This is a genomic window from Janthinobacterium sp. CG_23.3 (genome assembly GCF_046115965.1).
Classification (GTDB): Bacteria; Pseudomonadota; Gammaproteobacteria; order Burkholderiales; family Burkholderiaceae_D; genus Janthinobacterium.
On sequence record NZ_JBJXIB010000026.1, the window covers coordinates 1 to 49,145 of the forward strand.

Genomic DNA, 49,145 nt, shown 5'->3' on the forward strand with positions numbered 1-49,145 from the left:
GTTGCTGTTTTGTGTGCATCTCCTTCCCCATTCCCCCCCCCCTCCGTGGCCCCGGCGCCGCCGCAGGCGCCGGCGCTGCCCTTCGAGTACCTCGGCCGCACCGAAGTGGCGGGCCGGTCCGGTGTCGTGCGGGTGCACCTGCGCCGCGGCAATGAGGTTTTTTCCGTCTCCGAGGGCGGCAATATCGACGAGCACTACCTGCTGTATGCAATTGGCCCCGATGCGCTGCAAATCGACTACCTGCCGATGGCGGCGCGACAAACACTAGTTATTGGAATCAAATAATGCGACTACGATTGTGGGGCGCCGCGGGCGTCCTGGCCATGCTCAGCGGATGCGCGGCGCAAATGTTGCATCGCTCCGGCATGGACCTGCTGGGCGACGGCAAGCCGGAAGCCGGGCTGGCGGCGCTGGCCCGGGCGGTGCAGGCGGCGCCGCAGGACGTCGAAATCCGCAAGGATTTTTACACGTCCAAGTTCACCGTCGTCAGCCGGTTCCTGGCCGCCGCGCAGGCGCACCAGGAGCGCGGCGACGCCGCCGCCGCCCAGGCCGAGCTGGCCAAGGTGCTCGAACTCGATCCGGCCAATGTACAGGCCCGGCAGGGCTTGTACCGCCTGCGGCGCGGCCAGCAGCACGAGCAGGCGCTGGCGACGGCCAGGACCGCGCTGCGCGATGGCGACAGCGAACGGGCGCTGTCGATGGTCAACATGGTGCTGGCCGAAGAGCCCGGCCACGGCGCCGCCAAGGTCCTCAAGCGCGACGTCGAGGAACCGCTGTTTCGCGAACACTTCCAGGAAATCAGCCTGAAGGATGCGCAGTCCAAGCCGATCAACCTCGACTTCCGCGACGTCAGCGTGCGCATGGTGCTCGAAGCGCTGTCGCAGATCAGCGGCATCAGCTTCCTCGTCGACAAGGAGATTGCCGCCGATCTGCGCACGACGGTGGTGCTGAAGAACGCCGAGATCGACGAGGTGGTCAACCTCATTTTGCGCAACAACCAGTTGCGCAGCAAGGTGTTGAACAAGAAAACCGTGCAGGTGTACCCGGACACGGCCGAAAAACGCAAGGAGTACCAGGAGCTGGTGGTGCGCGCCTTCTATCTGCAGGACGCCAGCGCCGCGCAGATCCAGAGCGTGCTCAAGGGGCTGTTGCGCATGAAGGATATCGTCATCGACGAGCGTCTGAACCTGGTGACGGTGCGCGACACGCCCGAAGCGGTGCGCCTGGCCGAACGGCTGGTCGCGCTGCACGACCTGGCCGAGCCGGAAGTGATGCTGGAGTTGGAAGTGCTCGAGGTGCAGCGCGAGGATTTGTTGAAGCTGGGCGTGCAGTGGCCGAACCAGCTCGGCGTCATTCCGCTGGGCGCGGGCGGCAGTGTCTTGACGATAGACGACCTGCGCAATCTAAACTCGTCCAAGCTGGGCCTGTCGTTTACCAATCCGTCGGTGAGCCTGCGCCAGGATGTCGGCGTCTCGAACCTGCTGGCCAATCCGCGCATCCGCGTGCACAACCGGGAAAAGGCCAGCATCCTGATCGGCGACAAGGTGCCGGTCATCACCACGACGTCGACCGCGACCGGTTTCGTCGCCGAGAACGTCCAGTACCTCGACGTCGGCCTGAAGCTGGCGGCCGAGCCGCTGATCCATCCGTCGGACGACGTTTCCCTGCGCCTGAGCCTGGAAGTGAGTTCGATCGCCAGCCAGGTGTCGACCCCGAACGGCACGCTGGCCTACCAGGTCGGCACCCGCAACGCCTCCACCTTCCTGCGCCTGCACAACGGCGAGACCCAGGTGCTGGCGGGGCTGATCAGCGACCAGGACCGGCGCTCGGCCAGCGGCATTCCCGGCTTGAGCAAGCTGCCGATCATCGGCCGGCTGTTTTCGGCGCCGTCCGACAGCCGCTCGAAAACCGAGATCGTGCTGTCGGTCACGCCCCGCGTGGTGCGCAGCGTCGCCCGCCCGCAGGCGCAGGCGGTGGAATTCTGGTCCGGCACCGAAAACGGACTGAGCGTCAGGCCCCTGCGGCTGTCGGCCGAGCCGCGGCCGGCCGCCGACGCCGGCGCGGCCCCGCTGCGCGCCGACGGCGCCGCGCCCAAGGCGGCCGAGCCGCCGCAATATTTGTGGAGCGGGCCGAACCAGGTCAGGGCGGGCGAGGACTTTACGCTGTCGCTGCGCGTCAAGGCCTCGGGCTCTCCGGCGCCGGTGCAACTGCTCTACGACAGGGCGGCGTTCGAACTCGTCGAGACCATTCCCGCCGCCGCCGCCGCCGCCGCCGCACTGCCGGACGGCGGCGCCGGGCGCCTCGACCTGAACCTGGCCCAGGCGATGAACGGCAGCGCCGAGATCGACGCCACGCTGCTGACGCTGAAACTGAAAGCCAAAGCGTCGTCCGGCGCGGCGGCGCTGCAGGTGGTGGGCGCCGGCAACGCGGCCGGCGCCGCGCTGTCCGCCTATCGCGTCACTATCGCGCCATGAGCGGCGGCGCGGCATGGCGGCGGCGCGGCGGCTTTACCATCATCGAACTGCTGGTGACGGTGGCGCTGGTGTCGATCATGGCCAGCGCCGCCATTCCGGCCGGCGAACTGATCGTCCAGCGCGCGCGCGAACGCGAACTCAGGGAAGTGCTGCGCGCGATGCGCGCCGCGATCGACGAGTACAAGAAGGCCAGCGACCAGGGGCGTATCGCCAGGGCCGTCGGCGAATCGGGTTATCCGAGGCAGCTGGGCGACCTGCTCGGCGCGCGCGACCAGAAAGACCCGAACGGCGCCACGCTGCGCTTCCTGCGCCGCCTGCCACGCAATCCGCTCAACGCGGACCTGGCTGTGCCGGCGCAGCAGACCTGGGGCTTGCGCAGCTACGCGTCCGAGCACGCCCATCCGCAGCCGGGCCGGGACGTGTTCGACGTCTATCCACTCACGCAGGGAAAGGGGATCAATGGTGTGCCATACAAGCAGTGGTAGGGGCGGCGCGGCCGGCTTCACGATACTCGAACTGCTGGTGGTGCTGAGCATTATCGGCACCTTGCTGTCGCTGGCCGCGCCGCGCTATTTCCGCAGCATGGAAAAGACCAAGGAGGCCGTGCTGCGCGAGAATTTGAACACGCTGCGTTCTACCCTCGACCGCTACTACGCGGACCTGGGGGTCTATCCGGCGTCGCTCGAGGAGCTGGTCGGCAAGCGCTATCTGCGCAAGATTCCCGAGGATCCCTTGACCGGCAGCGCGGCGACCTGGGTGGTGGTGGCAGCCGAGGACAAGGCGCAAGGCGTGGTGTCGGACATCCGCAGCGGCGCCCCGGGCAAGGGCCACGACGGCGTCGACTACCGGCAGTGGTGATGCAAGCCGGCCCGCAGCGCGGCTTCACCTACCTCGCGGTGCTGTTCGCCGTGGCGATCAGCAGCATCGTGCTCGGCGGCGCGCTGGCGATGTGGTCGATCGACGAGCGGCGCGACCGCGAAGCCGAACTGCTGTTTGCGGGGGGGCAGGTGCGCCAGGCGATCGCCAGCTACTACGAGGGCACGCCGGGCGCCGACAAGCACTATCCGGCCAACCTGAACGAGCTGCTGGCCGACAGCCGCGTCACGCCGGCGCGGCACCACCTGCGCCGGCTGTATGCCGATCCCATCACGGGTGCGCCGTGGGCGCTGGTGCGTGGCGCCGGCGGCGGCGTCATGGGCGTCTACAGCCCGTCGGCCGGGGCGCCGCTGAAACGCGCCAACTTCGGCGAAAGCGACGCCCTGTTTGCCGGCAAGACCCAATACGCCGACTGGAAATTCGTCTACCAAACGGCGCACAACCGCAACGAGCCGGCGGTGATTTTGCCATGGCGGTGATAGGCAGGCGGCGCCGCCGGCTATCAGAGTTGGTAGTTCCGCCGCTGGTGCATTTCTGAAATACTGATGAGGTCGGGAGTGGAGAAGCGTGCTCCATTCGACTATCTACGGGAGATGCACATGAGGGCGGTACTTTCCAAATTCAGCGGCGGCGTGCTGCGCAACACCATGGCCGGCGCGGCGTTATCCCTGGTCGCGGCAACGGTGTTCGCGGCCTCCGCCACCTACACCTACGACAGCTTGAGCCGCATTAGCAAAATCACCTATAGCAACGGGGTCGTCATTACCTACACCTACGATGCGGCCGGCAACCGCACCACTTACGTGGTGACCGGCGCGCCAAGCTGAGCGTCCCCGCCCCGTAGTTTTACATTCGTTGTACCAGGACGCCCTGTCGCGCGACAGGGCGGCGGCGTCCTGCCGTCTGCATAAAACAAAGGGTGCAAGCACTTGCATCGACACAAGGGGAACGGACATGCGATACACACTCAGACCGACCGGGATGCTGCTTGCGCTCGCCTGCGCAGGCGGCGTCCAGGCGCAGGGCAACACCACCTTCGGCCAGGCGCCGGCGATTGCCTACGACGAGGCGGCGCCGGGCGAGCGCGCCGGCAAGGCCGGCAGCGCCGGCGCCGGCACTCAACAGCCAGGCTATAGCCGGGCCATCATGGCGCCGGTGTCGCCGGCGCAATCCGAGCAGGCGATTTGGGCGCGCACGCCGGCGCGCATGAACCTGGGCGTGGCGCCGCAGGCGGCGCGGCCCAAGAGCGGGGCCAAGGGCACGCTCGGCACCCTGCGCATCGGCGGCGACGCGGCGCCCGCGGGACCGGCCTCGATCCCCGAACTGGCGCGCGCCTTGCGCGGCAACCCGGACCTGATCTATGAATACGTGCGCAACAACATCGAGTACGTGCCGACCTGGGGCCATTTGAAGGGCGGCTACGGCGCCTTGCTCGACAACCAGGGCACCGCCTTCGACCAGGCGGCGCTGATGATCGCGCTGCTGCGCCAGTCGGGCTACACGGCCAGCTTCGTCAAGGGCCGCGTCAACCTGACCGCCGCGCAAGTGCACGACTGGCTGGGCGTCGATACGAGCAAGGTGTGCGCGGTGCTGAACCTGATGGGATCGGCGCAAATCCCGGTGGCGTCGGTCACCGCGACGGCCGCCGGCAGCTGCCCGGGTTCGACCGCGGCATTGCACAGCATGAAGTTCGACCACGTGTGGGTCAAGGTGAACATCGGCGGCACTTTCTATTACTTCGATCCGAGCTACAAGGCGCACACCTTCAAGCCGGGCATCAACGTGGCGGCGGCGGCGGGCTACAACGCCAGCGGTTTCCTGAGCGGCGCCACCACGGGCGCCGTGGTGACCGCCGATTACGTGCAGGGCCTGAATCGCGGCAATGTGCGCGGCAACCTCACCAGCTACGCCAACAACCTGGCCACCCACCTGCGCGCCAACTACCCGGCGGGCACGCTCGACGACGTCGTCGGCGGCATGAGCATCGTCCCGCACGCCGGCAGCGCGCTGCGCCAGGCCAGCTTGCCGTACCAGGACACGACCGTCGCGCTGACCGAATGGAGCGCCGACGTGCCGGCCAATTACAAGCCGACCCTGCGCGTGCAGTACCAGGGCATCGACAGCACCTTCAGCTCGGACGCCATCTATGGCCGCCGTCTGAGCATCAGCTACAACGCCTCGAACCAGCCGGTGCTTTCGCTCGACGGCGCGGCGCTGGCGACGGGCACGGCCACCACGCCCGGCACCTACGGCACCGTCTCCTTCGTCGTCACCCACGGCGCCTACGCCCAGACCTTCGCCAACCAGTCGTTTACCCAGCAGATCAAGGCCGGCGGTACCTTCCTGATCGGTAACGGATGGGGACCCGCCGGGCGCGGCCCGGTCGACCTGCACCGCGGCCGCCTCGACGAGGCACTGGCCGCCGGTGCGGCCGCCGGCTCCGAAGCGGTGCTCGGTTCGACGCTGGCGGTGCTGTCGTCGAGCTGGCTCGGCCAGGTCAACCATTCCACCTACATCACCGACCGGCTGGCGAAGACCAACACCTTGTTCCACCACCAGGTCGGCATTGCCGGTTATAACACCGCCGCTTTCGTCGACTTGCCGGGCAATATGCTCAGCGTCGTGAGCCAGGAAGGCAACGTCGGCAAGGAAGCGGCCGTGTTCTTCAGCTCGTCGATGTATTCGAGCATCTTCGAGTCCACCGCCGTGCAGCAAACCACCGGCGGCAGCGCCGTCTCGACGGTCAAGCTGATCGACCAGGCCGTGGCGGCCAACGACAAGATCTTCGACGGCACGGCCGCCAACTTCGCCTCGGCGGTCCAGCCGAACCTGGTTGGCTGCGCCAGCTGGTTGGCCGGCTTCCAGAGTGCGGTCGCGGCCGGGCGGCGCCTGATTTTGCCGGCCCGCTGCAACCTGACCGAGGGCAGTTGGACCGGGGCGGGCTACTTCAGCGTGCTGGTCAACGCCAGCGGTTCGAGCATCGGCGCCATCATTGGCGGCGGCATGGCGGGCGGCTTCTCCACCAGCCCGCTGGCGCCGGCCACCACGGCCGGCAACACGCTGATCAATTCGGTGAGCCCGTTCACGCTGAAGCCGGCCACCGGCTCGGCCTGGGGCGATCCGATCGATATGACCAAAGGCCACTACCTGCACCTGCAGAGCGACCTGACCACGGGCGTCGACGAGTTCCCGCTCAGCCTTAAATTCGCGCGCACCTATACGTCCGGTAACAGGACGCAGGACGGCGCGCTCGGCAAAGGCTGGAGCAGCAATATGTTCGCCAGCGTGGCGGTCGGCTCCGATGGCTTCCAGGGCATGGGCGAGGACTCGGCGCTGGACGCGGTCGGCGCGATCGCCGCGAAGCTGGTCTCGCTCGACCTGATGACGGACACCGCCAAGCCGTTGACCAATATGGTGCTTGCAACGCTGAGCCAGCGCTGGTTCGGCGAACAGATCATCAACAACACGGTGGTGGTCAAGCAGGGCTTGAACGGCGAAGTGTTCGTCAAGCTGCCCGGCGGCCAGTTCAACAGCCCGCAAGGCAATGCCGCCAAGCTGGGCGTCAACGTCGATGGCACGTATTTCTACGAAACGCTCAACAAGGCCGTACTCAGCTATGACAGCGCGGGCAAGCTGGCCACCTATACCCACCCGGCCGGCATCGCGGTCAGGTATGTGTACAGCGGCCGCCTGTTGACGCAGGTGAGCAATAGCGTCGGCCGCTCGCTCACCATCACCCATGTCGGCGGGCGCGTCAGTTCGGTCTCCGACGGCGCGCGCACCGTCAACTTCACCTACGACGGCAGCGGCAACCTGGCGACGTCGAAGGACGCGATGAGCCAGACCACGACCTACCAGTACGATCTGCCGGGCCGCTTGACCAAGGTCTTCTATCCGGCCAACCCGACGCTCGCCGCGCTGACCAATGTGTACGACACGCTGGGACGGGTACAGACCCAGACCAATGTGCACGGCAAGCTGTACGACTACTACTTCGCCGGATCGCGCTCGGAGGAGGTGGGGCCGTATGGCCAGAGCCGCGTCTCCTACCTCGATGCCCAGGGCAAGATCCTGAAGTCGGTCGATCCGCTTGGCCGCGTCGACGTCACCACCTACGACGGGCACAGCCGTCCGACGCGGACGGTGATGCCTGAAGGCAATGCGATCGAGTACGTCTACGACGACGCGCCGTGCGCCGCGCAGCTGCGCTGCTCGCATAACGTGAAAACCGTGCGCCACTTGCCGAAACCGGGTTCGGGCTTGCCGATCCTGAGCGACAGCATGAGCTACGAAAGCGCCTTCAACAAGCTGGCCAGCGCCACCGACGCCATGTTGCGCACCACCAGTTATACCTACACGGCGCAGGGCAATCCCTTGACCGTCACGTCCCCGGCGGACAGCCTTGGCCAGCAGCCGACGACGACCTTTGCCTACACCGCCTTCACGGCGGCCGGCTTCCCGCCGTTCTATTTGCAGACCTCCGATACCAGCAAGATTTCGGCGAGCGCGACGGTGCTGCGCACGACGGCCTACAACGCCAGCAACAAGTACGTGCAGCAGTCGGTCACCACCGACGCCGGCACGGGCCAGTTGAACCTCACCACCACGTCCACCTATGACGGCGTCGGCAACCTGACGCTGGTGGACGGTCCGCGCGCCGACGTCAGCGATACGGTGGCGATCGCCTACAATGCGAACCGCCAGCCGATCCAGGTCACCGACGCGCTCGGCAAGATGGCCAGGAGCGTCTACGACGCCGACGGCCGCAAGGTGCGCAGCGCAACCCAGGTCGGACCGCAGTGGCTGGTGGCTTGCCACAGCTATTCGGCCAGCGGCAAGGTCTTGAAGAATTGGGGGCCGGCCACCATGGCGTCCGACGCCGCCTGCCCCGTTGCGGCCGCTCCTCTGTCGGTGACCGACTACAGTTACGACGACCTGGACCGGAACGTGCGCGTGGTCGAGAACTTGACCGCGGCCGAAGGCGGGAACCGGATCACGGACACCGCCTACTTCCTGGACAACAAGGTGCAGCTCGTCAGCCGCGCCGTCGGCACCGCGCTGGCCCAGCAGTATGCGCGTTACACCTACACGCCGAACGGCCAGATCGCCACCATCACGGACGCCAAGAACAACTTGACCACGCACGTGTACGACGGCCATGAGCGCAAGCTCAAGACGATGTACCCGGACAAGGTGACGGCCGGCGTTTCGTCCGCCACCGACGTCGAGCAGTTCGCGTATAACAATGCGGGCAACCTGACCAGCTACGTGAAACGCGGCGGCGAGACGGTCGCCGTCGGCTACGACAACCTGGGCCGCGTGCTCTCGCGTTCCTACCCGAACGCCGCCGAGAACGTCCAGTTCGGCTACGACCTGCTGTCGCGCCAGACGTCGGCGCGCTACGCCAACGGCAGTTTCGACATCAGCTCGGTGTTCGACAACGCCAGCCGCCTCACCAGCGTCAACGCGGGCGGGAAAGTGCTGGCGTATCTGTACGATGCGGCCGGCAACCGCGTCCGCACCACCTGGCCGGACGCCACGCCGTTCTACGTGAGCACCGACTACGACGCGCTGAACCGCCCCACCGCCATCAAGGAGATGGGCGGCGTGGCGCTGGCCACCTACGGCTACGACGACCTGTCGCGCCGCGCCACGCTGACGTTCGGCAACGCCACCAGCACCACGTACGGCTACAACACGCAAGGCGGCCTGGCCAGCGTGGCCCAAAACCTGGGCGGTACCGCGCAGGACAACACCTGGACGTTCACCCGCAACCAGGTGCAGGATCTGGCTGGGCATTCGTGGAGCAACGATATCTACCAGTGGAGCGGTTTCACCAACGGCAGCCGGAACTACACCGCCAACGGCCTGAACCAGTACACCGCGGCGGCCGGGGCGGCCATTGCGCACGATGCCAACGGCAATCTCAGCGGCACCGGCGTGTGGACCTATGCCTACGACGGCGACAACCGCCTGAAGTCGGCCAGCAAGGCCGGCCTGGCCGCGACGCTGGTCTATGATGCGCTGGGGCGCCTGCGTCAAAGCGTCATCGGCGCCGGCACCAAAAACTTCCTGTATTCGGGCAACATGATGGTCGGTGAATACGATGCGGCCGGCAACTTGCTGCAGCGCTATGTCCACGGCGCGGGGGCCGACGAGCCGCTGGTGCGCTACCAGGGCGCCACGACCGCCAACAAGAGCTGGTTGTATGCCGACCATCTGGGCTCGATCGTCGCCAACGCCGACAGCGCCGGCACGGCCAGCGCCACCATGGCTTACGGGCCGTTCGGCGAAGCCGCCGCCAGCAATGACGTGCGTTTCGGTTATACGGGGCAGTTGCATTTCGGCGAACTGGGCTTGTCTTACTACAAGGCGCGCTTCTACTCGCCGGCCATGGGCCGCTTCCTGCAGACCGATCCCGTCGGCACCGTTGACGGCTTGAACCTGTATGCCTATGTCGGCAACAATCCCGCCAACCGGACCGATCCGAGTGGCGCGGTGGCCGAAACCGTCTGGGATATCGCCAACCTGGTGATGGGCGGCGCTTCGCTGGCCTACAACATCAAGCAGGGCCACTATGGATGGGCCGCGGTGGATGCCGTCGGGCTGGTCTATGACGGCATCGCCACCGGTGTGCCGTTCCTGCCGGCGGGCGCCAGCGCGGGCCTGAAGGCATACCGCGCCGGCGTCGGCGTCAAGAATGCCGTGACGGTCGGCACCGACGTCGCGCATGTTGCCGCGGTGGCGCACCCGATCGCCAAAGCGGCCAGCACCACGACCCGGGCCGCGACCGAGGGCACGCAGATTCACCGCGCCACCGGCGCCGCGGTCGACCTGAGCGAAAACGCGCGCAACTTCCTGCCCGGCGCGAACCGGGCGAGCGGCATCCAGCCGGACGTGTCCTGGGCCAACGCGCCTGGCGTCTGGGCCGACTTGACCACGGCCGGCCAGTGGGGCGCGCACGTGAGGAAGTACGGCGCGAGCTTCGGCGAAGGGATTCCTTTGCTTTACGAGCGCGGAAAGGGCATGATTGACACTCTCAGGATTCGTCCCGGCGCGGGCGTGGGCTTGACCGCCATCGAGTCCGGCTATTTAGGTGTGTGCCAATAATGGGTTATCACGTATCAATCGTTCGTACCAAAAACGGGCAGCCTCTGCCCATCTCAAAAGATGAGGTGGAGGCGGCGCTCGCCGGCATGGGGGGGCGGCTGGCGATCGACCGGCAGCATACGGCCGGTGTGCAGCTGTTTGATACCGCCAAGGGCGACGGCAGCGAGTTGCTCATTCTCCAGGACGGCGAACTGTGGAGTAGTAGTCCCGGCGAACCGTTCGTCGCCTTGATGATCGAGTTGGCGCAGCGGCTCGGTGCGCGCGTGCGGGGCGAAGAGTTTGAAACCTACCGCAGCGTCGACGAGGTGTACGACCATCCCGACGACGCCGCCTTGCGCGGGCCCGCGCCCCGCCCCGACGCCGAGGTGAAGCGTTCGGCCGCCTGGGGGGAGTGGCGCGGTCGGCTCATCGCCGTCGGCATATGGATGTTGATCGGTTTGGTTTTTATCGTCGGCAGCAAATTGTTCGGCGCTTGATACGCTAATCGCTGTAAAGCAAGAACGCCCGGTGCCGCTTACCGGGCGTTTTGCATTCGGTTTTTCTTCCATAAGTTAGCCATCTCACGCTCGGAAGAGGTTGCGGTTCCAATTTAGGCCCGATAGCGGTATATTGGCGCGCTGACAACCACGAGGAACTCAGCATGCAAGATGATTTTAAGCCTGCAGCACCGCAACAAGCTGGCGAACCCACAGCGCGTAGCCAGTTCTACAATCCCGGGAAATTACTCGACAAGGTGAGCGAACAGTTGAGGGTTAGCAACGACGCAGCCTTGTCTCGCGTGTTGAAAATCGCCGCTCCCGTCATCAGCAAGATTCGTCACGGCCATTTGCCTGTGCGGGCATTTTTCTTGCTGCGCATGAACGAGGTCAGCGGCCTGTCCATCGTCGAACTGTGCGCCGTCCTGGGCGACCGCCGACGCAAGTTTCGAATGGCGTAGGCCGATACTGGCGCGCCGCATGTGGAAAGGGGGCTGGGCGGTTTTGTCCAGTGTAACGGCCTGGTAAGCGACAATTATCTTGACGGGTAGGCGACAACTAGTACGACACCGGCGGCCGGCTGTCTTGGAGTGATGGGCGTAAAAAAGCCCGCTCTGGGCGGGCTTGGAATCGATGATCTATCTTGCAGTCCTTCATGATTCCATTTGCAGTATGGCGAGACGCGCAATTGAACGGAACAATTTGATGGTGAGTGCCTTTGCACCAAATCTCATGAGACCCCTTTCCTTGTCGAAAGAACTCGTAGCCATGCTTTTTCAGGAGCTCCGTGACAAGTCTGTAATACCCATTCATCCAGGGTAGAGTCGCAGATCCGTCACTGGCTGCGCGACTGGCTGGGAATGAAGTTGCAGCGAAAGAAGTTCCACTGTTGCCAGATTAAGTTCTTTCACGAGCTCGTCCATTGTCGGCGCCTCGCACACCAAGCCCTTGAGATCCCCGCTCGTTGCAACGTAAACTCCGGCATCCTGGTCGTGCAAGAGGTTGACTCTCAGCTTCAGGGGGATGCCCAGCCTAGCGGCCTGTTTCCAGAACGGAAAACCGATCCTGTACATAACTATCCCCCTAATACCATCAAAATAAAAGATGTTTCGCACGTTGCAGACGTACTTAAATTACGAATTTAGTATAGCTCCTAGCAGAGTTTAATGCCCATACAACTCAAAATTTAGCTCGATAGTATAGCGGCTTAGCTCACGTTGTAGAGGTGCTACCGTGAGGCTTGCGCTGCGTCAGGTCACCCAAAGAGGACGCTGTAGAGGGGGGGCTCGATACCAGGTGTGGCGCGAACAGCATGTTGAGACAAGGTCCGTTCGATTTCCCCAAACAACGGTCTCAACGCCATGTCTTCGTTCAGGCAGGCGGCGCTCAATTGTTCCAGCCCTTGCACGACCTGTTGCGACTGGGCCGGCGCGGCGCAGCGTTCGAGTAACTCTTCCAGCAGAAAGCCGAACGCCCGCACTTCTAGTCGCTGCAGCGCCGCCGCGTGCGGCGCTTGTGGGTCGTAGAAGGATGCGGCGCCGAAGTCGCCCAGCAGGGCGCGGCCTTGCTGGCAATGCAGGATGTTGTGGCCGTACAAGTCGCCGTGCATGATGCCGCGGCGGTGCAGGTGCGTGGCCGCCGACGCGATACCGCGGGCGATGCCAAACAGCGCGTCGAGGTCGAATTGCTTGCCGCTCGGGTAGATGTCGCGCGTGCACGAGTCCAAGTTCGGCGGCCCCGCCAGATTGCCGAATTGCGGATCGATCAGCGCCATCACCAGGCCGTGCACGTCGGCCGGGTGGTCTTTCACTTGGCCTTGCACCGGGATCAGGTTCGGATGGGCGCCGGCGCTGATGCAGGCCGCCATTTCGCAGCGCGGCAAGCCGTCGCTGGTCACCGAGCCCTTGAACAGTTTGACGGCGACGGCGTGCGTGTCGTCGCCGCGCCGGTGCGCGGCCCGATGGATGACGCCGGATGCGCCTTCGCCCAATTGATCCTGGATCTGCAATTGCTGCCAGGCGATGCCGCTGATCGGCGTGTCGGCCAGCGCGGCGATTTCGCGCTTTTCGCAGAAGGGGTTGCCGGCGTACGCCAGCCACGTCAGGCGTGGCAGTTGCAGCAGCCAGTCCGGCAGTTCGGTCAAGCGGTTGGCGGCGATGCGCAGCAATTCCAGGCGGGTGCAGGCGGCCAATTGCGCCGGCAGCGTGCGCAGTTGGTTGCCGGCGAGCATCAGCTTCTGGAGTTGGGCGCAGGCGCCTATCCCGGCGGGCAATTCGGCTATCTGGTTGTCGGTCAGGACCAGCCAACGCAGCGCCGCCGGCAGCGACTTGGCCGATACCGTGTGGATACGGTTGGCCTTGAATCCGACCATGCTTAACCGGGGGCAACGGCCCAGCACCTCGGGCAGTTCGGTGAATTGGTTGTCCGAACAGAAAATGATGCGCAGCTTGCCCAGGCGCGACAAATCATCGGGCAGCGTCGACAGGGCGTTGCCGGACAGGTCGAGGATTTCGAGTGTGTCGGCCAGCGCGAAGATCTCGCGCGGGAACTCGGTCAGGCCGCAAGCCAGTTGCAGGCGTTGAATGCCCATCAGTTTTCCGCTGCGTAGCTGGTCGAGGGTGTGCATGGGCAGATGGCCGGAGGCTGGTAAACGTAGGAGCGCCGCAGTTTACCACTCGCGACTATGTCCAGCGGCAAATCCGGCGCAGCCATGGTTGTTGTATTGACACGACGTTGAGTAATTGATACTGAAATATTGTTGATATTTATCAAAAGCTTAAATATTTCCCAATCGCAAAATGGATTCAACCTAAGGGAGGTAGTCATGAGCGAGCAACGGGCAAGTAGCGCTTCTGCGGCTTTATGCAGATGGGAAATCGTTCAATATGGAATTGAACTGGCCGCCGTGCAGGGGGAGCGCCAGGCCGAGGCCTATATGACCGAACAGGGCATCGGCAGCGAGGTAATTTTCCGCGTGTTAAACCAGCCGGATAACCGGCGCGAGGGCAACGTCAATGCCGAGGAGTTCAGGCTCAGGCGCTGCGTCTGGCTGCTGTTTAGCTATTGGCGCGGAGCCACCCTGATACGCGGGCGGGGCGATCGCGGCGTCGCGCAGGGCGCTGATTGAGCCGAATCGGAATGTCCTGGCCGGCGCGGTGTAAAATTCGTCCGCCGCAGTGAGGCGGCGCACACGCTTAAAGGAAGAACCAGAATGACCGTATTTGCCATGTCCGTATTCGACGCCACCATCGTCCAGGACGGAAACGAGCTGTTCAAGGGCCGCGGCTCGGCCACCCAATGGGCCGAGCGGGTCGCCGCCGAGTTGAAAATTGAAGTGACGGTCGAGAAATTGGGCAACGGCTGGGTGCTGCGCGGCCGGGTCGACGGCGTCGATTGCGTTTGGGCCGTGTACGGCCAGCGCATCAAGCGCCTCGACTGACGCCCCCGGCGTCATCGGCGCGCGGCCAGCAGGCCCGAGCCGACGATCAGCAGCATCGCCAGCAGCGCTTCCCAGCGCAAGGCATCGCCCCACAGCCAGACCCCGAGCAGCGCCGAAAACACCACGGTGAGGTAGGCGAGGCTGGCCACCAAGTATTTGCGGCCACGCTGGTAGGCGTGCGTCATCGCCAGTTGGCCCAGCAGGCCGAACAGGCCCACCCCGAGCAGCGGCCAGACGTTGTCCGCGCCGACCGGTGAGAAGCCCGGACCGGCCACCAGCCAGGCCAGGCCGAAAAGGCTGGAGATGGCGAAGAACCAGAACACGGTGCGCCATGACGGTTCGCCCAGCAGGCCCAGCTCGTATACTTGCAGCAGGGTGAAGGCGCCGAGCACGCCCGAGGCCAGGCCGACCAGGCCGGCCAGCCATTGTTCCGCCGTCAGCGAGGGCCGCAGCAGCAGCGCGATGCCGGCAAACCCGAGTAGCAGGGCCAGCAGGATCAGCGGCGTCGGCCGTTCGCGCAGCTTGAGCGTGCACAGCACCGCGAAGGCCAGCGACGAGGTGTAGCTGAGCGTGACGGCGGTCGACAGCGGCAGGTGGGTCAGGGCGTAGAACGTCGCCAGCAGCGCCAGGTAGCCGACCAGGCTGCGGCGGGCGTGCGCGCCCCAATGCGCGCTCCATGGCGAGTGGCCGCGCCAAGCCATCGCGCCGCCCAGGCACAGCGCGCCGATGCTGGTGCGCCAGAACAGCAGTTCGACCGCGCCGAAGGCGCCGGCGCCCCATTTCACGCAGGCGCTCATCAGCGCGAAACACAGCGCCGCCACTACCATCCAGCCGGAGCCGAGGCCTTGCCGCTTGCTATTCACCGGCGCGTCCTGGCATCGTTAGCGCCGCACCAGGGCGATCAGGTAGCGGCAGGGCGTCTCGCCCGGGTTGAGGAAGGTGCAGTCTTCGGGCGAGCCCAGTTGCAGGCAGTCGCCGGCCTCCAGCCGGTGCTCCAGCGCGCCTTCGATGAACACCAGCGTGCCCTGCATAACAATGATCTGTTCGTGGTGGAAGCTGAACGCGCTGGCCGGGTAGGGCACGCGCACGCGCGCCGGCAATTCGATTTCCAGGTGCTCCAGCACGCCGCCGCCGGGCGGCGATATGGTGCGCCGGGTGTAGCCGGTTCCGGGGTCGCGCCACACCACCTGCTCGGCGCGCCGGCTGACGCGTTTGCCGGACTGCTCCGCCAGCGCCAGCAGCACCGACAGCGCCAGGCCCAGCGCGCCGGACAGGCGCCCCAGCACCGTGGCCGTCGGGCTGGCCTCGCCGCGCTCGATCTTGCTGATCATCGCCTTGGACACGCCGGAGCGCTCCGCCAGGTCCGTTAGCGACCAGTTGCGCGCGGCGCGTTCGCGCTTGACGCGTTGGGCGATGGCCAGCGTCAGGTCGTTCGGCGCCGCCGCGTCGCCGGTATCGGTGGCGCTCATCGCGGCTTAGCCGTCGACCGCTTGCAGCGGAGTGTCCAGGATCAGCTGGTAAAACGCCAGGTCGAGCCAGCGGCCAAACTTGAAGCCGGCCTGGCGAATCGTGCCGGCGTGCTCGAAGCCCAGCTTGGCGTGCAGCGCGATGCTGGCCTCGTTGGCGGCGTCGATGCCGCCGACCAGCGTGTGGACGTCGCGCGCGCGCGCCACTTTGATGAGTTCTTCCAGCAGCTTGCGGCCCAGGCCGGCGCCGCGGTGGTCGTTGTGGACGTAGATCGAATGCTCGACGCTGTACTTGAAGGCCGGGAACGCGCGGAAGGTGCCGTAGCTGGCGAACGCCATCAGCGTGCCGTCGTCGTTCTCGTAGCCGAGCACCGGAAAGTGCTGGCTATTCTTGGCGGCGAACCACGGCCCCATCGTCGCCAGCGCGCGCGGGTGGTAGTCGTACAGCGCGGTCGAGTGGACGATGGCGTCGTTGAGGATGGCGAGGATGGCCTCGGCGTGGCGTTCTTCGGTGCACATGACGAGATGCATAGCTGGCCCTTGGGTGACATTCGAATATCCAATATAGTAGACGAATTATCTCCTTTGGTAAACAATCTCATCTCCGGTGATCAGGCCGCCGCCAGCACCACCGCGTTGCGGCCGGCGCGCTTGGCGCCATACAGGGCGTCGTCGGCCGCCTGCAGCAAGGCTTCGGCGCCGCTCCCGTCGCCGGCCAGGCGCACCGCCACGCCGACGCTGACGGTGACCTTGCCGGCGCTCGCTTGCGCATGCGGCATGGCCAGCAGTTCAACCCCCCGGCGTAGCGCCTCGGCCAAGTTGGCCGCCACCTCGGCGCCGGTGTTGGGCAGCACGATGGCGAACTCTTCGCCGCCATAGCGCGCCGCCAGGTCGCCGGCCCGCCGCGCCCCCGCCAGCAGCAAGGCGGCGACGCTTTTCAGGCAGGCGTCGCCGCGCTGGTGGCCATAGCAGTCGTTGTATTTCTTGAAATGGTCGACGTCGATCATGAGCAGCGCCAGCGGCTGGCCGGTGCGGCCGGCGCGGGCCCATTCGGCGGCCAGCATCTCGTCGAAACGGCGGCGGTTGGCCAGCCCGGTCAGGCCGTCGGTGGCCGACAGGGTGGCCAGGCGGCGGTTGGCGTCCTCCAGCTGCGCGGTGCGCTCGGTAACGCGCAGCTCCAGGCTGTCGTGCAGGCGCGCGTGGGCGATGGCGAATCAATCCGCCAAGAATCTCGGCAGTTTTCCTGTCGTGCAGGCGCGCGTGGGCGATGGAAATCATCGCCTGGGCGCCGAGGATGCGCAAAAATTCGACGCGCTCGGCGGTGAACGAGGCCTCCGCCAGGTTGTTTTCCAGGTACAGCATGCCGACCACCTGCGCCGCCTGCTTGATCGGCAGGCACATCACCGAGCGCGGCCGCTGCGCCAGCACGTACGGGTCGGCGCCGAAGCGGGGCGAGGCGCCGATGCGGTCTTCGATGATCTCGGCGCCGCTGCGCGCCACGTAGCGCAGCAGCGACAGCGGGAATTGGGCGTCGCCGGCGCCGTCCAACTCCAGCGGGCGCTGCTGCAGCACGGCCGCGCTGTCGGTGCCGATATCGCCTTCCAGTCGCCAGACCTGCTCGTTTAGCAGCAACAGACGCGCCAGCTGGGCGCCGGAGTTCTCGCGGGCGATCGTCAGCAGTCGTTGCAGCACGTTGCGCAGGCCGATTTCGTTCGACAGCGCGTGCGTCGCCTTCAGGACCGAGGCTAGGTCGAGGGCGCTATTGGCCGCGCCGCTGCCGTTGACGGTGATCGCGCCCGGGTCGCCCAGGCGCATTGCGCCGGCCGGATGGCCGGCGGCGCCGCGCAGCAGCGCCCCGTGGCGGGCGCCCAGTTGCGCGACCTTGCCGTCGGCGCCCCACTGGCGGTACTGTGCCAGCGCGTCGTGCAGGAAGACGCCGGCGACGCGTGGCTGGCCCTGCTCAAGCCAGAATTCGCCGCACAGTTCGTTGGCCAGCGCCTCGACGCTGCCGTGGCCGCCGTCGCGCGCGGCCTCGATGGCCAGTCGGTAGTAGCGCGCCGCCGCGCCGGCGTGCTGGCGCTGGCGGGCGTACTCGGCCCGCGCCAGCAGGTGTTTGGCGGCGTAGTTGTCCGGCCCTTGCGCCGCCCACCCCGCCAGTTGCGCCAGCATGGCTTGGGCGCGCGCCAGCACGGCGCCGGCGTCGCCGCGCCGTGGCGCGCGGCGCAGCGCGCGCAGCCAGATCAGCGCGGTGTAGAAGGTGGTTTCGGGAACCTTGGACTGGTCGCGCAGGATCTGCGCGACGACGTCGAGGTGGCCGGCCAGCGCCTCGGCGTCGGCGCAGTCGAAGAGATAGGCGTTGCGGATTTTGCCCTGGTAGAAATAGGCCTGGTACAGGCGCGAGCCGCCGTGCTCGGCCAGGAACGCCGCCTCGCTGAAGCCGTCGTCGTCGTAGCTGTCGCCGCGCCGGGTCAGGCCCATCAAACATTTGGCCGGCTGCAGCGCGCCGGCGATCAGGCAGTCGGCCAGGTCGCGCTGGCCGTTGGCGCGCATCAGCGCCAGGTCGCGCTCGCCCGCCCGCAGCAGCTCGGGCAGGTACAAGCCCCAGATCAGGCGGTCGGTGGCGCGCACCGCCGCCACCACGCCGAGGTTGACCGGGTCGCCGCCGGCCAGCGCGCCGTGGAAGGCGTCGTCGTACAGCGCGTCGCAGCTGCGCAGCGGCCGCGTCCAGTGTTGGATCAGGGCGCCGAACATCAGGCCGGTGAGGGTGCGCGCCTGCTGGTTGTCGCGCCGCTTGGCCAGCGCCAGCGCCATGGCGCCGAAGCGGTAGGCGCGCTCGCCGTCGTGCGCGCGGGCGCCCAGGATGGCGGTGTAACTGATGTAGGCGACGGCGGTGAAATCGCTGTTGCCCTGCTGTAGCGACAGGCGCGTCATCGACAGCGCCATGACGCGGCTCAGGTGCTGCTGGCCGGCGTAGTAGCTGGCCATCCACAGCCCCTGCATCATCTCCATCGCGGCGCGCGCGGCCGGATCGGCCATTTCGGGCGCCGCCGTCAATTCGTCCATGCCGCGCCCGGCGCTCAGGCGCTCGGCGTCGGCCAGGATCGCCGCGGCGCCGGCCTGCAGCGCGGCGTCGTCGGCGCCGACCTCGATACCCAGCAGGGCCAGGCCGCCGCGCTGGATGGCGATGGCGTCCGCCAGCCGGCCCTGCAACTGGTACTGGCGCGCCTGCACGGCGATGCAGCGGGTGTGCTGCAGCGGCGTCGCGCAGCGCGCCGGCAGCAGCGGATAGATCGCCTCGGCGGCGTCGAATTCACCGCACAGGTAGGCCGCCTCGGCTGCGCCCAGTTGCAGGTCGAGGTACAGCTCGCGGTGGCTGTCCCAGGCGCGCTGCGGCAGCAGTTCGAGGCCGACGCGCATGTGCCGCAGCGTCGCCTGGAAGGCGGCCGCGGCGCGCGCCTTGAGGCCGGCGCGGCAATTCAGGGCGGCCAGTTGCAGGCGCTCGTCGGGGGCGTCGATCAGCTCGCGGCCGGCGTTGAGCTGCTCGGCGATGGCGAACACCTGCTCGTCGAGCGCCGCCGCCGGCGCGTGGCGCAGCAGTTGGCGGCCGATGTGCAGGTGGTTGCGCCGGTGCGCGTCGGGGTCGGCCACCGCGTACGCGGCCTGCTGCACGCGGTCGTGCAGGAAGCGGTAGCCGATGTCGGCGCCGTCGGCGTCGGCGTCCAGGTATTTGTAGCGCTGGTCGAGCGGGTGGATCAGGCCGGCTTGCAGCGCCGGCCACAAGTGCCGCTGGGTTTGCTGGGGCGAGCGCTGCGCGACGGTTGCCAGCGTCGCCAGTCCGACGCGGTTGCCGAGCGCCGCCGCCAGTTGCAGCAGGTGCCGGGTCGGCCGCGGCAGCAGGGCTATTTTCGCCAGCATCAGGTCGACCACGTTGTCGGTGTAGTTGGCGCGCTCCAGCGCCGCCATGTCCCAGCGCCAGCCGTCCAGCTCGAAGTGGTAGCGCAGGTGGCCGGCGTCGTGGATCGCCTGCAGGAACTGGTTCAGGAAGAAGGGGTTGCCGCCGGTCTTGCGGTAGCACAGCGCCGTCAGCGCGGCGCACGCGGCGGCCGGCGCGCCCAGGGTGTCGGCGATCAACTGCGCCACCTGGGTCTCGCTCAGCGGCCCCAGCGTCAACGTGGTGAGGCGCACGCCGGCCTGTTGCAGCCGCGCGCCCAACGCCGCCAGCGGGTGCGCGGCGTCGACCTCGTTGTCGCGGTAGGCGCCCAGCAGCAGCAGGTGGCGCTGCTGCGGGTCGCAGATGAACAGTTCGAGCATCGTCAGGGTCGCCGCGTCGGCCCATTGCAGGTCGTCGACGAACAGCACGAGCGGATGCGCGGCCGAGGCAAACACCCGGACGAATTGGCGTAGCAGGCGGTGCAGGCGGTGCCGCGCCTCGACGGGCGCCAGCGCCGTCGCCGCTTCGGTGGCGCCGACCACCAGCGCCAGTTCGGGGATCAGCTCGACCATTACCCCGAGGCCAGCGCCGAGCGCCTCGCGCAGCGTCGCCGCCCACTGGCGCAGCTGCGCCTCCGGCTCGCCCAGCAATTGCCGCACCAGCCCGCGGAAGGCCTCGACCAGCGGCGCGTAGGGCAGGTCGCGGCGGTACTGGTCGAACTTTCCCGAGATGAAAAAGGCGCGCCGCGCGGCGATCGGCTTGTGCACCTCGTGGACCACGGCCGACTTGCCGATGCCGGAGTAGCCGGCCAGCAGCAGCATCTCGCTGGGGCCGGCGCTGGCCCGCTCGAAGGCGTCCAGCAACGTGGCGACGTCGGCTACGCGGCCGTACAGTTTTTGCGGAATCAGCAGGCGACCGCTGTGGTCGGAGCGGCCGGCGCCGTGTTCGCCCTCGCCGTCGCCGTCGCCCTCGCCGGCCAGGCCGGGGGGGCGCGCCAGCGCCTGGCAGCGTTGCAAGTCCCTTTTCAGGCCGTGCAGGCTCTGGTAGCGCTGCTCGGCGTTTTTTTCCAGCAGGCGCTGCAAGACCGCCAGCAGCGGTCCCGGCAAGTTCTCCAGCGGCGGCAGCGACCAGTCCGGCGCGCGCGCCAGATGGCAGTGCACCAGCTCCATGGCGTCGGCGGCGGCGAACGGCGGTTGGCCGGTCAGCAGTTCGTACAGGGTGGCGCCGATGGCGTAGTAGTCGGCGCGGTAATCGACGACGCGGTTCATGCGCCCGGTTTGTTCCGGCGCCATGTAGTGCAGCGTGCCCTCCAGCGTGCGCGGATGGGCGGCCGTCGCGGTTTCCTGTTCCAGCTCGCAGGAAATGCCGAAGTCGATCAATTGCAGGCGCCGCCGTTCGGCGTTCCAGACCAGGTTGGCGGGGTTGATGTCCTTGTGGATGACGCTGTTGGCGTGGACCACCTCGAGCGCCGCGCACAGTTGCAGGGCGATTTCGAAGAAGTCGGCTAGCGGCAGCGCCGCCGGCGTCATCGCGTCGGCGTTGGCGGCCAGCCCGCGCAGCAGCTTGTTGAGCGAGTCGCCGCCGATGTCTTCCTGGATGATGGTCCAGCGCCCGGCCTGCCGGCGTAGCGCCAGCGGGCGCACCACGCCGGCGTCGCCGCAGCGCTGGGCGATCGCGTATTCGCGCTTAAACTGGGCGACTTCCTGGAACGACGGGAAATTTTGGTTCAGGATTTTGACGATCAGCGCGCTGCGGTCGTGCGTGGAGCGGGCCCGGTAGACCAGCGAGCGCGCGCTGCTGTGCAAGCTTTCGATAATCTCGTAATCGTAAGAAGCGTCCACGTTTTCCTCAAAATAGACGCTTCAGCTAGCAAACGCGGCCTTGAATAACGACATTGTTTATTGGTGTTGAGCTACATCAGGCGTCGAGTATAAACGATGATGGCCGATGTAACTTGGTTGACAAGGCTGGCGACGCGGCGACGCGGTTTAGTTCCGGCATGTGGACCTGATCGCGCACGCCGTTTTTCTGTTGTAAAATAAATCATTTTTTTGGCAGGCGGCAGCGCGGCGCCGTCCCTCGCCGACATCCTCCCCACTATCGTTGCCAACAACTTCAGGAGAAGCTATGCGTGTGTTGAAATGGTTGCTGGCGGCCGGCTTGGTCGCGGTCGCGGCGGCAACCGGCCTGGTGTACGCCGCGCCCGAGTGGGTGACGCGCCTGGCGATCGACGCCGACCGCCAGCGCGCCGGCCTGGTACGCAAGGAAATCGTCTTGCCGGACGGCCTGCGCTTCGCCTACCTCGAGGGCGGGCAGGGCGAGCCGCTGATGCTGCTGCACGGCTTCGGCGCCGACAAGGACAACTTTACGCGGGTGGCGCGGCTGCTGACGCCGCACTACCGCGTCATCGTGCCGGACCTGACCGGCTTCGGCGAATCGGCGCGCCTGGCCGGCGCCGACTACCGGCCGCGGGCGCAGGCGGCGCGGCTGCGCGCCTTCGCCGGCGCGCTCGGCGTCGGCAAGCTGCATTTGGGCGGCAGTTCGATGGGCGGGCAGATCGCGCTGACCTACGCGGCCGCGTATCCGGCCGAGGTGGCCAGCCTGTGGCTGCTCGCCCCGTCCGGGGTGTGGAGCGCGCCGAAAAGCGAGCTCGCCGATATCTACCAGAGCACCGGACGCAATCCGCTGATCGCCCGCAGCAAGGAGGAGTTCGCGCGGACCTTCGAGTTCGTCATGAACGATCCGCCGTTCGTGCCGCGGCCCATCCTCGACGTGATCGCCAAGGGCGTCGTCGCCAATGCGCCGCTGGCCGAGTACATCTTCAAGCAGTTGGTGGGCGAATCGGTGGAGGCGCGCGCCAGCGGCCTGGCGACGCCGGCGCTGATCGTCTGGGGCCAGCAGGACCGCGCCATCCACGTCGGCAGCGCCGCCGTGCTGCAGCGCCTGATGCCGCGCTCGCAGGTCGTCGTCATGCCCGGCGTCGGCCACCTGCCGATGGTCGAACGGCCGCGGCAAAGCGCCGACGACTACCTGCGCTTCCGCGCCGGCACCAATTAACGCGCATGTCGTCCTTCGCGCTACGAATAAACAGCGGATCGCCGGCCACTTGCCGCAGGCGCGCCAGCAGCGTCGACACGGTCGGCTGCGACATCCCCAGCGCATCGGCGGCACGCCCCACGTGGCGCTCGCGAAAGAGGGCGACAAAGACGTTCAGCAGACGGAAATTGAGTTGATCAAGTGCGATATTCCGCTCCACTGTTTCCTCCCCAGAAAATGCTTGATAGCAGGCCGGAGATTGTACAGCTTGGACCTCGCCGTTATCTGGATTTCCAGATAACGAAAATCGAGAATGTTGAATTGCCGGCCCGCTTTTGGCAGGCTACATTACAGGCATTTCAAGAAGGCAAAAAGTCCATGCGCATCGTTCCCCACCATAGTTCCGTGCCGCCACCGTGTCCCGCCAGCGCTGCCGCGGCGCGCCTGAGTTCCCCCATCGTGCTGCTCATGGCGGTTGCCACCGGCCTGACCGTGGCCAGTAATTATTACGCCCAGCCGCTGTTGCACACCATCGGCGCGCAATTCGGCCTGTCCACCGCGGCGGCCGGCAGTATCACCACCGTGGCCCAACTGAGCTACGCCCTCGGGCTGATCTTGCTGGTCCCCTTGGGAGATATGCTGGAGCGGCGCAGCCTGATCGTCGCCATGACCATCCTGTCCGCCTGCGGCTTGTTGATGACGGCGTTGGCGCCGAGCTTCGCCTTCATCCTGCTTGGCACGGCCATCGCCGGCGGCCTGTCCGTGGTGGCGCAAGTCTTGATACCCCTGGCCTCCACGCTGGCCGCTCCGGCCGAGCGCGGAAAAATTGTCGGCACGATCATGAGCGGGCTGCTGCTTGGCATTTTGCTGGCCCGCGCCGCGGCCGGCGCGCTGGCCGACCTGGGCAACTGGCGCACGGTGTACTGGATCCCCGACGGCGCGCCCACCGTCACTTAATCCATCACACCGCGGCGTCCGGGGCCGGCCTGGCCGTCGAGGCGCGCTGCACCAGCAACGGCGGCGAGCACACCCGCACCGGCGCCGGCCCGGCCTGCTGCGCGATCAGCTCCAGCAGCAGGGCGATGGCCTGCGTCGCCGCCTCGGCGGTCGGCACCGCCACCGTGCTCAGGGCCGGGCGCGACTGGCGCGCCAGCTGGATGTCGGTGATGCCGATCACCGACAACTGGTCCGGCACTTTCAGGCCGAGGTCGGCGGCGGCGTGCATCGCGCCCAGCGCCGGCAAGTCGTTGGTGGCGAAGATCGCGCTCAGGTCCGGCGCCGCCGTCAGCAGCGCGGTGGCGCCCTGGTGGCCGCCCTCGACCGTGTCGTCGGCGTGCACGCTGGCGACGGCGGCGCCGGCGTGGCCCAGCACGGCCAGCTCGTCGATGAAGCCGCGCTCGCGCTCGGCGTGGATGCAGGCGGCGCCGCCGGCGACGATGATGCCGATGCGCCTGTGCCCCAGTTCGATCAGGTGGCGCGCCGCCAGCGCGCCGGCCAGGTGGAAGTCGACGGCGATGCAGGGCAGGCCGGGCGGCTCGTGCGGCTTTTCCCACATGCACAGCACCACCGGCGCGCCGCGCCGCTGGGTCATGCGCAGATCCTCGAATTGCAGGTTGGCGTTCATCACCAGCACGCCATCCGACAGCGTGCCGGCGATCTGCTCGAGGTAGGCGCGGCCGATTTCCGGGTCGTCGTTGGTGTTGCAGACGATCAGAAAGCGGCCGTGCTGGCGCGCCGCCTGTTCCGCCGCCAGCGCGAATTCGGGGTAGAAGGGGTTGGCGATGCTCGACACCATCAGCGCCAGCGTCGGCGCGCGGCCCTCGGCCAGCGCGCGCGCGGTCAGGTGCGGGCGGTAGCCCAATGCATCGACGGCGGCCAGCACGCGCGCGCGCGTTTCGGCGCCGACCTTGCCGCGCTGGCGCAGCACGTTCGAGACGGTGGCGGAGGTCACGCCGGCGCGCTGGGCAACTTCGGAGAGGGTGGTCATGGGCTGCCTGTAGAGAGGGTCAGACGCATTCAACAGCGCTTTGGCCGTCGCTGTCAATGGCTGGCGCGCAGAATGGCGTAAAAACGAAAAAAAGCGAAAACGATTGCGTTGCGAAATGAGCTTTGGTATATTTATTCAAAATAAAAAGCCACAGGCGGCGGTGTTGACATGGACGACACTTTTTTTTGCCCTAGTTGGTTAAGCGCTTAACCTCATTGATTTTCTGTTGGAGACAAGAACAATGGCAAGCATTTCCCTGAAGGGCGTGCACAAGGTGTACGGCAACAACGTGGCGGTGATACGCGGCGTCGACTTGGAGATCGGCGCGCACGAGTTTTGCGTCTTCCTCGGCCCGTCCGGCTGCGGCAAGTCGACCCTGCTGCGCATGATCGCCGGCCTGGAAGACGTCAGCGGCGGCGAGCTGCGCATAGCCGGCGAGCTGATGAACGAGGTGCCGCCGGCCGAGCGCGGCGTGGCGATGGTGTTCCAGAGCTACGCGCTGTTTCCCCACATGACGGTGTACCAGAACATCGGCTTCGGCTTGAAGCTGGCGAAGACGCCGCGGCCCGAGCTGGACCAGCGGGTAAGGGCGGCGGCCAAGGTGCTGCAGCTCGAAGCCCTTCTGGAACGCAAGCCGAAGGAGCTGTCGGGCGGCCAGCGCCAGCGCGTGGCGATCGGCCGCGCCATCGTCCGCCAGCCCGGCGTGTTCCTGTTCGACGAGCCGCTGTCGAACCTGGACGCGACGCTGCGCGGCCAGACCCGCGTCGAAATCGCCCGCCTGCACAAGCAGTTCGCCGACGCCAGCGTGGTGTACGTGACGCACGACCAGGTCGAGGCGATGACCCTGGCCGACAAGATCGTGCTGCTGCGCGCCGGCCCGGACGTCGAGCGGCTCGGCAGCATCGCCCAGGTCGGCACGCCGTTGGAGTTGTACCACCGGCCGCGCAACCGCTTCGTGGCCGGCTTCATCGGCTCGCCGCAAATGAACTTCCTGCCGGCCAGCGTGCTCGGCGCCGGCGCTGGCGGCTCCTCGGTGCGGGTGCGGCTCGAGCGCGGCGGCGAGGAGGTCGAGGTCGCCGTCGACGGCGCCGCGCTGCGCCCGGGCCAGGCGGTGGTGCTGGGCGTGCGTCCCGAGCACCTGAGCGTCGCCGCCGACGCGCCCCGGGGCATGCGCCGCAGGGTGGCGCTGGTCGAGCGCCTCGGCGAACAAACCTATGTGCACCTGGAGCAGGCCGGCGGCGAGCCGCTGCTGGCCAAGGCGCCCGGCAACCTGGCCGTCGAGGTCGGCGACGAGCTGGCGCTGGGCCTGGATCCGGCCGCCTGCCACCTTTTCCTCGAAGACGGCGACGCCGTGTCCGCCACCACCCCAGCCCAACAGGAGCAAGCGCAATGCGTTTAGGAGTCTGCTATTACCCGGAACACTGGCCCGTATCGATGTGGCGGGAAGACGCCGCGCGCATGAAGGCGCTCGGCATCGCCCAAGTGCGCATCGGCGAATTCGCCTGGAGCCGCATCGAACCGGCGCCCGGCCAGTTCAATTGGGAGTGGCTCGACAGCGCCATCGAGGTGCTGGGCGCCGCCGGGCTGGAGGTGGTCATGTGCACGCCGACGGCGACGCCGCCGAAGTGGTTGATCGACCAGCATCCGGACATTCTGCCGGTTGGCGCCGACGGCCGCCCGCGCGCCTTCGGCTCGCGCCGCCACTACGATTTTTCGTCCGAGTCCTACTTCGAGGCGTCGCGCCGCATCGTCACCATCCTGGCGCAGCGCTACGGCGCACACCCGGCCGTCACCGCCTGGCAGACCGACAACGAGTACGGCTGCCACCACACCGTGGTCAGTTATTCGGCCGACGCGTTAAAGCGCTTCCGTCTGTGGCTGCGCGACCGCTACGGCAGCGTCGCGGCGCTCAACGCCGCCTGGGGCACGGTGTTCTGGAGCATGGAGTACACCAGCTTCGAGCAGATCGACGCGCCGGTCGGCACCGTCACCGAGGCCCATCCGGCGCACCGGCTCGACTACCGCCGCTTCGCCTCCGACGAGCTGGCGCGCTACAACCGCATGCAGGTGGAAATCCTGCGCCCGCTGGCGCCGGGCCGCGCGATGGTGCACAACTTCATGCAGAACTTCTTCGAGTTCGACCATTACCAGGTGGCGGCCGACCTCGACGCCGCCACCTGGGACAGTTATCCGCTGGGCGCGCTGGAGGAATTCTGGTTCGACCCAGCCACCAAGGCGCGCTGGCTGCGCACCGGCCACCCCGACTTCGCCTCCTTCAACCACGACCTGTACCGCGGCATGTCGAAGCAGCCGTTCTGGGTCATGGAGCAGCAGCCCGGCCCGGTCAACTGGGCCGGCTGGAACCCGGCGCCGCTGCCCGGCATGGTGCGGCTGTGGAGCTGGGAAGCGTTCGCCCACGGCGCCGGCTGCGTCTCCTACTTCCGCTGGCGCCAGTGCCGCTTCGCCCAGGAGCAGATGCACGCCGGCCTGCACACGCCGGACGACCGCCTCGACGTCGGCGGCGCCGAGGCGGCGCTGGTGGCGCGCGAGCTGGCCGCCATCGAGCATCCCGGCGCCCAGGTCCAGGCCCGCGTCGCGCTGCTGTTCGACTACCAGGCCAAGTGGTTGTTCGAGGTGCATCCGCAGGGCGCCGACTTCCAGTACGCGCGCTTCGTCTTCGACTACTATTCGGCGCTGCGCGCGCTGGGCCTGGACGTCGACGTGGTGCCGGTCGACGCGCCGCTGGACGGCTACCGCATGGTGGTGGTGCCGCCGCTGCCGGTGCTGCCGGCGTCGCTGCCGGCGCGCCTGCGCGACAGCGGCGCCCAGGTGGTGTTCGGTCCGCGCACCGGCTCCAAGACCGTCGACCTGCAAATTCCCGCAAACCTGCCGCCGGGGCCGCTGGCGGCGGTGCTGCCGATGCGCGTCTGGCGCGTCGAGTCGCTGCGCCCGAACGTCGCCATGGCGGTGGCGGTGGCGGGCGGGGCCGTCGCCGGCAGCGCCGGCATGTGGCGCGACCTGGTCGAGCCGGGCGGCGGCACCGAGGTCGCCGCCACCTTCGAGGACGGCCATCCGGCCATCGTGCGCCACGCCGGCCTGCACTATCTGGCGGGCGCGTTCGACGCCGCCTTCACGCAGTCGTACTTCGGCGCGGTGGCGCGGGCCGCCGGGCTCGACACGCTGGACTTGCCGGAGACCCTGCGCATCAGCCGACGCGGCGATCTGAGCTATGTGTTTAACTACGGCGACACGGCGGCGCCGGCGCCGCTGGGACAGGGCGCCGAGTACGTCATCGGCGGCGCCAGCGTGCCGCCGCAGGGCGTCTCGGTGTACCGGATCCCGGCGCGCAATTAACAGGATACACAGCAAACCGGGCGCAGTTCCGGAACCATGTATGCGGTAACCATCCATCATCCAAGGAGACAGGCAAATGAAACAAGTATTCAAGGCAGGGATCATCTCGGCGGCGCTGTTGTGCGGCGTCGCGCAGGCCGGCACGCTGGCCGTCAACATCGCCTTCAAGGGCGCCAGCCAGCGCGCCGTGTGGCAGTCGACCCTCGACGACTTCAAAAAGGCCAACCCGGACGTCGAGGTGAAGGCCGCCTTCATCGACGAGGAAGCCTACAAGATCCAACTGCCGGCCTGGCTCTCCAGCGAGGCGCCCGACGTCGTCACCTGGCACAACGGCGAGCGCATGGCCTACTACGCCAGCCGCGGCCTGTTCGAGGACCTCAGCGCCGACTGGAACAAGAACAACTGGAACGAGATGTACGCGTCGAGCAAGGACGCCTCCTCGTACAAGGGCAAGCAGTACGCGCTGCCGTCGGTGTACTACTCGTGGGGCATGTTCTACCGCAAGGACCTGTTCCAGAAGGTCGGCGTCGGCGCCGAACCGAAGACCTGGGCGGAGTTCATGGAGGCGTGCAAGAAACTCAAGGCGGCCGGCATCAGCCCGTTCAGCGTGGGCGGGCGCGATGCCTGGACCCTGGCCGGTTGGTTCGACTACCTCGACCTGCGCATCAACGGCAACGCCTTCCACCAGAAGTTGATGGAGGGCGAGATCGCCTACACCGACCCGCGCGTGAAGAAGGTCTACAGCACCTGGAGGGGCCTGCTCGACAACAAATACTTCATCGACAACGCGCTGTCCTACGACCTCGACGCGGCGCAGCCGTTCATGTTCCAGGGCAAGGCCGCGATGATGCTGATGGGCACCTTCATCGCCAAGGGCTTCCCGGCCAAGCAAGCCGCCAACATGGGTTACTTCCAGTTCCCGGTGATCGACGCCGCCGTGCCGACCGCCGAGGAGGGCCCGATCGAATCGTTGCACATCCCTAGCCGCGCCAAGAACAAGGCGGACGCGCGCCGCTTCCTGGCCTTCGCCGGTACCCCTGCGATCAGCGCCAAGCTGGCCGAGGGCCTCGGTTCGCTGCCGGCCAACGCCCGGTCGCCGGCGCCTGCCGAGCCGATATCGCGTATCGGCTTCGAGATCCTGTCCGGCACCAAGGGCGGCATCGCCCAATTCTACGACCGCGACATGACCAAGGAAATGGCCGACGAGGGCATGAAGGGAATGCAGAAGTTCATCAACGACCCGAACGCGATCGACGAGATCCTGGGCCAACTGGAGCAGACCCGCAAGCGCATCTACAAGAAATCCTGATGCCGGCGCGCCACCAGGCCAAGCCAGCGGGCCGGCGGCGCTAAAAATCAATCCAAGGCGCCGAGCCGGGGTCAGACCTTCGGGTCTGGCCCCGGGGCCACGCCCTTGGTTTCGATTCAACGTTCGCAGGGCGCCCGCCACACCGACAGCACCCCAGCAAGGTCCACGATGACATCAATCAGCTCAACCCAACAATCGGCGCCGGCCGCCGCGCGCCGCCCGCGGCGGCGCACCTCGATGGCGTTCAAGCGCCACCGCGCCGCCTTCTTCTTCCTCGCGCCGGCCTGCCTGATGGTCGGCCTGTACGTGGTGTATCCCATCCTCAGCACGCTATACCTGAGCTTCTTCAACTGGGACGGCCTGGCCGAGAAGACCTTCGTCGGCCTCGACAACTACGTCGAGCTGTTCCACGCCGCCACCTTCGGTGCCGCGCTCAAGAACAACGTGCTGTGGCTGGCGCTGTTCCTGCTGGCGCCGCCGGCCGGCCTGGCCGTGGCGCTCTACCTGAACCAGCAGGTCAAGGGCATCCGCCTGGTCAAGTCGCTGTTCTTCGCGCCCTTCGTGCTCTCCGGCGTGGTCGTCGGCCTGATCTTCAGCTGGTTCTACGACCCCACCTTCGGCCTGCTGGCGCTGCTGCTCGGCGAGGGCATCCCGGTGCTGGGCGACCCGCGCTACGTCAGCTACGGCATCATCTTCGCCGCGCTGTGGCCGCAGACCGCCTACTGCATGATCCTGTTCCTGACCGGCCTGACCTCGATCAACGCCGAGCAGGTCGAGGCGGCGCGCATGGAGGGCGCCAAGGGTTGGAGCATGCTGTATTACGTGATCCTGCCGCAGCTGCGCCCGAGCACCTTCATGGCCGTCGTCGTCACCATCATCGGCGCGCTGCGCAGCTTCGACCTGATCGCCGTGATGAGTGGCGGCGGGCCGTTTGAAAGCTCCACCGTGCTGGCCTACTACGCCTACGACCAGGCCATCAAATACTACCGCCAGGGCTATTCGGCCGCCGTCGCCGTGGTGCTGTTCGGGCTGATGCTGGTGTATATCGTCTACCACCTGCGCCGCATGCTGCGCACCGAAAAATAAGCGAGGACCACCATGTATCCCATGCCGATCGACAAATGGAAACCGCTCAGCCGCAGGCTCTACAAGCTGTCGCTGCCGCTGGCGCTGCTGGTCTGGCTGCTGCCGATGCTCGCCGTGATGGTGACGTCGGTGCGCTCCGCCGAGGAACTTGCACAGGGCAATTACTGGGGCTGGCCCGAGGATTTCTCGATGTGGGCCAACTACCGGGAGGCGCTGACCGCCTCGCCGATGCTGCACTATTTCTGGAACAGTGTACTGATCACGGTGCCCTCGGTGATCGGCGCGATCACGCTGGCGGCGATGGCCGGTTTCGCGCTGTCGACCTACCGCTTCCGCGGCAACACGCTGCTGTTCGCCACCTTCGTCGCCTGCAACTTCGTGCCGGTGCAGATACTGATGATCCCGGTGCGCAACCTGTCGCTGGACTTCGGCGTTTTCAACACCGTGCAGGGCCTGGTACTGTTCCACGTCGCCTTCCAGACCGGCTTTTGCACCCTGTTCCTGCGCAACTTCATCAAGCAACTGCCGTTCGAACTGATCGAAGCGGCGCGCATCGAGGGCGCCAGCGAGTGGACGCTTTTCTACAGCATCATCCTGCCGCTGATACGCCCGGCCCTGGCCGCGCTCGGCATTCTGGTGTTTACCTTCGTCTGGAACGACTACTTCTGGGCGCTGTGCCTGACCCAGGGCGACAGCGCGGCGCCGATCACGGTCGGCGTGGCCGGCTTGAAGGGGCAGTGGACCACCGCCTGGAACCTGGTGTCGGCCGGCTCGATCCTGGCGGCGCTGCCGTCGGTGACCATGTTCTTCCTGATGCAGAGGCACTTCGTCGCCGGCCTCACCTTTGGCGCCACCAAGGGCTGAAGCACGAGAGTTAGCGCGCCTTTCGTAGGTTGGCTTAGCCCGTAGGGCGCAACCCGACAACCTCGGCCCGGAGCAGCGCGGCTCGCCTCGGCCAACATTGCCCGATTACGCGTACCGCTAATCCGACCTACGGCGTTGGCGCTTGATCAGTTCGAACAGCTCGAACAGCGCCATCCCGGCCAGCATCGCGGCGACGAACAGCAGCGCCTTCGGCTGGCCCATGCCGAGGCCGACCAGGGCCGGGCCGGGGCAAAAACCGGCGACGCCCCAGCCGGCGCCGAACAGCGTCGCGCCCAGCACCAGGCGCAGGTCGACGGCGCCGGCGCCGGGCAGGCGCATGGTGGCGCCGAGCAGGGACGTGGCGCGCCGCCGCGCCAGCGCAAAAGCGATCAGGGCGACGCCGACGGCGCCCCCCATCACCAGCATCAGCGACGGGTCCCAGGCGCCGGCCAGGTCGAGGAAGCCCAGCACCTTGGCCGGGTTGGCCATGCCGGAGACGATCAGGCCGAGGCCGAACACCAGGCCGGCCAGCAATGCGCTAACGATCAACATGGCGTCCCCTCAAAATGCCGGCAGGTGGCGCAGCGCGAACACCGTGGCGTAACCGGCGCACATGAAGGTGGCGGTGGCCACGGCCGAGCGCCACGACAGCCGCGCCAAGCCGCAGACGCCGTGGCCGCTGGTGCAACCGGCGCCGTAGCGGGTGCCGAGGCCGACCAGCAGGCCGGCGGCGAGCAGCGCGCCGGCGCCGGCGTCGATGCGCACCGCCGGCAGCGTGGCGAACAGCGCGTACAACGCCGGCGCCGCCAGCAGGCCGAGCAGGAACGCGGCGCGCCAACCGGCGTCGCCGCGCACCGGCTTGAGCAGGCCGCCGAGGATGCCGCTGATACCGGCGACGCGGCCGTTGAACAGCACCAGCATGGCGGCGGCCACGCCGATCAGTGCGCCGCCGAGCAGGGCGGACCAGGGCGTGAAGGCATTCCAATCAATCGACATCGGGCTTCTCCATATGCGCCGGCGGACGCCGGCGGCAATCATTATATTTAATTATATAATGTCCGGCGGATTGCCCGAGGCGCCAGCTTTGCTTGCGGGTATGCCCGTTCGGCCGCTTCGGGGGTTTATTTGCCGCTGAACGGGTCGTACCACAGTTCGCGCCGCGCCAGCGGCGTCTGCGGCGGCAGGTTGGGGTTCGGCAGTTGCAGCACGCGCCGCCGCGGCAAGCCGGCGCGTTCGAGTATCGCCCCCTTGTAGCGGTAGAACAGGGCGTTGAGCGAACCGTCGCGCAGCATCGTTTCCAGGCCGGCCTCGATGCGCGCGCCCAGTTGCTTGCCGGCGGCGTCGCGGCGCACGAAGAAGTAGCGCGGCAGCGGGTAGTGCAGCAGCAGCGTGGGCTCGACCGCCAGGTCGGGCAGGCTGGCGCGGCGCTCGTCGTATTCGCGCAACGCCTCGTCGACTGCGCGCGAAAAGAAATCGAAGCGTCCCTCGCTGAGCATCGGGAACAGGCCGTCGTAGGTGCTGCCTTCGACCACCGGCACGCCGGCCGCGCGCAGGATGGCGATGTCGGCCCAGGCGCGGCCCTGGCCGGCGCGCAGCGTGCGCAACTGATCGAGCGTGCGCACGGCGGCAAAGCGCGGCAGGTCGGTACTGCGTACCAGGAAGATGCGGTAGCCCAGCAGGCCGCGGTCGATCGGGATGCGAATCGGCAGGAACTGCTGTTCCAGTTCGATGGTGGTGGCGCGCGCGAGCAGGTTGATGCGCCCGTCCGACGCCATCAGCTCTTCGCTGGCGCGCGCCGGCGACATGCTGCCGGCCGCCTGGCGCAGCGTGAACGGGCCGAAGCGCGCGCGGGTCTTTTCCAGCACCGCGCGCAGCACCGCCCAGTCGTATTCGTAGCGGCTGTCGAGCGCCGCCGCCGCTTGCGGATAGACCACGTCGTCGTCGGCGGCGGCGCTGGCGGCCAGCAGCAGCGCCAGCGCCGCCAATAGCGGCCGGATCGACGGCGCCCGTCGCGTCCTTGCTTGCGTCATTGTTGCCCCCGCTGTGAATAAAGTTGGGCCACCGGCGCCGGTGCCGCGCGCCGCCGTCCACCGGGCGGCATGCGCGCTCGGGCGACGGCAGGTTCCGGTGTCCGGTGTCCGGGGTTGGGACGACGTTCACCCGACGGCGCTCCCAGAGTTTCCCATGCCGTCGGCGAAACGCCAAGCGCTTTGTCGGCGCCGCAGCGTCCGCGTTCAGCAGCGCCACTGGCGTAGCCGCAGCTGCATCAGATCGAGCAGGGCGCGGGTCTTGGCCGACAGGTGGCGCCGGCTCGGGTAGGCCGCTACCAGTTCCAGCGGCGCCGGGCGCAGCTCCAGGTCGAGCCGCACCAGCGCGCCGCGTTCGATCTCGGCGGCGCAACTGGCCTCGGCCAGCATGGCAAAGCCGACCCCGGCCAGCGCGGCGGCGCGCGCCATGTCGCCGCTGTCGACGCGGTAGCGCGCCCGCACCGCGACCGGGCGGGCGCGTCCGCCGGCGTCGACGAAGTGCCAGGGGGTGCCGTTCAGCGCCGCCAGCGTCGAGATGCAGGGTAGTTGTTGTAGTTGCCGCGTCGTGGCCGGCACGCCACAGCGCGCCAGCAGCTGCGGCGCGGCCACCACGCAACTGGCCAGCGATAGCAGCGGCAGCTGGATCGCCGCGCTGTCGTCCGGCACGCCGCGGCGGAACAAGATCGAGACGTCGACGTCGTCGCGCACCACGTCGCGCCCGGCCATACCGGTGTGGCATTCGATGTCGACGCGCGGGTGCGCGGCGCAGAACTCGGCGACCACGGGACCGAGCAGGCGCGCGCCGAATTCGGCCGGCAGGCACAGCTTGAGGGTGCCGCTGAAGGCGCCGTCGCTGTGGCGCAGCTCCCGCTCCAGCGCGGCCATGTCGTCCATCATCGGCCTGGCCCGTTGGTATAACTGGCGCCCGGTTTCGGTCAGGCGCAGCGCGCGCGTGTGGCGTTCGAGCAGGCGCGCCGAGAGGCTGTCCTCCAGTTGCGCCAGATGGCGGCTGACATTCGAGGTCGGCAGCGCCATCGCCCGCGCCGCGCCGGCGAAGCTGCCGGCGTCGACGATGGCGACGAAATAACGCAGATGGTTCAGATCGAGCTGGTCTTTCACGACTATCCCAAATATGCAATGAAGAATCCCGATTATGCCCGCTTATGCCGCCGCCGGCATGCGCGTAGCATGTGCCGTCGGGCGCTTGCTGCGCATATAAAGGAGTACGGATGGATATTCTCATTCTCGGGGCCGGCGTCGCCGGCGCGGCGGCGGCCATTGCCTTGCGCCAGCGCGGCCACGCGGTACGCGTGTTCGAACGCCGCGCCCTGGCCGGCGGCCTCGGCGCCGGGGTGGTGCTATGGCCGAACGCCAGTTTCGTGCTGTCGGAGCTGGGCTTGTTGTCGCAGGTGGCGGCGGTCGGCGGCACCCCGCCCGGCATGTGCCGCATGGACCAGTGCGGCCGATTGCTGATGCGCCTGGACATCGGCGGGTTGGACCGGGCGATGGGCTACGCCAGCCACGCCCTGCTGCGGCGCGACCTGCAGGCGATCTTGCTGGCGGAGATGGCGCGGCTCGGCGTCCAGCTCCACGACGGCGCCACCGCGGTCGCGCTGCGCGCCGTTGGCGACGGCACCGCCGCCGTGCGCTTCGACGACGGCCGCGTCGAGCGCGCCGACCTGATCGTCGGCGCCGACGGCCGCATGGATTCGCTCGCCAGGCGCTACGTCCATTGCGCCGAGGTCGCCGCGCCGCGGTACCAGGGTTTCGTCAACTGGGTCGCCAGCGTGGAGGCGCCGGTCGACCTGGTCGACGACTTGTCCGTGCTCGACTTTTGGGGCGTTGGCGAGCGCTTCGGCATCGTGCCGGTCGGCCGGCGCAAGCTGTACTGGGCCGGCGCCCAAGCCGCCGCCGCGCCGGGCGCCTGCGGCGGCGGCGACTTCAAGGCGGCGTTGGCCGAGCAGTTCGCCGGCTGGCCGGAGCCGGTTGGCCGCGTCATCGCCCACACCGAGGCCGGGGCCATCCGCCGCATTCCGATCTACGACCTGGAGCCGGTCGCGCGCTGGCACCGCGACAACGTGCTATTGATCGGCGACGCGGCGCACGCCTCGCTGCCGACGTCGGGCCAGGGTGCCTGCCAGGCGTTGGAGGACGCCTGGCATCTGGCGCGCTGCCTGGAGCCGGGCGGCGATTTGTCGCTGGCGCTGGCCGGCTTCACCGCGCGCCGCGCCGACAAGACCGGCGCCATCACACACGGCGGGCGGCAGTTGGCGCGCTCGCTGTTCCAGCTCGACCGCGCCGGCAGCCAGGCGCGCAACGCGCAGGCGCGCGCCGCCGACCCGGCCCAGGCCGTCGCCGCGATGGCGCAGGGCTGGGGCGCCGGCTTGGAGCTCGGCCTATAAATAGTGCTTATCTAAACTGGTCCAACCAATCCGCCTGAATCGTCTTCCCGCTGCACGCGGCTGCGCACGAAGTCGATATGGCTTTGCATCGCCGTGCGCGCCTCCTCCGGGCGCTGGCCGCAGATTGCCTCGCACACGGTGCGGTGCTGGCTGAGCAGGTGGGCCGAGGTGTCGGCGTCGGCCTCGCGCAAGCCGGTGCCGTTGATGGTGATGTGCTCGCGCAGCATGCCGATGACGCTGGTGTGCAGGTGCAGGAACATGGTGTTGTGCGAGGCCAATGCGATGGCCTCGTGCAGCTTGGCGTCGGCGGCCGCTTCGCCGCTCTTGTCGTCGGCGCCCCTGGCGCGCTCCAGTTCCGCCATCAGCGCGGCGATGCGCGCGCGGTCGTCGGGGTCGGCGCGCTGCGCCGCGAAGTAAGCGGTCGCTCCCTCCAGCACCCGGCGAAATTCGAGGATGTCGTCGCGCAGGGCGGGGTGGTCGGCGACTAGTTGGCTCCACGGCGAGGCGATGCCGGTGCGCAGCTGGTCGGTGACGAATACGCCGGCGCCGCGGCGGCTGCGCACCAGGCCGCGCGCGGCCAGGCGCTGGGTTGCCTCGCGCACCGTGTTGCGCGACACGCCGTAACGTTGGGCCAGTGCGCGCTCGGCCGGCAGCCGCGCGCCGGCCGGCAGGCTGCCGTCCAACAGCGCGCTTTCCAGCTTGCGCATCACCGCCTCGACCCGCCCCCGCGCCTGCATCCCTGTCGCCATTGCCGTCCCCCTTGTTGTGCCGTTTCCACGCTGGTCCGACCAATTTGAGCTTGGCCGCGGAAGCTGGAATGATGGCGCATCTTACATTCAAACCACAGCGCGACATACAAACGCTGGTGACAACGCGTCGACCCGCACACCGGACGGGGCGCATCTAGGAGCGAGCTATGCAACCACGGCAACAACGCCACTACCCCGAGCCGCCGCAACAGGTCTACCTGTTCGCCACCTGCCTGGTCGACCTGTTCCTGCCGCAGGCCGGGCTGGACGCGGTCCGCCTGCTGGAACGCGAAGGCGTGGCCGTGCATTTTCCGCGCGGCCAAAGCTGCTGCGGCCAGCCGGCCTACAGTAGCGGCAACCCGGAGCAGGCGCGCTCCGTCGCCAGTGCCCAGCTCGACCTGTTCGCCCAACCCTGGCCGGTGGTCGTGCCTTCCGGCTCCTGCGCCGGCATGGTGCGCCACCACTGGCCGCTGCTGTTCGAGCACGACCCGGTGGCCGGCCCGAAGGCGCGCGAATTGGCCGGGCGGGTCTATGAGCTGAGCGAATTCCTGGTGCGCGTGCTGAAGGTGGACTTCGCCAAGGCTGCGGGCGCCGCCGCACTGGCGCCGGAAGCCGTGGTGCTGCACACCTCCTGCGCGGCGCGGCGCGAAATGGGCACGCGGGCGCACGGCGTCGAACTGCTCGACGCGCTGCCCGGCGTGCGCCGCATCGAGCACCAGCGCGAATCGGAGTGCTGCGGTTTCGGCGGCACCTTCTCGCTCAAGCATCCCGACATCTCCGGCGCGATGGTAGCCGACAAGATCGCCTCGGCCCGCGCCACCGGCGCCGAACGCCTGGTCTCGGCCGATTGCGGCTGCCTGCTTAACATCGGCCACGCCGCCGCCCGCCAGGGCGCGCCGCTGCCGGTCGAGCACCTGGCCAGTTTCCTGTGGCGGCGCAGCGGCGCCGCCGGGGAGGCGGCATGAGCGCGATGGGCCCGCGCGAGCGCATGCTGGGACGGCTGCGCGCCGCCAATCCGAGCGCGCCGGCGCCGGTCGAACAACTCGACGGGCGCATCGACGAGCATTACGACGGCCGCCGCGCGCCCGCCTCGAACGCGCAACTGGTGCGCGCGATGCAGGCCGCATTGACCACCTCGCACGCCGAAGTCTGGTGCGCCGAGGCGGCGGCGTGGCCGGCGCAACTGGCCGAAAAACTGGCCGCGCACGGCGTGCTGCGCCTGCTGCTGGACCCGGCCAGCGCCGAGGGCGCGGCGCTGGCGCGGGCGCTGCCGGCGGGCGTCGAGGCGCTGCCGTTCGCCCGTCCGCTGGAGCAGTGGAAGGGCGAGTTGTTCGACAGCGTGGACGCCGGCTTCACGGTGGCGCGCTCCGGCATCGCCGCCACCGGCACCTTGGTGCTGGCGCCGGACCGCGGCTCGCCGCGCAGCGCCTCGCTAGTGCCGCCGCTGCACGTGGCGCTGGTGCACGCCGACACCCTGCACGCCGACCTGCACGCCGCCGCCCGCGCCGAGCGCTGGGCCGACGGCATGCCGAGCAACCTGGTGCTGGCGTCGGGGCCGTCGAAGACCTCCGACATCCAGCAAACCCTGGCCTACGGCGCGCACGGCCCGCGCTGGATGTGGGTGATTATCGTGGTGGCGCCGGCCGCACAGGCGGCCGCCGCGACGGGACCAGCGGCATGAACGCCAACACCCTGCATTTCGTGCCGCCGGCCGACTTCCACGCGCGCGCCCGCGCCGCGCTGGACGACCCCAAGCTGCGCCAAAGCTTCCGCGGCGCGATGGACTTCCTGCAAAACAAGCGCAGCGCGCAATTCCCCGACGGCGACGAACTGGAGCAGTTGCGCGACCTGGGCGAGGCGGTGCGCCAGCACGCGCTGGCGCGCCTGCCCGAGCTGCTGGTGCAACTGGAGGATAAACTCAGCGCCGCCGGCGTGCGGGTGCACTGGGCCGAGGACGCCGCCCAGGCCAACGCCATCGTACACGGCATCGCCGAGGCGCACCGCGCCAGCCGTATCGTCAAGGGCAAGTCGATGGTCAGCGAGGAAATCGAGCTGAACCACTACCTGGCCGAGCGCGGCGTGCGCTGCATCGAGTCCGACATGGGCGAGTACATCGTCCAGCTGGCCGACGAAAAGCCGTCGCACATCGTCATGCCGGCGATCCACAAGACCCGCGGCGACATCGCCGCGCTGTTCGAGAAGCACATCCCCGACGCGCCCTACACGGAGGACGTCGACGCGCTGATCCAGACCGGTCGGCGGGCGCTGCGCCTGGCCTTCGCCGAGGCCGACATCGGCCTGTCCGGCGTCAACTTCGCGGCGGCCGACACCGGCACGCTGTGGCTGGTCGAGAACGAGGGCAACGGCCGCCTGACCACCACCGTGCCGGACGTGCACATCGCCATCATGGGCATGGAAAAAGTGGTCGCTAAGCTGGCGCACATCGTGCCGCTGGCCAGCCTGCTGACCCGCTCGGCCACCGGCCAGGCCATCACCACCTACTTCAACCTGATCTCCGGGCCGCGCCGCGGCGACGAACTGGACGGCCCGCGCGAGCTGCACCTGGTCCTGCTGGACAACGGCCGCAGCCAGGCCTACGCCGACGAGCAGCTGCGCACGACGTTGCAATGCATCCGCTGCGGCGCCTGCATGAACCACTGCCCGGTCTACACCCGCATCGGCGGCCACGCCTACGGCACCACCTATCCCGGGCCGATCGGCAAGATCATCTCGCCGCATCTGCTGGGCCTGGACGCGACGGCCGACCTGGCCACCGCGTCGAGCCTGTGCGGCGCCTGCGGCGAAGTGTGCCCGGTGCGCATCCCGATACCGCAACTGCTGATCCGCCTGCGCACCGAGGCCAACCGCAACCCGGACGAGCAGGTGGCCCATCAACTGCGCGGCCAGGGCGCCAAGTTCAGCCGCAGCGAAAAGCTGATCTGGCGCTTCTGGAGCGGCGCCTTCGCGCACCCCGCCACCTACCGCCTGTTCCGTTGGGCGGCAACGCGGCTGCGCGCGCTGACGCCGACGCGCCAGCTGGGTTGGACCCAGCACCGCCAGCCGCTGAAGCCGGCCGCGCGCAGCCTGAGCGACCTGCTGCGCGAGCGCGGCCAAGCGGAATAACAATACGACAAACGCACTCATTCCGCACGACGAAAATCCTTCACCTAGCGCTGGTTTAAAGCTGTGAAGTGGCGTCCGCCTGCAGGCGGCGCAGTGCGGCCAGCAGCGCGGCGCGCATCTCGGGGTGCTCGGCGATGCCGTCCTCGCCGATGCCGGCGCCAATGATCGGCAGCGTGATCGACGCCGCGTCGACTACGCGGGCCGACATGGTCAGTAGCGTTTCACGCAGCGCGGCGTGGGCCAGCGTGGCGCGCGGCGACGCGTTGAACAGTGCCAGCGGCTTGTTGATGAAGGATTCATTGCTGACCATCCAGTCGAGCGCGTTCTTCATCACGCCGCTTACGCCATGGGCGTATTCCGGGCTGGCGATGACCACGGCGTCCGCCGCCAGAAGGGCCTGGCGCAGCGCGGCCACCGGGGCCGGGTCGCTGGCCTCGAGGTCGGGATTGAACAGCGGCAGCGCGCCGACGCCGGCAAACAGCTGCACGTGAATGTCGGCCGGCGCGATGCGGGCGAGCGCGCGCAGCAACGCGCTGTTCAGCGAGGCGGCCCGCAGGCTGCCGGATAGGGCGAGTATTTTCATCGTCGTGACCATTATTGAATTGATATTAACAATACCAGAATGGGCGCGCGGTGTTTTGACTGCTGCACGACACCCTGTCGTTCGCCGCGGCTGGGTACCACGTCACATGTCGCTGGCGAATGAATGGCCGGCTTGTTTCAAGAGCCAGTCGCGTACCACGCCGGCGTGGCCGCTGACCGGGCTGTTGCGCTCTATCAGCCAGTAGCCGTAGTCGACCAGCGTGCTAGCGCGCGCGCTGGCCGGTGCCAGTTTGTGCTCCGCCAATAGCGGGCGCACCAGTTCCAGCCGGCCCAGCGCCACGCCTTGCCCGGCCAGGGCCGCTTGCACCACTTGGTCGTATTGGTTAAAGCGCAGCACACCCTTCGGCTTCACACTGCCGGCGCCGGCGCCGCGCAACCAGTCGCGCCATTGCAACCAAGGCATTGAGACGTCGTCGAATTCAAGCAGCACATGCCTGCTCAACTGCGCCGGGTCTTCAATCGCCGACACGCCCAGCGCCGGGTGGGCCACCGGCACCAGCGCCTCGCCGAACAGGCGCACCGCGTCCGGCGGGGCGTCGGATTGTCGGCAGTAGCGCAGCGCCAGGTCGATATTCTCACGTTCCAGGTCGACGAATCGGTTGCCGGCGGCGACGCGCACGTCGACCTCGGGCCAGGCGGCCTGGAAGGCGCCCAGCCGGGGCAGCAGCCACAGGGCGGTGACGCCGACGCTGGCGCTGACCGTGACGGGTTGCTGCGCGCCGGACGGGCGCAGCGCCGCGACCACGTCGCCGAGCTGCTCCAGCCAGGCGTCGGCGCTGCGGAACAGGCGCCGGCCTTCGCTGGTGAACTCGATGCTGCGGTGGCCGCGCACGAACAAGCGGTGGCCGAGGAAGGCCTCCAGCGCCTGGATCCGCCGGCTCACCGCCGACTGGGTCAGGCACAGTTCGGCCGCCGCCAGCGTGATACTCATGCGCCGGCCAACGGCGACGAAGCTGCGCAGCAGGTCCAGCGGCGGCAGGTCGAGAAGGCGATTGGACATGGCGGTTCGGCGTATGGACAGGGACCCCAGTGTAGCCGAAGTGGCGCGGCGCCAGCGCCGCGGGCGTCAAAATTATCCGACTTGACGCATTCGCTGCAAGCATGTGAAGTGCGCGTGGATATCGCTTGAGCGGGGTCGTGCAATGCGTTTCAATGGCGTTGTTGGCAGCCAAATGGAATCAGGGAGAAAACATGGATACGAAGACAAACGAGACGCGCCCGGGCGTGGTCACGGCGGAACTGGAGTATTTGCGGCCGACCGCGGCGCGTCCTTATAACTACATGTTCGCGCCGCCGGACGGTGCAGCGTGGCAGAACTGCGAATACCAGCGGCATTCGCTGCAGGTTGGCGACGCCCGCGGCGGCGGGGTCGAGCCGTCGCTTGACGGCGCCGGCTTCGCGCTGCTGCGCTCGCGCAGCGCGGTGCAGGACTTCTACGACAACGACGAAGTGGTGCGGACCTATTATCCCGAGGTGGCCGAGCTTGCCCTGGCCGCCAGCGGGGCCAGCCGCGCCTTCGTGTTCGACCATCTGGTGCGACAACGCCAGCCCGGCGCGCCGCAGGCGTTCGGCCGGCGCGACGGTGCGCGGCCCGGGGCGGCGGGGCGGGTTCATTGCGACTTCACGCCGGCGTCGGCGCAGCGCCGGCTGGCGCTGGCGCTGGACGGGGAGGAGCGGCCGCCGCGGCGCTACAGCATCGTCAACCTGTGGCGCACGCTGCGCCATCCGGTGCTGGACGCGCCGCTGGCGCTGTGCGACGCGCGCACCGTGGCGCCGGCCGACTTGGTGGCGAGCGATCTTTTCTACCCGTCGCGCCGGGGCGAGATCTTTCAGGCGCTGCATAATGAACACCATCGCTGGTGGTACTTTCCGGCCATGACGTCCGACGAGACGCTGCTGTTCAAACAGTTCGATTCGCAGGCGGAGCGCTTCGCCTGCTTCACCCCGCACGCGGCTTTCGCGCATCCGCACGCGCCGGCCGGCGCCCCGTTGCGCGAAAGCATAGAGATCCGTTGTCTGCTGGTGTTTGACTATTGAGGGAGTGGTGATGCAAACGAATATGCAGTCGAATCCGCAAGCCGCGCCGGCCGAACTGGAATTCTGGTTCGACTTCGGCAGCAACTACAGCTATCTGAGCGTGATGCGGATCGAGCAACTGGCGCGGCAAGCCGGCGTGACCGTGCTCTGGCGCCCGTTCGTGCTGGGGCCGATTTTCAAGGCGATGGGTTGGGACAACTCGCCGTTCGTGCTACAAAAAGCCAAGGGCAACTATATGTGGCGCGACATGGCGCGGCAATGCGACAAGTATGGTGTGCCTTGGCGGCAACCATCCGAATTTCCGCGCCATTCGCTGTTGCCGGTGCGCGTGGCCTTGTATGGCGAACGAGAACCTTGGATCGCCGAGTTTTGCCGGCGCGTGATGCTGCGCAATTTCTCGGCCGACCTCGACATCAACGCCGCCGACAGCGTCGCCGCCGTCCTGCTGCAACTGGGGCTGGACGCGGCGGCCATCATCGACGCGGCCCAGGCCGACGCCAACAAGCTCAGGCTCAAGGAGCGCACCGTGCGGGCGACGTCGCTGGGTATTTTCGGCGCGCCGACATGTTTCGTCGGCGACGAAATGTACTGGGGCAACGACCGTCTGGACGATGCGGTCGAGCGGGCGCGGCGCGCGGGCGAATCCGCCTGATGTGGACTTAGCGGCCCAGGCCGGTCATCCAGTATGGCTGCGGATTGGCGCGGGCCAGTTCACGCATGCGGAATTCCAGGTCGTAACGGTCGACTGATTCGGACAAATAAGCTTCCTCGTAAGCGCGTTCGCGGGATTCAGCGGATTGCGCCAAGGCGGCTTTGGCACGGGCAAAGAACGAGCGCACGGCGGCGGCGGCGTCGACCAGGAAGGCGCCCGATGCGGGAGCGAAGGCAGGGGCGTTGATGAAGGTGATGGTGGTGGCGGACATGGCGTTCTCCTAAGTGAAAGGGCGCGTCGCACTTGAGGTATTGCTGCAACGCAATGCCAGTATCCCTTATTCCAAGTTATAAGTATACTTTCATTCTAGAATGTCGAGCATTCGAATATCGTATAACTCAGCCGATCTGCCTGTCGAAGAAATATTTTTCATCGCAAAAGTATCAGCGAAACTCGACGAGCTATACAAAAATCTTATTTCTGCTATTCGCCAGGACGCGGCGAGTGTCGCTAGGCGCAATGGCCGCGTTTCGGGCATAATGCCGGCGGCGCGCGCGCGATAGCGCTATCATCGACCGCCCGCACTATGCCGCTTCGCCGCGCGCGGGACGCCGTTGCAAACCAAAGAGCTCCGTCTTGGTCAGATTGTCATGCGGGTCCCCCTTTGATTTTCGCTTTTCGCCGCTTTCCCCGGCGCCCAAGCCAGCACCCTATTTACGATTCACACACGAAGGAATAGTATGGAACACGTATCGCCAAGAACGGGCTCGCCGCGCGCGCAGCCAGGCACACACAACAACACGGTACCGCTGATCATCGTGACGGTTCTGTTCTTCATGTGGGGCTTGCTGACGTCATTGAACGACGTACTGATTCCGCATCTGAAGTCGGTGTACACGCTCAGCTATGTACAGGCGATGCTGGTGCAGTTTTGTTTCTTCGGCGCGTATTTCATCGTCTCGCTGCCGGCTGGCATGCTCATCAAGAAAATCGGCTACCAAAACGGCGTGGTCGCCGGCTTGCTGATCGCCGCCGCCGGCTGCGCGCTGTTCTATCCGGCCTCCAACAACGGTTATGCCCTGTTCCTGCTGGCGTTTTTCGTGCTTGCCTCCGGTATCACGGTCTTGCAGGTCGCCGCCAATCCCTACGTCACCGAACTGGGCGATCCGCAAACGGCGTCGAGCCGCCTGACCTTGACGCAGGCCTTCAACTCGCTCGGCACCACGGTCGCGCCTACCCTGGGCGGCATCCTGATCCTGTCGGCCGGCCTCCTGACCGCCGCCGAATTCGACCTCTTGCCCGCCGCCGACAAAATTGCTTACCGCGCCACGGAGGCGGCCGCGGTGCAGGGGCCGTATCTGGCGCTGGCGGCGGCGCTGGCGCTGCTGGCCGTGCTGTTCGCACTGGCCAAGCTGCCGAAGATTTCGCACACCGACGATGCCGCCGACGTCGCGCATGCCGGCAGCTCGATCTGGGCTCACCGCCACCTGGTGTTGGGCGCCGTCGCCATTTTCCTCTACGTCGGTGGCGAGGTCAGCATCGGCAGCTTCCTGATTAACTTCCTCGGCGAAGGCAAGGTCGCCGGCCTGAGCCCGGCCGACGCCGCGCATTTCGTCAGCTACTACTGGGGTGGCGCGATGGTGGGCCGCTTTGTCGGTTTCGCCGTGATGCGCTATGTGAGCCCGGGCAAGGCGCTGGCGGTCAACTCGGCCTGCGTGATCGCGTTGATCTTCACCGCCATCTTCGCTCGCGGCGGGGTGGCGATGTGGTCGCTGATCGCGGTTGGCCTGTTCAACTCGATCATGTTCCCGACCATCTTCAGCATGGCGCTGAACAAGCTGGGGGCGTTCACCGGCCAGGGTTCGGGCGTCTTGTGCATGGCCATCGTCGGCGGCGCCATCGTGCCGTTCGCGCAAGGATTCCTGGCGGATAAGGTTGGTTTGCAGATGTCCTTCCTGGTGCCGGCCGCCTGCTATACCTTCATCCTGTACTTCGGCCTGCGCTTTGCCGGCCTGTACAAAGAGGCGCCGGCGCAGGCTTAAGCGTGGTCGCGCCTTCGCGGGCAAACTGGCCGCTACGGCCTCGGCATGGGCCGGTCACCTCCCTGACCGGATGCGCGTTGTTTCCGCGCTGGCTCAGAGGTGTTGGCCGTTCGGCGGGGGCGGCCTTGCCTGAGAGTGGAACGGCAACGAAAAGGAAGAATAATAGGGGGGTGGAGCGCCGGCTTGCGCCAGATCAGCCCGCGACCACGCCCGCGCATGACGTAACGCTTTGAAAAAGACAATAAAGCGCGGAAAATAGTGGCACGATGATTTATCGCAGCAACGGCGGCGCCCTACCATGGTGCCATCGGGGCACTTACTTTTTTTACGGATCGCCACATGACCATTAAAATCAGCCAGAACTTCGACTCGGGCGCCATCGAGGTGGTGCGCGCCGACAGCGCGAACGCGATAGACCTGAACCTGCGCCAGGATTCGCACGCCGACATCCGCCAGTGGTTCCACTTCCGCCTGCAGGGCGCGCGCGACCAGGCCTGCACGATGCGCTTCCTGAACGCCGGCCAGGCCACCTATGCGCGCGGCTACGAGCACTACCAGGTGGTAGCCAGCTACGACACCGAAAACTGGTTCCGCGTACCGACCACCTTTGACGGCCAAGTGATGACGGTGCTGCACACGCCCGAACTCGACAGCGTCTACTACGCGTATTTCGAGCCGTACTCGTGGGAGCGCCACCTGCGCCTGCTGGGCGAGGTGGCGGAAAACCCGCTGGCACGCGTACACGACCTGGGCAGCAGCGTCGACGGGCGCGACATGAACCTGGTCGTCATCGGCAACCCGCAGGCGCAGAAAAAAATCTGGTTCATCGCCCGCCAGCATCCGGGCGAGACGATGGCCGAGTGGTTCATCGAAGGCTTGATCGATTCGCTACTGGACGACGCCAACCCGATCGCCCGCAAGCTGCTGCAACGGGCCGTGTTCTACATCGTTCCGAACATGAACCCGGACGGCTCGGTGCGCGGCAACCTGCGCACCAACGCCGCCGGCGCCAACCTGAACCGCGAATGGATGACGCCGACGCCGGAGCGCAGCCCGGAAGTGCTGTGCGTGAAAAACAAGATACACGAAGTCGGTTGCGACATGTTCTTCGATATTCACGGCGACGAGGCGCTGCCGTACAACTTCGTGGCCGGCAACGAGATGCTGAGCAACTTCACACCCGAACAGGCGGCCTTCCAGAAAGCCTTTATCGAGCGCTACAAGCAGGCCAGCCCGGATTTCCAGGACAAATACGGCTACGCCGCCAGCAAGTACAAGGAAGACATGCTGACGCTGGCGTCGAAATACATCGGCCACCATTTCCAGTGCCTGGCGTTGACGCTGGAGATGCCGTTCAAGGACAACGCCGACCTGCCCGACGCGCACGTCGGCTGGAACGGCGCGCGCAGCTCGACCCTGGGCGCGGCGATCCTGCAGCCGATTTTGTTGTCGCTGGATTGATATGGGTGTCGAAATCGAACGTAAATTCCTGTTGCGCGGCGACGGCTGGCGCGCACTGGGCCAGCCGGTCCTGTTGCGCCAGGGCTATCTGTCGTCGCAGCGCGAGCGCGTGGTGCGGGTGCGCATCGAGGGCGGCGCCGCGATGCTGACGATCAAGGGCATCAGCGTCGGCGCCAGCCGCGGCGAGTGGGAATATCCGATACCGCTGGCTGACGCCGAGCAGTTGCTCGACGGTCTGTGCGAGCGGCCGCTGGTGGAAAAATACCGGCGCCGCATCACGTTCGGCGGCATGGTCTGGGAAGTCGACGAATTCCTCGGCGCCAACGCCGGGCTGGTGGTGGCCGAGATTGAACTGGAGTCGGAGAAGCAGGCCTTCGCCAGGCCGGACTGGATCGGCGCCGAGGTCACCGACGACGCGCGCTACTTCAACTCCAGCCTGATCAAGCATCCGTATTCGCAGTGGTAGCGTGGCGCGCAACGCAAAAAAAGCCCGCGTAGCGAACGCGGGCTTGTCGATGGCCGGACTGGCCGTTGGTGGCGAAGCGGCGGCCCGCTGCGGGCTGGCGCGCGCCGCCGGGATCAGCTCAGGTTTTCTTTGACGAAGTACTTGCGCGCGTAGGCGAGCAGTTGGGCGTCGCTCGGATGGTCGACCGATTCCACGCCGACCACCTTGTCGGCGATCTCGGCGTGGTTTTTATTCAAGTGCTTGATGAACAGCATTTTTTCGATGCCGGGGCCGACGATCAAAATGGCCGGCGCCTCCGCGATGGCGGTGGTGATCTCGTTCAAGTACGGCGACTGGTCGGCGGCCTGGGTGCTGACTTCGACACCGGCCTTGTGGTGCTGGTTCGAGGCGGTTTTGATGGTTTCCGATTCAGCCGTGTCGCGGTTGAAATAGATGATGTGGGCTTCGGCCTGGTCGAGCCAGACGATAACGTGGTTCAGTGACATGGTGTTCCTTGTTGTTGGTTGCGGGGGAATGGCGTAAAGCTCTGGCTCAGTTCATCGCGCTGGGCACGGCGCTTTGGCTGTGTTCGATTTTTTCCTGGCAGGGAATGCAGGTTTGCGCGGTCGGGTTGGCTAGCAGGCGCGCCAGCGGCACCGTGCCGGCGCATTCGGCGCACACGCCGGCAAGGCCGGCGTCCAAACGCTCCAGCGCGCCGTCGATGTCGCGCAGGGCCATCAATTCATGGTCCAGCAGCGCCATGTCGGTGGGATCAAGCTTGCCGGCGTCGCCGTCGGTGGCCTCGGCGTCAGCCGCGGCCGCCTCGGACTGCTCCGAACCATGCAGGCGGGTGTGGATGTGGCTCTGTACCTCGGCGCGGCGCAAGCGCAATTGGGTACCCAGTTCTTCTAAGGATGACGCTGTCAATGTGCTCAAGTTGATTCTCCGATGCTTCTGTATCAATGGTGAAGGCGTCCGCTTTCTCTCCGGGGCGAAAGTGGGCGATTAAATTTGGCGGTGCGTATGGCGCGTATCGGTTCGCGTATGTAGCTAACACGACGATTGTGCCGGGGATACGCAATCCGATCCGTTCGGCAGCGCACGCAGTCAGGGGCGGGCGCGGCGGCATGGCTTGGACGCGATGAATCGCCAAGCGGCGGACAACCGAATGCGAACTGAAGTTGGCGTGATAGGCGTTGCCAAGCTGGATGTGGTCGGTGCGATCCATGCCGGCTCCATTCCAGGCGGACCAAACAACCGTAATGGCAGCGCTATTTATTTATTTGGCTGCTGAGCTGAGTCTAGTCAGCTCCGTCCTTTATCGGTTATCCGATAGCGCTGCAGGCGGCTGGTAGCTTGCGCCGGTACGGTCATTTCCAGGTACCCTGCTGCAATGGTTGGCAACAGATAGGGTTTCCGGAAGTGTTCCGCATTTCTGAGCATTAACGTGCTTTGAAGGGCCTGCCGGCTCATTTCACCCTAGATCGCCGTCAAAAGGGCCGCCACTTCCATGGTCACTTCCATGGCGGCTTGGCCGCCGGCCTCCGCCATCAGTCGCTGCCCACATGGGCCGCGCTCGCCAGACTAAAGTAAGCGCTCCACGAACCCCAGCCTATTCAGGATGGCAGATCGCTGGTTAAATTCAGGCTATGCAAATCCTTCACGTTCCACGGCAACAGTGCCTCGACGTGAGCCACGGTTTTCGCGACAGGCAGGTCGCGCAGCACGCGCCGCAGTTACGTATAAGGCTCGACCCCGTTCGCCCTGGTCGTCTCGAGCAGCGAGTAGATGACGGCGCTGGCGTTCGCGCCAGCCACCGTGTCGCTGAACAGCCATGCCTTACGGCCGATGACGAAGGGGCGGATCGCGTTTTCGGCGCGGTTGTTTCCCAACCATTTGGCTTGACGGACACTGAGCCGCGCTACGGAAGAGTGGGGACTGATGCCATTTTCTGTCCCAAGGTGTAGTTACTCTTGGACGATGCCGATCATGATGAGTTTTGCGATGCAGACACATATTGAAAAAATCAAAAATCCGGTCGCATCGATTTAACTTGTGGAGATGTTTTTGTGAAATTTCATGAAGGAATCCGATCGAAAAATGTGACTATTCAGCCTGAGCGTACAGCGTAGAAAGTTGTTGTAAACGAATCGTGGATAACGCATCATGCGTGCATGCCACCAAAACCGCCCCGCC

At 67.0% G+C, this 49,145-nt stretch carries 46 protein-coding genes and 4 pseudogenes; 28 read left to right on the forward strand and 22 right to left on the reverse strand.

All coding sequences use genetic code 11. The features are described 5' to 3' along the window. From ACFDR9_RS08875 to ACFDR9_RS08915, 9 genes and pseudogenes are all read left to right on the forward strand, one after another. Positions 1–285 (forward strand): annotated as a pseudogene (locus ACFDR9_RS08875) (hypothetical protein); the annotation flags it as partial. After that, entirely contained in the window at positions 285–2,474 is a 2,190-nt protein-coding gene (locus ACFDR9_RS08880) for a secretin N-terminal domain-containing protein (protein WP_409030775.1), read from the forward strand. The pseudogene ACFDR9_RS08875 and the gene ACFDR9_RS08880, both read left to right, overlap by 1 nt. Beyond that, entirely contained in the window at positions 2,471–2,959 is a 489-nt protein-coding gene (locus tag ACFDR9_RS08885; RefSeq protein WP_409030776.1) for a type II secretion system protein, read from the forward strand. The genes ACFDR9_RS08880 and ACFDR9_RS08885 overlap by 4 nt, the downstream gene beginning before the upstream one ends. After that, the gene (locus tag ACFDR9_RS08890; protein ID WP_409030777.1) at positions 2,934–3,332 is read left to right on the forward strand and encodes a type II secretion system protein; all 399 of its coding nucleotides are present in this window, start codon (positions 2,934–2,936) and stop codon (positions 3,330–3,332) included. Before ACFDR9_RS08885 ends, ACFDR9_RS08890 begins: the two co-directional genes overlap by 26 nt. Next, entirely contained in the window at positions 3,332–3,829 is a 498-nt protein-coding gene (locus tag ACFDR9_RS08895; protein ID WP_409030778.1) for a type II secretion system protein, read from the forward strand. The genes ACFDR9_RS08890 and ACFDR9_RS08895 overlap by 1 nt, the downstream gene beginning before the upstream one ends. Before the next feature lie 120 nt (positions 3,830–3,949). After that, entirely contained in the window at positions 3,950–4,177 is a 228-nt protein-coding gene (locus ACFDR9_RS08900; RefSeq protein WP_017874520.1) for an RHS repeat domain-containing protein, read from the forward strand. A gap of 127 nt (positions 4,178–4,304) precedes the next feature. Continuing rightward, a complete protein-coding gene (locus ACFDR9_RS08905; RefSeq protein WP_409030779.1) occupies positions 4,305–10,460 on the forward strand; it encodes an RHS repeat-associated core domain-containing protein in 6,156 nt (2,051 codons plus the stop codon). Continuing rightward, a complete protein-coding gene (locus ACFDR9_RS08910) occupies positions 10,460–10,936 on the forward strand; it encodes a hypothetical protein (RefSeq protein WP_409030780.1) in 477 nt (158 codons plus the stop codon). Before ACFDR9_RS08905 ends, ACFDR9_RS08910 begins: the two co-directional genes overlap by 1 nt. 164 nt (positions 10,937–11,100) lie before the next feature. Further along, on the forward strand, positions 11,101–11,397 hold the full coding sequence (locus tag ACFDR9_RS08915) for a hypothetical protein (RefSeq protein WP_081611716.1): 297 nt from the start codon (positions 11,101–11,103) through the stop codon (positions 11,395–11,397). A 97-nt stretch (positions 11,398–11,494) separates the two neighbouring features. Here ACFDR9_RS08915 and ACFDR9_RS08920 read toward each other — a convergent pair whose 3' ends face one another. The 3 genes from ACFDR9_RS08920 to ACFDR9_RS08930 form a co-directional block, all read right to left on the reverse strand. Beyond that, positions 11,495–11,749 (reverse strand): type II toxin-antitoxin system HicA family toxin, encoded by a 255-nt coding sequence (locus ACFDR9_RS08920; protein ID WP_409030781.1) that lies wholly within the window; start codon positions 11,747–11,749, stop codon positions 11,495–11,497. Further along, positions 11,746–12,009, reverse strand: a complete 264-nt coding sequence (locus ACFDR9_RS08925) for a DUF1902 domain-containing protein (protein ID WP_409030782.1) — start codon at positions 12,007–12,009, stop codon at positions 11,746–11,748. The genes ACFDR9_RS08920 and ACFDR9_RS08925 overlap by 4 nt, the downstream gene beginning before the upstream one ends. A 182-nt stretch (positions 12,010–12,191) precedes the next feature. Next, a complete protein-coding gene (locus ACFDR9_RS08930) occupies positions 12,192–13,562 on the reverse strand; it encodes a leucine-rich repeat-containing protein kinase family protein (protein WP_409030783.1) in 1,371 nt (456 codons plus the stop codon). 198 nt (positions 13,563–13,760) lie between these two features. Between ACFDR9_RS08930 and ACFDR9_RS08935 the strand changes: the two genes are divergently transcribed. Both ACFDR9_RS08935 and ACFDR9_RS08940 read left to right on the forward strand, forming a co-directional pair. Further along, positions 13,761–14,063, forward strand: a complete 303-nt coding sequence (locus ACFDR9_RS08935) for a hypothetical protein (RefSeq protein ID WP_409030784.1) — start codon at positions 13,761–13,763, stop codon at positions 14,061–14,063. Positions 14,064–14,147: 84 nt separating this feature from the next. Then, the gene (locus tag ACFDR9_RS08940; protein ID WP_026132363.1) at positions 14,148–14,375 is read left to right on the forward strand and encodes a hypothetical protein; all 228 of its coding nucleotides are present in this window, start codon (positions 14,148–14,150) and stop codon (positions 14,373–14,375) included. 11 nt (positions 14,376–14,386) lie between these two features. On the opposite strand, the gene ACFDR9_RS08945 is transcribed toward ACFDR9_RS08940, so the two are convergent. The 5 genes and pseudogenes from ACFDR9_RS08945 to ACFDR9_RS08965 form a co-directional block, all read right to left on the reverse strand. Further along, complete coding sequence (locus ACFDR9_RS08945; RefSeq protein ID WP_409030785.1) at positions 14,387–15,238, reverse strand: DMT family transporter; 852 nt, start codon at positions 15,236–15,238, stop codon at positions 14,387–14,389. Positions 15,239–15,256: 18 nt separating this feature from the next. Continuing rightward, complete coding sequence (locus ACFDR9_RS08950; protein WP_017874529.1) at positions 15,257–15,844, reverse strand: XRE family transcriptional regulator; 588 nt, start codon at positions 15,842–15,844, stop codon at positions 15,257–15,259. A gap of 6 nt (positions 15,845–15,850) precedes the next feature. After that, positions 15,851–16,372, reverse strand: a complete 522-nt coding sequence (locus tag ACFDR9_RS08955) for a GNAT family N-acetyltransferase (RefSeq protein WP_409030786.1) — start codon at positions 16,370–16,372, stop codon at positions 15,851–15,853. 80 nt (positions 16,373–16,452) lie between these two features. Beyond that, a complete protein-coding gene (locus ACFDR9_RS08960) occupies positions 16,453–16,905 on the reverse strand; it encodes a diguanylate cyclase (protein ID WP_409030787.1) in 453 nt (150 codons plus the stop codon). A gap of 214 nt (positions 16,906–17,119) precedes the next feature. Beyond that, positions 17,120–21,613: pseudogene (locus ACFDR9_RS08965) on the reverse strand (AAA family ATPase); the annotation flags it as partial. Positions 21,614–21,899: 286 nt separating this feature from the next. Here ACFDR9_RS08965 and ACFDR9_RS08970 point away from each other — a divergent pair. Beyond that, a complete protein-coding gene (locus ACFDR9_RS08970) occupies positions 21,900–22,829 on the forward strand; it encodes an alpha/beta fold hydrolase (protein ID WP_409030788.1) in 930 nt (309 codons plus the stop codon). Here the strand turns inward: ACFDR9_RS08970 and ACFDR9_RS08975 are convergent. Then, positions 22,741–23,028 carry a LysR family transcriptional regulator gene (locus ACFDR9_RS08975; protein ID WP_409030789.1) on the reverse strand — a complete coding sequence of 96 codons (288 nt, stop codon included), beginning with the start codon at positions 23,026–23,028 and terminating at the stop codon, positions 22,741–22,743. The two genes, ACFDR9_RS08970 and ACFDR9_RS08975, sit on opposite strands and share 89 nt — an antisense overlap. A gap of 248 nt (positions 23,029–23,276) precedes the next feature. Between ACFDR9_RS08975 and ACFDR9_RS08980 the strand changes: the two are divergent. After that, positions 23,277–23,738, forward strand: a pseudogene (locus ACFDR9_RS08980) (MFS transporter); the annotation flags it as partial. Between the two features lie 31 nt (positions 23,739–23,769). Here ACFDR9_RS08980 and ACFDR9_RS08985 read toward each other — a convergent pair. Further along, positions 23,770–24,795 (reverse strand): LacI family DNA-binding transcriptional regulator, encoded by a 1,026-nt coding sequence (locus ACFDR9_RS08985; protein WP_017874535.1) that lies wholly within the window; start codon positions 24,793–24,795, stop codon positions 23,770–23,772. A 241-nt stretch (positions 24,796–25,036) separates the two neighbouring features. On the opposite strand from ACFDR9_RS08985, the gene ACFDR9_RS08990 reads away from it, so the two are divergent. From ACFDR9_RS08990 to ACFDR9_RS09010, 5 genes are all read left to right on the forward strand, one after another. Then, positions 25,037–26,194 (forward strand): ABC transporter ATP-binding protein, encoded by a 1,158-nt coding sequence (locus ACFDR9_RS08990; protein WP_409030790.1) that lies wholly within the window; start codon positions 25,037–25,039, stop codon positions 26,192–26,194. After that, positions 26,185–28,149 (forward strand): beta-galactosidase, encoded by a 1,965-nt coding sequence (locus ACFDR9_RS08995; RefSeq protein ID WP_409030791.1) that lies wholly within the window; start codon positions 26,185–26,187, stop codon positions 28,147–28,149. Before ACFDR9_RS08990 ends, ACFDR9_RS08995 begins: the two co-directional genes overlap by 10 nt. Before the next feature lie 76 nt (positions 28,150–28,225). After that, complete coding sequence (locus ACFDR9_RS09000) at positions 28,226–29,458, forward strand: ABC transporter substrate-binding protein (protein ID WP_409030792.1); 1,233 nt, start codon at positions 28,226–28,228, stop codon at positions 29,456–29,458. 168 nt (positions 29,459–29,626) lie between these two features. After that, positions 29,627–30,544 carry a carbohydrate ABC transporter permease gene (locus ACFDR9_RS09005; protein ID WP_017874539.1) on the forward strand — a complete coding sequence of 306 codons (918 nt, stop codon included), beginning with the start codon at positions 29,627–29,629 and terminating at the stop codon, positions 30,542–30,544. A gap of 12 nt (positions 30,545–30,556) precedes the next feature. Then, entirely contained in the window at positions 30,557–31,408 is an 852-nt protein-coding gene (locus tag ACFDR9_RS09010; protein ID WP_409030793.1) for a carbohydrate ABC transporter permease, read from the forward strand. 117 nt (positions 31,409–31,525) lie between these two features. Here ACFDR9_RS09010 and ACFDR9_RS09015 read toward each other — a convergent pair whose 3' ends face one another. From ACFDR9_RS09015 to ACFDR9_RS09030, 4 genes are all read right to left on the reverse strand, one after another. After that, positions 31,526–31,960 (reverse strand): DUF6691 family protein, encoded by a 435-nt coding sequence (locus ACFDR9_RS09015; protein WP_409030794.1) that lies wholly within the window; start codon positions 31,958–31,960, stop codon positions 31,526–31,528. Between the two features lie 9 nt (positions 31,961–31,969). Continuing rightward, positions 31,970–32,404, reverse strand: coding sequence for a YeeE/YedE family protein (locus tag ACFDR9_RS09020; protein WP_409030795.1), 435 nt, complete (start codon positions 32,402–32,404; stop codon positions 31,970–31,972). Between the two features lie 125 nt (positions 32,405–32,529). Continuing rightward, complete coding sequence (locus tag ACFDR9_RS09025; RefSeq protein ID WP_409030796.1) at positions 32,530–33,438, reverse strand: hypothetical protein; 909 nt, start codon at positions 33,436–33,438, stop codon at positions 32,530–32,532. A 204-nt stretch (positions 33,439–33,642) separates the two neighbouring features. Continuing rightward, positions 33,643–34,554 (reverse strand): LysR family transcriptional regulator, encoded by a 912-nt coding sequence (locus ACFDR9_RS09030; protein WP_409030797.1) that lies wholly within the window; start codon positions 34,552–34,554, stop codon positions 33,643–33,645. Between the two features lie 110 nt (positions 34,555–34,664). On the opposite strand from ACFDR9_RS09030, the gene ACFDR9_RS09035 reads away from it, so the two are divergent. After that, complete coding sequence (locus ACFDR9_RS09035) at positions 34,665–35,837, forward strand: FAD-dependent monooxygenase (RefSeq protein ID WP_409030798.1); 1,173 nt, start codon at positions 34,665–34,667, stop codon at positions 35,835–35,837. An 11-nt stretch (positions 35,838–35,848) separates the two neighbouring features. Here the strand turns inward: ACFDR9_RS09035 and ACFDR9_RS09040 are convergent, their stop codons facing one another. Beyond that, positions 35,849–36,574, reverse strand: a complete 726-nt coding sequence (locus ACFDR9_RS09040; RefSeq protein ID WP_409030799.1) for a FadR/GntR family transcriptional regulator — start codon at positions 36,572–36,574, stop codon at positions 35,849–35,851. A gap of 179 nt (positions 36,575–36,753) precedes the next feature. On the opposite strand from ACFDR9_RS09040, the gene ACFDR9_RS09045 reads away from it, so the two are divergent. From ACFDR9_RS09045 to ACFDR9_RS09055, 3 genes are read left to right on the forward strand one after another with little or no spacing between them, the layout of a single operon-like run. After that, on the forward strand, positions 36,754–37,551 hold the full coding sequence (locus ACFDR9_RS09045; RefSeq protein WP_409030800.1) for a (Fe-S)-binding protein: 798 nt from the start codon (positions 36,754–36,756) through the stop codon (positions 37,549–37,551). Continuing rightward, on the forward strand, positions 37,548–38,267 hold the full coding sequence (locus ACFDR9_RS09050; protein WP_409030801.1) for a lactate utilization protein C: 720 nt from the start codon (positions 37,548–37,550) through the stop codon (positions 38,265–38,267). Before ACFDR9_RS09045 ends, ACFDR9_RS09050 begins: the two co-directional genes overlap by 4 nt. Beyond that, entirely contained in the window at positions 38,264–39,709 is a 1,446-nt protein-coding gene (locus ACFDR9_RS09055; protein WP_409030802.1) for a LutB/LldF family L-lactate oxidation iron-sulfur protein, read from the forward strand. The genes ACFDR9_RS09050 and ACFDR9_RS09055 overlap by 4 nt, the downstream gene beginning before the upstream one ends. Before the next feature lie 55 nt (positions 39,710–39,764). On the opposite strand, the gene ACFDR9_RS09060 is transcribed toward ACFDR9_RS09055, so the two are convergent. Both ACFDR9_RS09060 and ACFDR9_RS09065 read right to left on the reverse strand, forming a co-directional pair. Continuing rightward, entirely contained in the window at positions 39,765–40,292 is a 528-nt protein-coding gene (locus ACFDR9_RS09060; protein WP_409030803.1) for an NADPH-dependent FMN reductase, read from the reverse strand. Between the two features lie 102 nt (positions 40,293–40,394). Beyond that, a complete protein-coding gene (locus tag ACFDR9_RS09065) occupies positions 40,395–41,312 on the reverse strand; it encodes a LysR substrate-binding domain-containing protein (RefSeq protein WP_409030804.1) in 918 nt (305 codons plus the stop codon). A 191-nt stretch (positions 41,313–41,503) separates the two neighbouring features. On the opposite strand from ACFDR9_RS09065, the gene ACFDR9_RS09070 reads away from it, so the two are divergent. Then, on the forward strand, positions 41,504–42,349 hold the full coding sequence (locus tag ACFDR9_RS09070) for a CmcJ/NvfI family oxidoreductase (RefSeq protein ID WP_409030805.1): 846 nt from the start codon (positions 41,504–41,506) through the stop codon (positions 42,347–42,349). Positions 42,350–42,359: 10 nt separating this feature from the next. Next, the gene (locus ACFDR9_RS09075) at positions 42,360–43,001 is read left to right on the forward strand and encodes a 2-hydroxychromene-2-carboxylate isomerase (RefSeq protein WP_409030806.1); all 642 of its coding nucleotides are present in this window, start codon (positions 42,360–42,362) and stop codon (positions 42,999–43,001) included. A 7-nt stretch (positions 43,002–43,008) separates the two neighbouring features. On the opposite strand, the gene ACFDR9_RS09080 is transcribed toward ACFDR9_RS09075, so the two are convergent. Next, positions 43,009–43,272, reverse strand: coding sequence for a DUF3563 family protein (locus tag ACFDR9_RS09080; RefSeq protein ID WP_409030807.1), 264 nt, complete (start codon positions 43,270–43,272; stop codon positions 43,009–43,011). A gap of 469 nt (positions 43,273–43,741) precedes the next feature. Between ACFDR9_RS09080 and ACFDR9_RS09085 the strand changes: the two genes are divergently transcribed. The 3 genes from ACFDR9_RS09085 to ACFDR9_RS09095 all read left to right on the forward strand — a co-directional run bounded on the left by ACFDR9_RS09085 (position 43,742) and on the right by ACFDR9_RS09095 (position 46,970). After that, positions 43,742–45,043 carry a sugar MFS transporter gene (locus ACFDR9_RS09085; RefSeq protein ID WP_409030808.1) on the forward strand — a complete coding sequence of 434 codons (1,302 nt, stop codon included), beginning with the start codon at positions 43,742–43,744 and terminating at the stop codon, positions 45,041–45,043. A gap of 339 nt (positions 45,044–45,382) precedes the next feature. Beyond that, positions 45,383–46,504 (forward strand): M14-type cytosolic carboxypeptidase, encoded by a 1,122-nt coding sequence (locus ACFDR9_RS09090; RefSeq protein WP_409030809.1) that lies wholly within the window; start codon positions 45,383–45,385, stop codon positions 46,502–46,504. Position 46,505: 1 nt separating this feature from the next. Beyond that, positions 46,506–46,970, forward strand: a complete 465-nt coding sequence (locus ACFDR9_RS09095) for a CYTH domain-containing protein (RefSeq protein ID WP_017874559.1) — start codon at positions 46,506–46,508, stop codon at positions 46,968–46,970. A 113-nt stretch (positions 46,971–47,083) separates the two neighbouring features. Here ACFDR9_RS09095 and ACFDR9_RS09100 read toward each other — a convergent pair whose 3' ends face one another. Both ACFDR9_RS09100 and ACFDR9_RS09105 read right to left on the reverse strand, forming a co-directional pair. Next, the gene (locus ACFDR9_RS09100; RefSeq protein WP_409030810.1) at positions 47,084–47,455 is read right to left on the reverse strand and encodes a translational machinery protein; all 372 of its coding nucleotides are present in this window, start codon (positions 47,453–47,455) and stop codon (positions 47,084–47,086) included. A gap of 46 nt (positions 47,456–47,501) precedes the next feature. Further along, complete coding sequence (locus tag ACFDR9_RS09105) at positions 47,502–47,885, reverse strand: TraR/DksA family transcriptional regulator (protein ID WP_157406393.1); 384 nt, start codon at positions 47,883–47,885, stop codon at positions 47,502–47,504. Positions 47,886–48,081: 196 nt separating this feature from the next. Between ACFDR9_RS09105 and ACFDR9_RS09110 the strand changes: the two genes are divergently transcribed. Continuing rightward, a complete protein-coding gene (locus tag ACFDR9_RS09110; protein ID WP_409030811.1) occupies positions 48,082–48,243 on the forward strand; it encodes a hypothetical protein in 162 nt (53 codons plus the stop codon). A gap of 11 nt (positions 48,244–48,254) precedes the next feature. Here the strand turns inward: ACFDR9_RS09110 and ACFDR9_RS09115 are convergent, their stop codons facing one another. Beyond that, complete coding sequence (locus ACFDR9_RS09115) at positions 48,255–48,422, reverse strand: Fic family protein (RefSeq protein WP_409030812.1); 168 nt, start codon at positions 48,420–48,422, stop codon at positions 48,255–48,257. A 143-nt stretch (positions 48,423–48,565) separates the two neighbouring features. Beyond that, positions 48,566–48,841: pseudogene (locus ACFDR9_RS09120) on the reverse strand (transposase domain-containing protein); the annotation flags it as partial. Between the last annotated feature and the right edge of the window lie 304 nt (positions 48,842–49,145).

Coding starts and splice junctions, on each gene's coding strand:
- ACFDR9_RS09020 (WP_409030795.1), bottom strand. CDS start 32,404: ATGTCGATTGATTGGAATGCCTTCACGCCCTGGTCCGCCCTGCTCGGC.
- ACFDR9_RS08910 (WP_409030780.1), top strand. CDS start 10,460: ATGGGTTATCACGTATCAATCGTTCGTACCAAAAACGGGCAGCCTCTG.
- ACFDR9_RS09115 (WP_409030812.1), bottom strand. CDS start 48,422: ATGAGCCGGCAGGCCCTTCAAAGCACGTTAATGCTCAGAAATGCGGAA.
- ACFDR9_RS09005 (WP_017874539.1), top strand. CDS start 29,627: ATGACATCAATCAGCTCAACCCAACAATCGGCGCCGGCCGCCGCGCGC.
- ACFDR9_RS08905 (WP_409030779.1), top strand. CDS start 4,305: ATGCGATACACACTCAGACCGACCGGGATGCTGCTTGCGCTCGCCTGC.
- ACFDR9_RS08990 (WP_409030790.1), top strand. CDS start 25,037: ATGGCAAGCATTTCCCTGAAGGGCGTGCACAAGGTGTACGGCAACAAC.
- ACFDR9_RS09085 (WP_409030808.1), top strand. CDS start 43,742: ATGGAACACGTATCGCCAAGAACGGGCTCGCCGCGCGCGCAGCCAGGC.
- ACFDR9_RS09090 (WP_409030809.1), top strand. CDS start 45,383: ATGACCATTAAAATCAGCCAGAACTTCGACTCGGGCGCCATCGAGGTG.
- ACFDR9_RS09100 (WP_409030810.1), bottom strand. CDS start 47,455: ATGTCACTGAACCACGTTATCGTCTGGCTCGACCAGGCCGAAGCCCAC.
- ACFDR9_RS08895 (WP_409030778.1), top strand. CDS start 3,332: ATGCAAGCCGGCCCGCAGCGCGGCTTCACCTACCTCGCGGTGCTGTTC.
- ACFDR9_RS08950 (WP_017874529.1), bottom strand. CDS start 15,844: ATGAGCGCCACCGATACCGGCGACGCGGCGGCGCCGAACGACCTGACG.
- ACFDR9_RS09000 (WP_409030792.1), top strand. CDS start 28,226: ATGAAACAAGTATTCAAGGCAGGGATCATCTCGGCGGCGCTGTTGTGC.
- ACFDR9_RS08955 (WP_409030786.1), bottom strand. CDS start 16,372: ATGCATCTCGTCATGTGCACCGAAGAACGCCACGCCGAGGCCATCCTC.
- ACFDR9_RS09010 (WP_409030793.1), top strand. CDS start 30,557: ATGTATCCCATGCCGATCGACAAATGGAAACCGCTCAGCCGCAGGCTC.
- ACFDR9_RS08890 (WP_409030777.1), top strand. CDS start 2,934: ATGGTGTGCCATACAAGCAGTGGTAGGGGCGGCGCGGCCGGCTTCACG.
- ACFDR9_RS08940 (WP_026132363.1), top strand. CDS start 14,148: ATGACCGTATTTGCCATGTCCGTATTCGACGCCACCATCGTCCAGGAC.
- ACFDR9_RS09095 (WP_017874559.1), top strand. CDS start 46,506: ATGGGTGTCGAAATCGAACGTAAATTCCTGTTGCGCGGCGACGGCTGG.
- ACFDR9_RS08920 (WP_409030781.1), bottom strand. CDS start 11,749: ATGAATGGGTATTACAGACTTGTCACGGAGCTCCTGAAAAAGCATGGC.
- ACFDR9_RS09060 (WP_409030803.1), bottom strand. CDS start 40,292: ATGAAAATACTCGCCCTATCCGGCAGCCTGCGGGCCGCCTCGCTGAAC.
- ACFDR9_RS08985 (WP_017874535.1), bottom strand. CDS start 24,795: ATGACCACCCTCTCCGAAGTTGCCCAGCGCGCCGGCGTGACCTCCGCC.
- ACFDR9_RS08970 (WP_409030788.1), top strand. CDS start 21,900: ATGCGTGTGTTGAAATGGTTGCTGGCGGCCGGCTTGGTCGCGGTCGCG.
- ACFDR9_RS09075 (WP_409030806.1), top strand. CDS start 42,360: ATGCAAACGAATATGCAGTCGAATCCGCAAGCCGCGCCGGCCGAACTG.
- ACFDR9_RS09065 (WP_409030804.1), bottom strand. CDS start 41,312: ATGTCCAATCGCCTTCTCGACCTGCCGCCGCTGGACCTGCTGCGCAGC.
- ACFDR9_RS08925 (WP_409030782.1), bottom strand. CDS start 12,009: ATGTACAGGATCGGTTTTCCGTTCTGGAAACAGGCCGCTAGGCTGGGC.
- ACFDR9_RS09050 (WP_409030801.1), top strand. CDS start 37,548: ATGAGCGCGATGGGCCCGCGCGAGCGCATGCTGGGACGGCTGCGCGCC.
- ACFDR9_RS09035 (WP_409030798.1), top strand. CDS start 34,665: ATGGATATTCTCATTCTCGGGGCCGGCGTCGCCGGCGCGGCGGCGGCC.
- ACFDR9_RS09070 (WP_409030805.1), top strand. CDS start 41,504: ATGGATACGAAGACAAACGAGACGCGCCCGGGCGTGGTCACGGCGGAA.
- ACFDR9_RS08995 (WP_409030791.1), top strand. CDS start 26,185: ATGCGTTTAGGAGTCTGCTATTACCCGGAACACTGGCCCGTATCGATG.
- ACFDR9_RS09025 (WP_409030796.1), bottom strand. CDS start 33,438: ATGACGCAAGCAAGGACGCGACGGGCGCCGTCGATCCGGCCGCTATTG.
- ACFDR9_RS09080 (WP_409030807.1), bottom strand. CDS start 43,272: ATGTCCGCCACCACCATCACCTTCATCAACGCCCCTGCCTTCGCTCCC.
- ACFDR9_RS08935 (WP_409030784.1), top strand. CDS start 13,761: ATGAGCGAGCAACGGGCAAGTAGCGCTTCTGCGGCTTTATGCAGATGG.
- ACFDR9_RS08880 (WP_409030775.1), top strand. CDS start 285: ATGCGACTACGATTGTGGGGCGCCGCGGGCGTCCTGGCCATGCTCAGC.
- ACFDR9_RS09045 (WP_409030800.1), top strand. CDS start 36,754: ATGCAACCACGGCAACAACGCCACTACCCCGAGCCGCCGCAACAGGTC.
- ACFDR9_RS08960 (WP_409030787.1), bottom strand. CDS start 16,905: ATGCTGGCCGCCGAATGGGCCCGCGCCGGCCGCACCGGCCAGCCGCTG.
- ACFDR9_RS09040 (WP_409030799.1), bottom strand. CDS start 36,574: ATGCAGGCGCGGGGGCGGGTCGAGGCGGTGATGCGCAAGCTGGAAAGC.
- ACFDR9_RS08930 (WP_409030783.1), bottom strand. CDS start 13,562: ATGCACACCCTCGACCAGCTACGCAGCGGAAAACTGATGGGCATTCAA.
- ACFDR9_RS09015 (WP_409030794.1), bottom strand. CDS start 31,960: ATGTTGATCGTTAGCGCATTGCTGGCCGGCCTGGTGTTCGGCCTCGGC.
- ACFDR9_RS08915 (WP_081611716.1), top strand. CDS start 11,101: ATGCAAGATGATTTTAAGCCTGCAGCACCGCAACAAGCTGGCGAACCC.
- ACFDR9_RS09055 (WP_409030802.1), top strand. CDS start 38,264: ATGAACGCCAACACCCTGCATTTCGTGCCGCCGGCCGACTTCCACGCG.
- ACFDR9_RS08885 (WP_409030776.1), top strand. CDS start 2,471: ATGAGCGGCGGCGCGGCATGGCGGCGGCGCGGCGGCTTTACCATCATC.
- ACFDR9_RS08900 (WP_017874520.1), top strand. CDS start 3,950: ATGAGGGCGGTACTTTCCAAATTCAGCGGCGGCGTGCTGCGCAACACC.